We start from the raw sequence: 47,059 nt of genomic DNA on the forward strand, positions 1-47,059 counted from the left end.
ACCGCGTTGCTGTTATCGGCGTTATGCTTTGTCATGGAGGAAATCTCTTCCAATGACGATGAAGTCTCTTCGATGCTCGCCGCCTGCTCACTCGCCCCTTCCGCCATCTGCTGGCTCGTCTCGCTAAGCTGGCCGCTGGCGCTATGCACCTGCCCGGAACCTTCCGTCAACCCTTCCATCACTTCGCCGATGCTCTTGGTAACGGAGCGGAGGATGATAAAAGCCAACGCAATGCCGGAGAGGAGGCCAACAACGGAAACGATGATGAGCAGCCAGATCGTCTGGTCTAACGCCTTTTCGGAATCCGCCTCCGCTTCTGCAATCTGGCTCTTGTAACGGTCGATAAGCCCGTTGAGGGAACCCTCCATCTCATCAATTACCTTCCTGCCGGTCACCTGCGAGAGATCGGCAGCCCTTATGAAGTTCTTCCGCTGTTCAAGGGTGGCACTGCCATCGGCCCACTGAATTCCGCCGTAGGTTTTGGAAAGGGCGATAATCTGCCGGGCGTTCGCCTCGTATACGGCCCACTTTTCGTCATACTCGCGCAGAATTTTTTTTGCTTCTTCGCTCAGCAACGCATCAAGTTCTTTTTCGAGAGCCTTCATCTCTCCCGCGTAGCTATTAAACTTGGCTTCCCAATCCCCTTTTTTTTCCATGGTGGGGGCAAAGATAATGTTCTTTTCCACCCGAACGCACCAGATGGCCTTTTCATAAATTTTTGAAGTCAGCGCCAGCTTCTCGGAAAGCCCCGCCACTTTATCGACGTTTGTATTGATGTAATAAAGGCGATTGACGCCGACTGCGGCGATGACGAGGGAGACAACGATAAGGACGGCGAAGATTACCGACATCTTCATGGAAAGACTTAGATTTTTCATACCCTAACTACCCCTTACAGAAGATAGAACACCACACACTTTGAGACCCGCCAACTGTTACGAATTATACACATTATTTGATGCGAAATGCAATGAAATACGTTGAATTATCGGTATTTTGGCCGCAAGGGAGCATCTCCCCTGACCTCCATCAAAATATCAAACGCCTGCCGATGCGCCGCCACGTCATGCACCCGCACGATGGATGCCCCCGCCAAGCCCCCCCAGAGGTGGGCCGCCAGCGTACCGGGCAGCCGATCCTCCACCGCCGCGCCGGTAATCGCGCCGATGAACGATTTGCGCGACGCGCCGAGCAGCGCCGGATAACCGAGCGACGCAATATGCGAGAAACCCGCTAATAACGCCACGTTATGCGCGGCGGTTTTGCCGAAACCGATGCCGGGGTCGACGATGATTTTCGTCACCCCCTCTTTTTCCAGCGCGGCGCACTGTCTGGCGAGCCACGCGCAGACCTCCGCCACCACATCCTTATAGCGGGGATTCTTTTGCATGGTGCGCGGGTCGCCGCGCATATGCATCACAACCACCGGCGCTTTGCGACGCGCCGCAACCGCCATCATAGCGGGATCGCGGAATCCGCCGATGTCGTTGATGAGCGTTGCGCCCGCCGCGAGCGCCGCTTCCGCCACCGCCGCCTTGGTGGTATCGATGGAAATGGGGATGGCACTTTTCTTCCGTACCGCCTCGATCACCGGAATGACGCGGCGCAGTTCCTCTTTCTCCGGCACGGGGCGCGCGCCGGGGCGGGACGACTCGCCGCCGACATCCACGATATCCGCCCCCTCTTCGATCATTTTGAAGGCGCGCCTCACGGCGGCTGTTTTATGGGAGAATTTGCCGCCGTCGGAAAAGCTGTCCGGCGTGACGTTGAGCGCCCCCATGATGAGCGGGCGCAGGGGGGAAAGCTTTTTTCCGCCGATGGAGAAAACCTTCGGTTTCATTCTTCTTTGGTACCACAGGATTTATCCTGTGGTTGTCCCCATTGGGGACAACACTTCCTTGGCCCTTCGGGCCAACAACAGGTTAAAACCTGTTGTACCCATCACAGCTTCGTGTGTGTGCCGTCGCAGTACGGCGGCGTCTTGGTGTGCTTGCAGCCGCACCACGGCAGATTCCCGGCCTCTTTCACTTCCACCTGCAGCGGAGTGAAGCCGGTTCCCTTGTGCGAACCGTCGCAAAACGGCTGGGTCTTCGAAAGGCCGCAGGCGCACCAATGATAAGTTCCCACTTCGGCGTGTTGTACGTAGGGTCCTATTTTGGCTATTTTTGCCTCTGACATCAGCAACCTCCGCATGGTTAAAGAAACGGTTTAATCCTTACGATACCGTAAACATGCCCATTATACCCAAAAGCGCCGCGCCGCGCCCTTTGTTATACTGGGGGCCGCGATGAACTACTCCAAACTGTACAACTTCGCCGTGGAAAGCTACGCGAAGCTCCCCTACCGCTTCGGCAACGGAAAGGCGTTCCGCCCCCTGTCGCTTTTTGTGGAACTGACCTACCGTTGCAACTTCCGCTGCAACATGTGCCAGTTCCTCACCATGCTGGACGACCCGCGCCTGAACGAAAAAAAGGGGGAAGAGCTGACCACGGACGAGATCAACCGCGTGGTGGATCAGATAAGCGGTCTGGGACTCATCGTTTTCACCGGGGGCGAGCCGCTGCTGCGCAAAGACATCATGGAACTGACGCGGCATGCGGCGCGCCGGCACAAGGTATACCTGGTGACGAACGGCATATTGCTGAAAGAGGAAATGGCGGATGAATTCGTCCGGCTCGGCTGCGGCACGCTCCTTTCCCGCGGCATGGCGTCGGTCGGCATTTCGCTGGAGGCGCTGGGACCGCGCCATGACGAGATCGTGCAAGTCCCCGGTTCGTTCGAAAAGATCATGGGAAATGTGCGCCATTTCGTGGCGGCGAAAAAACGCGCGGGGAAAACGTTTCCGCTGGTCTGGTTGAAGTGCGTCATCACATCGCACAACGTGGCGATGCTGGACGATATGTACGCGCTGGCCGGGGAGGCGGGGGTGGATATGTTCAACCCTATCACCTATTACGGCATTCCGGCCACCGACCGGTTGGCGATGCTGGACAAAATAGCGCCGGACACGCCCCCCGTCCCCGCTGACCGCTTCGACGTGGCGGAATTGCGGCGGCAGCTTGAAAAGATGCGCCTGCGGGAACAAAGGTCGAAGGTGCAATTGCGCATCACGCCGCCGGGCCTCACCGATGACGACGTGCTGGCGGTCTACGAAGGGCGGCTCGATATGGGAAACAAGGCCTGCTACACGCCGTGGAGCTCCGCGGCGCTTTCGGCCTACGGCGACGTCTTCCCGTGCAGCAACTACACGGTGGGGAACATACGGCAAACGCCGTTTATGAAACTCTGGAACAACGAAAAAATGGTCAAATTCCGGCGCGAATTGAAAGAACGGAAGATTTTCAAAAGCTGCGCCGCCTGTTGCAGCATGGTTTACGAAGGCCAGCCAAGCAGCTACCCGCCCCTCTCCCCGCCGCCCGCCGGGTAGGTGATTAAACGGATAATCGCGCGGACAACGTCCGGGTAAATATCCCCCCGGCCGGCCGGGGGAATTTTTAAGCCCGGGAGCTTGCTAAATTCGCTTTGCAATCTTACATATATCCATTCGATAAACGAAACCGGCGGCTAGCGAACGTTTGGCGAAAATGAGGCGATAAAGCGAACCGCCAGCCGTCCTGTTACCCGCAACAATGGAGACCCTCCGGCAATGAGCGACGATATAAAAGTAAAAGTTCTGGATAAGCGCCACTGGGTAAACCCCGAGGCGCTGGAAAAAGACACAAACGAACAAATCGATCTTAAACGCCACCCCCACCTCGTCGCCAAGCTGGAAGAGCAGATGGCGGAAAACGACAAACAACTGAAGGAATACATCGCCGCCTACAAACAGAAGATGGCCGAGAACGACGAATTCCGCGCCCGCCTGCAAAAGGACGTCGAGAAGCGCGTCGATACGGCCACCGCCAGCTTCTTCCGCGAAACGCTGCCGCTGATGGATCAGCTTGACATGGCGCTCTCCTCCGCCGAAAAAACGCGCGACGCCGCCACATTGCTAACCGGACTGAAAATGATACAATCCGGCTTCGTGCGCACGTTTGCCGAATTCGGCCTGACCGAGGTGGAATGCGAAGGAAAACCGTTCAATCCCGCCGAGGCCGAAGCATTGCAGGTGATGCCGGTGAGCGAAAGGGAAAAAGACAATACCGTGATCGAAGTGGTGCAGCCCGGCTTCCGGATGAAGGAGATGCTGATACGCCCCGCGAAAGTGATCGTCGGCAAATACAGCGAGTTTTAACAAAACAATGACAAAACGCGATTATTACGAAGTGCTGGGCGTCGAACGGGGCGCGCCGAAGGAAGAAATCAAAAAAGCCTACCGCAAGGCGGCGATGAAATTCCACCCCGACAAAAACCCCGGCGACAAAGCGGCCGAAGAAAGCTTCAAGGAAGCGGCCGAAGCCTACGAAGTGCTCCACGACGATAAAAAACGGCAGGTATACGACCGCTACGGACACGAAGGGTTGCGCGGCACCGGCTTCAGCGGCTTTGAGGGGGCTGAAGACATTTTCGCCAACTTCGGCGACATCTTTGGCGATCTCTTCGGCGGCGGCTTCGGGCGGCGCGAGCGGGGGCGCGGCGCGGACCTGCGCTACGACCTCACCCTTACGCTGGAAGAGGCGGCCACCGGACTGGATAAAGTCATCGACATCAAGAAGCATGTGATCTGCCCGTCCTGCCACGGCACCAAGACCGAGCCGGGCACGCACCCCGCCACCTGCCCCTCCTGCGGCGGCGCGGGACAGGTACGGCGTCAGGCCGGTTTCTTCGCCATCCAGACGCCGTGCGGCGCCTGCCAGGGAACCGGACAGATCATCAAGAACCCGTGCAAGAAGTGCAAAGGCTCCGGCAAGCAGGTGGAAAAGAAAGAACTGAAAGTGAAAATTCCCGCCGGCATCGACGAGGGGCAACACCTCCGCCTCGTCGGCGAAGGGGAGCCGGGAAGCCTGGGAATGCCGGACGGCGACCTCTATGTGGTGATCGAAGTGGAAAAACACGAAAAGTTCGAGCGCCACGGCGACGACCTCGCCACCCGCGCGGGCATCAGCTTTCCGGTGGCGGCGCTGGGCGGCGAACTGGATGTGCCGACGATTTATGGAACCACCGTGAAACTGGAAATCCCGCGCGGCACGCCAAGCCACAAACTCTTCCGCATCAAAGGGGAAGGGATGCCGGTACTCCAGCGGCGCGGCAAGGGCGATCTCCATGTGCAGGTGGTGATCGAGGTTCCCGACAAACTGACAAAAGAACAGGAAGCCCTGTTGCGCGACTTCGCCAAGATCAGCGGCGAAAACGTCAAGAAGGGCGGCATATTCAGCGGCCTGCGGGGGTAATACGCGTCATTCCCGCGCCGTGCGCAGATACGGGGTAAACTTCAACGGAAACCCCCGAAAGTTAAATTCAAAACAATCCCGCGGTTCCTTAATTGTATCCCCGCCCGGAGATGGTTAAAATGGGCCGATGCGTAACAACTTCAACGGCCACGGCAATCAACGGGGCGGATCCGCGCGTTTCATTCACAACTCCTTTTCCTCCGCCATGCCCGTGGAGACAAAATAGCCGTGGAACTCCTTTCCGTTTTCAACATCCTGCTGGCGCTGACGCTCGCCCCCCTATTGCCGGGAATCATCAACCGCACCAAAGCCTTTTTCGCCGGGCGGGCGGGCCAACCGCTGCTGCTCCCCTACTTCGACATTGCCCGCCTGCTGCGCAAAGGGGCGGTCTACAGCACAACCACCACGTGGCTGTTCCGCGCCGGGCCGGTGGCGGGGCTGGCCACGGCCGCCGCGGCGTTGACCATCGTTCCCGCGCTGGGGCAGCCCGCGCTGATCTCTTTCAAGGGGGATATTTTTTTGCTGGCCTGTCTGCTGGGGGCGGGCCGCTTTTTCACCGTGCTGGCGGCGCTTGATACCGGCTCCAGTTTCGAGGGGATGGGGGCCAGCCGTGAAACGCTTTACGCTGCGTTGGCCGAGCCCGCGCTGCTGGTCGGCCTGGCGGCTCTGGCGCTGGTTACCGGCGATCTATCCATTTCCGGCATATACGCCGGCATATCGGGAAAAGTTTTCGCCAGCATCGTGCCGGTCCGCGCGCTGGTGGCGGTGGCCCTTATGCTGGTCTTTTTGGCCGAGAACTCCCGCATCCCCTTTGACGATCCCACAACCCATCTGGAACTGACGATGGTGCATGAGGTAATGGTTCTGGACCACGGCGGGCCGGATCTGGGGCTGATACAGTACGGAGCGGCGCTCAAGATGTGGCTGATCGGATCGCTGGTGGCGGGAGTGATGTTCCCGATGGCGGGGGGGCCGCACGCCACCGTGGTATACCTCTGCGCCATGTTCGCGCTGGCCATCGGAACCGGCGTGGCGGAGTCGATGATGGCGCGCTTCAAAATGCCGCGTGTGCCGCAGTTGCTGGTGGCGGCCGGCGCGGCTTCGTTTTTGGCCGTTATTTTGGCGGCGCGGTAGATCATGGGGGGCGTCATCGATTTCGTGATGTTCCTGCTGGTGGCGACGAATCTGGCCTTGCTGGAATCGAGCCGCCTGAAAACCTGCATCTGGCTGGTCGCCTTTCAGGGAATGGCGCTCGGTTTCCTGCCGGTGCTGGTGGGCTACAGCCACGCCGGCGAAATCGGTCTGCACGCGGTATTCGTGGGGTTAATCAGCATCATCCTCAAGGGCATAATATTTCCGCTGCTGCTGATGCTCGCCGTGCATAAAGCAAACGTGCGGCGCGAGATCGAGCCGTTTGTCAGTTATAACGTCAGCATCATCATCGGGGTGGCGGCGCTGGCCGCCTCCATCTGGCTGTCACGCTACCTGAACATTCCGGCGTCCGCCGGGGGATCGCTGGCGGTGCCGCTGGCGTTCTTCACCATTTTCGTCGGCCTGCTCATCATCACCAGCCGCAAAAAGGCGATCACGCAGGTGGTGGGCTACCTCGTGCTTGAAAACGGCATCTTCACCTTCGGCTTCGCGGTGATGCCGCACGCGCCCTTTGTGGTGGAACTGGGCATCCTGCTCGATCTGCTGGTGGCGGTATTTGTCATGGGGATCATGATCTTGCACATCAGCGCCACCTTCGACCACATCGACGTAAGCCGCATCAGCACGTTGGGAGACGAATGATCACGCTGCTGATCGCCATGCCGGCCGTCGCGGCCCTTGCCGCCGTTCTGATGAAAAACCATATCAGACGCCGCCGCATGATGGCGGCAACGGCGTTGCTGCACCTTTGCCTCACGTTCGCCGCGGCGGACGAGGGCGGCGGCATCGATGGATGGCTGGGGCTGGACAGCATCGGTTTCATTTTCCTCGGCATCACCAGCGTCCTCTTCCTCGCCGCCGCCGTCTATGCGTTGGGCTACCTCGCCGCCGAGAAGGAGAAGCATCCGCCGCGAACCGATTTCGTGGAATCAAAAACAGTGTTCGCCAACATGCCGGAGGCCATCTTCACCGCCTGCCTGCTGCTGTTCCTCTCCACCCTGACGCTGGCCTGCGCCGCGCAAAACTTCGGGCTTCTCTGGGTGGCCATCGAGGCGACGACGCTGGCCACCACGCCGCTCATCTACTACCACCGCCACCACCGTTCGCTGGAAGCGGCCTGGAAATACCTGCTGGTCAGTTCGGTCGGCATCGCGCTGGCGCTGCTGGGCACCATGTTCCTCGCCGTTTCCGCCATGCGGCCCGACAGCGTGGAGGTATCCATGTCGCTGGCCGATTTCCTGCGGGCCGCGCCGGGCCTGGATCACATGTGGCTCAAGGGGGCGTTCATCTTCCTGCTGATAGGCTACGGCACCAAGATGGGCCTGGCTCCGATGCACGCGTGGCTGCCGGACGCGCACAGCGAATCCCCCTCCATCGTCTCGGCGCTGCTCTCCGGCGCGCAGCTCAATTGCGCGTTTTTGGGCATCGCCCGAGGTCTGCAGGTCTGCGCCGCGGCGGGCCAAGGGCCCTTCGCGCGGGAACTGCTGATTTGGTTCGGCATCGTTTCGATGGCGGCGGCGGCGGTCTTCATACTCGCGCAGGCCGATTACAAACGGATGCTGGCCTATAGCAGCGTGGAACACATGGGCATCCTCGCGCTCGGCATCGGGCTGGGGGGCGCGGGATCCTTCGGGGCGATGCTGCACGCGGTGAATCACTCCCTTGCCAAGGGAATGCTCTTCCTGCTGGCGGGCAACATCCTGGCCATCTACAAAACCAAATCGGCGCACGACGTTACCGGTATTTTAAAAGTATCGCCGGTGAACGGCGCGCTCTGGCTCATCGGCCTTTTCGCCATCGCCGGTTCGCCCCCGTTCGGCCTGTTCGTCAGCGAAATAACCATTCTGCGGGCCGCGTTGGACGGCGGGCGGACGGCGGTGGCGGCGCTCTACCTTATCCTCCTGGCGCTGGTGTTCATCGGCATGGCCTCGCCAATGCTGGCGATGGCCGGCGGCGCGCCGGGGAAAGCACACGCGGAACGCCACTCCCCCGCCACCATCATCCCCATCGTCGCGCTGGCCGGGCTGACACTGCTGTTGGGACTCTGGCTCCCCCATCCCCTGCTCCAAATGCTGCACGGCGCCAGCCGCTTGCTGGGAGGTTCGTAATATGAAAAGCCGCCTCACATTACGCAATGCCGAAGCTGCTCCGCTGAAATTGATAGAACCGTTCGACGCGGCCGTCTTCGCCGAACGCGTACAGCGCGACATCAAGGGGGGCTACCGGCTTGTCTCGTTCTTCGCCCACAAGACCGGCGCGCAAAACGCCCGCCTGTACGCCGTGATCGCCTACGACGGCGACGGCCTTCTCCGCGTGGCCGCCACCGATGTGGCCGGCGCATTCGGTTCCCTCACCCCGGATACGCCGCAGGCGCACCTGTTTGAGCGGGAGATATTCGAGCAGACCGGCATCATCCCCAAAGGGCATCCGTGGCTCAAGCCGGTGCGCTTCGCCACGGCATCCCCCGAAGAGATGGGGATAATGAAATTCCACCGTGTGGAAGGGGCGGCCGTACACGAGGTGGCCGTCGGCCCGGTGCATGCCGGCATCATAGAGCCGGGCCACTTCCGCTTCCAGTGCGAAGGCGAAACCGTGCTGCACCTGGAGACGGCGCTGGGCTACCAGCACCGCGGCGTGGAACGCGCCCTGAAAAACGGGCCGGACAAGCGGAGCATCCACTACGCCGAAACCCTCGCGGGGGACACCACCATCGGCCACGCCACCGCCTGGTGCCAGGCGCTGGAGGCGCTGGCCGGCGTGGAAATTTCCTTCCGGGCGCGCGCGATACGCGAGATCGCGCTGGAGCTGGAGCGGCTGGCCAACCATGTGGGGGATATCGGAGCGCTCGCGGGCGACATCGGCTTCCTCCCCACCGCCGCGTGGTGCGGACGGCTGCGGGGCGATTTTCTGAACATGACCGCCGTTATCTGCGGCAACCGCTTCGGCCGCGGACTGGTGAGGCCCGGCGGCGTGGCGTTCGACATCGCCAAGCCGCGGGTAACCGACATCCTCAACCGCCTCGATGCGGCTTATGAGGGACTGGACGCCGCCGTGCCGCTGCTGTTCGACACCCCGTCGGTACTTTCCCGCTTCGAGGAGACCGGACGCCTCTCGATCCGGCACGCGGTGGACCTCGGCCTTGTCGGCCCCGCCGCGCGCGCCTGCGGCATAGAACTCGACGTGCGCAAAAATTTTGTCCGCCGCCCCGAGCCGTCCACCCGCTTCACCATCAGCACCTGGAACACCGGGGACGTTTTCGCCCGCGGCATGGTGCGCTGGCTGGAAATCCAGCGCTCCATCGCCTATGTGCGCGACCGCATCCGCCTCTTGCCGGACGACGAACCGATGCGCCCGATGCAACCTCCGCGCCCCGCGCACTTCACCGTATCGCTGGTGGAGGGATGGCGCGGCGAGATATGCCACACCGCCATCACCGGCGGCGACGGAAAGTTGGCGCTTTACAAAGTGGTCGATCCATCCTTCCACAACTGGATGGGGCTGGCCGCCGCCATGCGGGGACAGCAAATCTCCGATTTCCCGCTCTGCAACAAAAGCTTCAACCTGAGCTACTGCGGCCATGACCTCTGAGGTGGATGATGGGACTGATTGACATCCTGTTCGCCCGCGCCCGGCAGGGATACCGCACGATAGGCTACCCGAAGGAGCCGCCGGCCATGCCGGAACTTTTTCAGGGACTGCCGGTGGTGCGGCAGGAACTCTGCCGGGCCGGTTGCGCCAAATGCGCGGACATCTGCCCCACCGGCGCGATTACCGTGCCGGCGCATATCAAAAACCCGGAACTGCTGCTGTTTGAAACCTCCGATGGCGCCGACGGCGGCGACGACAAACTGAGCCTCGACATGGGACGCTGCATATTCTGCGGTGAATGCGAAAAGGCCTGCGGCGGCAAAGCCATCGAATTCACGAAGGAGTACCGCTTGGCCGCGTCATCGCGCGAGGCACTTAAATTGACCGGCGAGACATACGAAAAAGCCAAGGCGCTGGACGAAAAAGCATTAAGGGTGTTCGGGCGGTCGCTCAAGCTGCGGCAGGTGAGCGCGGGCGGCTGCAACGCCTGCGAAGCCGACGTTAACGTCCTCAATACCGTGGTGTTCGACCTCGGGCGGTTCGGCATACAGTTCGCCGCCTCGCCGCGCCACGCCGACGGCCTGCTCATCACCGGGCCGGTGACGAAGAACATGGAACTGGCCCTGCGCAAAACCTGGGACGCCGTGCCGGAACCGAAGATCGTCATCGCCGTGGGAGCCTGCGCCATCAACGGCGGCCCGTACATCGGACATGGGGAAACCCGCAACGGCATCCCCTCGTGGCTGAAGGTCGATCTCTACATCCCCGGCTGCCCGCCGCACCCCATCACCATCCTCGATGGCCTCCTTCGCCTGCTCAACAAGCTGGAAGAGTGACTTTTCTCCCCCATAAAAGCCCGTCTGAAATTGGATACAACCCAAAAACCGAATAGGTACACCCCACCCACCTTTTGACAGATCAAATCACAACAACCAACTGATTTATTTACACATTCATCAACGGCACGGCTGTTGCTTTATAAAATGCAGGTATGAGTAAAAAAATCGAATCCAAACAAGCGGATACAAACGCGATAAACGGCGAAGATTTCTACGCGCAGGCGGCGGCAACCATGATTGGTGTGGTGGCGGCCTTGCTGGGCGGACTTTTCATCGCATAAAGGGGGAGAAAACAATGGGCGCGACCAGTTCGATATTCAATACACAGGATTTCGCGCGGCACTACACAAAGCAACGCCGCGCGGTGGTGATAAACAACGGCACACGGATTCAGCCGGCGGCCAAGCTGACCACCGGCTGGCCGGAAGTGCGGATACTGATCGTGGCGGGACTGCTGATCTGCTGCGCCAGCCTTGCCAAGATGATTGTTGGGATGCTCTGACCGGAACGATATGCCATGCACACGAACAGTTCGATCATGAGACTTCCCGCGATGACGCCGCCGGCGAGGGCGAGAACCGGCATCTTCAAGCGGAACGCGCGCAAGGTGGAACGCGAAATGATCGTCCACACTGAATTGGCGTTTCGGGCGCGGGAAAAGTTTCCGCTGGCCATGAGCCTGCTGAGTGTCGTCCGCTGGATGTCGAGGATGATAACGGGTCTCTGAGAAGAGCCCGGTATACAAAAGCCGTCCCGAACCTCTCTCCCTCCCTCAATTTCGGGACGGCTATTTTTTCCCCTTTTTCATAAGGAGGGAGAAAAGGCTCTTAGATCAAATTCCGCTTCACCAACTCTTCGGCGATCTGCACGGCGTTGAGCGCCGCCCCTTTGCGGATGTTGTCCGACACGATCCACATGGCCAGGCCGTGCTTCACCGCCGGGTCGCGCCGGATGCGGCCGACGAAGGTTTCGTCCTTCCCGGCCGCTTCGATTGCCAGCGGATAGAGGCGGTTTGCCAGGTCGTCCAAAACCTCCACGCCGGGGGCGGCCTTCAATATCCCGCGCGCCTCTTCGGGCGAAAGCTCACTTTCAAATTCCACGTTCACCGATTCGCTGTGGCCGTAGAAGACCGGCACCCGCACGCAGGTCGGCGACACCTCGATGGCGGGCGCCTCCATGATCTTGCGGGTCTCGTTTACCATCTTCTTTTCTTCCTTGGTGTAGCCGTCCGCCTCGAACACGTCTATCTGCGGGATGCAGTTGAACGCTATCTGGTGCGGAAAGGCCGCCTTCGTCACTCCCTTGAAGGAAAAAAGGTCGCGCACCTGCTGCGATAGTTCGTCCACCCCCTTCTGCCCCGCGCCGGAGACCGACTGGTAGGTGGAGACCACAATCCGCTTTATCTTCGCCTTCTTGTGCAGCGGATTCAAGGCCACCACCAACTGGATGGTGGAGCAGTTCGGGTTGGCTATGATCCCCTTCTTTTTATATTGGGCAATGGCGTGCGCGTTCACTTCCGGCACCACCAGCGGCACGTCCGGATCCATCCGCCACGCGCTGGAATTGTCGATAACCACCGCGCCGGCCTTCACCGCCGCCGGTGCGAACTGCTTGCTCCGGTCGCCGCCCGCGCTGAAAAGGGCTATCTCCACCCCCTTGAACGACGCTTCGGTGAGCTGCTCAACGTTGCAGGTGCGCCCGTTGAACTCAAGCTCTTTCCCCGCGCTGTTGGCGCTGGCGAGCATCTTTATGGTCTTGACCGGGAACTTGCGCTCCTCCAGAACCTTGATGAACTCCTGCCCCACCGCGCCGGTGGCGCCGGCGATGGCGATATTGTATTCGCGGCCCATTACAACTCCTTCACGATGAGATCGCCCATTTCAACGGTGCCGACCTTGGTGGCGCCGGGCGAATAGATGTCGCCGGTGCGGTAGCCCTTGTCTAAAACCTTTGCCACGGCGTTTTCAATAACGCGCGCGGCGTCGGAACGGTCGAAGGTGTACTCCAGCATCATCGCCATCGAAAGGATGGAGGCGATGGGATTGGCTATCCCCTTCCCGGCGATGTCCGGCGCGCTGCCGTGAATCGGCTCATACATCCCCTTCTTCCCGTTGAGGGATGCGGAGGGGAGCATGCCGATGCTTCCCGTCAACATCGAGGCTTCGTCGCTCAGGATGTCGCCGAAGATATTGCCGGTCACCATCACGTCGAACTGCTTCGGCGCGCGAACCAACTGCATGGCGGCATTATCCACATACATATGGCTGAGTTCGATATCGGGGTACTCCTTGTCGCGTACCTGCTGCACCACTTCGCGCCACAGCTCGGTGGTTTCCAGCACGTTCGCCTTGTCGATGCTGCAGACCTTGCGGCTCCGCTTGCGGGCGATATCGAACGCAACGCGGGCTATGCGGACTATTTCGGGGGTGGTGTAGACCATCGTGTTGATGCCGCGCTTGGTGCCGTCCGGCAGCGTCTCGACGCCGCGCGGCTTGCCGAAGTAGAGGTCGCCGGTCAGTTCACGCACCACCACCATGTCGATCCCTTCCACCACCTCGCGCTTGAGGGTGCTGGCGTCGACGAGCGGCGCGAACATCTTGGCCGGGCGGAGGTTGGCGTACAGGTCCAGCGCGGAACGCAGGCCGAGGAGGCCGCGCTCGGGGCGCACGCTGTAATCCAGCTTTTCCCACTTGGGGCCGCCGACCGCGCCGAGGAAAATGGCGTCGGCCTTCTTCGCCTTCGCCAGCGTATCTTCCGGCAACGGCGTGCCGAATTTGTCGTAGGCGGCGCCGCCCACGGGGGCCTCCACGTATTCAAAGCCGATTTTGAACTTTTTATCGATGGCGTTCAGCGCCTTCACCGCTTCCGCGGCCACTTCGGGGCCGATGCCATCGCCCGCGCACAGAGCTATCAAAGGCATGTCAGTTCACTCCCATCTTTTTCTTGATCGAGGCCATCAGCCCGCCCGCTTCGATAAGCTGCTGCATGAACGGCGGTATCGGCGCGGCCTGGTAACTTTCATTCCGTGTGATGTTCTTTATCACGCCGGTGTTCATATCCACTTCCAGTTCGTCGCCCGGCTTGATGCGGTCCGGCGCGTCGGCCGATTCAAAGATCGGCAACCCCATGTTGAATGCGTTGCGGTAAAAAATCCGCGCGAACGACTTGGCGATAACGCAGCTCACCCGCGCCCCCTTGATGGCAATCGGTGCGTGCTCGCGGCTGCTGCCGCAGCCGAAATTCTTTTGCGCCACGATCACGTCGCCCGCCTTCACCTTTTTGGGAAATTCCGGGTCGGCGTCTTCCATCACATGCTTCGCCAACTCCACCGGATCGATGGTGGTGAGGTAGCGGGCCGGTATGATAGCGTCGGTATCAACGTCCGCCCCGAACATATGGGCTTTCCCCTTCAATACTTTCTTGCTCACAGCACTTCCTCCGGCGACGAGATTTTGCCTAAAATCGCGGTGGCGGCGGCGACGGCCGGCCCGGCGAGGTAGACCTCGCTGGTGCGGTGACCCATGCGCCCCACAAAATTACGGTTGGTGGTGGTGAGGGCTTTTTCCCCCGCCCCCAGTATCCCCATGTGGCCGCCCAGGCACGGCCCGCAGGTGGGGGTGCTGACCACCGCTTCGGCGTCGATAAATACCTCCAGCAAACCGTCCTTCATCGCCTGCTTGTAAATGTCCTGCGTGGCGGGGATGACGATCATCCGCACCCCTTTGGCGACTTTCTTGCCGCGCATAAGGTCGGCGGCTATTTTCAAATCGCTGTAGCGGCCGTTGGTGCAGGAGCCGACCACCACTTGGTCAACCTTTACCGTGCCGACCTTGCCGATGGCGCGGGTGTTGCTCGGCAAGTGCGGGAACGCCACCTGCATCTCCATTGTGGCAAGGTCGATATCCATCCGCTCGCAGTACTTGGCGTCGGCGTCCGATGCGTAGTACTTCGGCGTCCGCTTGAAGCGGCCTTCCACATACGCCTTGGTCTTTTCGTCTGGGGTAAAGATGCCATTCTTGGCGCCGGCCTCAATCGCCATATTGCAGATGGTGAGCCGGTCGTCCAGCGAAAGGTGCCCGGCGCCATCGCCGGTATATTCCATCGCCTTGTAAAGCGCGCCGTCCACACCGATCTTGCCGATGATGTAAAGAATGACATCCTTGCCGGTGATCCACTTGGCCGGCTTGCCTTTCAGGTTGAAGAGCATGGTCTCCGGCACGCGATACCACGCCTCGCCGGTGATCATCGCGGCGGCAAGGTCGGTGCTGCCGACGCCGCTGGCGAACGCGCCCAACGCGCCGTAGGTGCAGGTGTGGCTGTCCGCGCCGATGACGAGGTCGCCGGGGCCGACAACTCCCTGTTCGGGAAGCAAGGTGTGCTCGACCCCCATGCGGCCCACATCCCAAAAGTGGGTGAGCTTCTGCTCAAGGGCGAACTCGCGCACCAGCTTCACCTGGTTGGCGCTGTCGATATCCTTGTTGGGGGCGAAGTGATCCGGCACCAGCGCCACCTTCTCCTTGTCGAACACTTTGGTGGCCCCCGCCTTTTTGAATTCCTGTATGGAAATCGGCGCGGTGATATCGTTGGCAAGGGCGATATCCACCTTGCAGTTAATCAGTTGGCCGGGCGCAACTTCTTTCAGCCCCGCGTGCGCGGCAAGTACTTTTTCGGTAATCGTCATTCCCATCTGGCAATCCCTCAATTGGTTTAAAAATAAGGGATAAATTCTAGCAGAATTCCGCTTTTCCGGATAGTGCTTACCGCCGGGCGCGGCGGATGACGCGGAAAACAATTTGCTTTACCAAAATCGCCGGGCCTGTGATAGTATTCACTCCTTCAAAACAGGGCAGTCGGGATGTGGCTCAGCCTGGTAGAGCACTCGCTTCGGGAGCGAGGGGTCGGTGGTTCAAATCCACTCATCCCGACCATTTTTCCGCGCAAAACACGGAAAAATGGCGGAGCGGGCGGGCACGTAAAACTACTTTATTCCCTTGTCCGTCAGGAACCGCGTATAGCGCTTATCCGTTCCGCACATATGCGTTTCCAGCCATTCGACGAGTGACCCCAGAACCTCCAGCATCATAAGAGCCTCGTTTCCCCGGTACCGGAGGTGGAAGTCCTCAAGCTTGCCGGAGAAACCATCATGCTCTTTTTTGTGGATTTCATACTCCGGGTAGCCGTACGCCAGCATCACCTCTTCTTCGGTGGCGAAATGCAATCTCGCGTAGGTTATCAGGTCGCAAATAATATCCTCCAGGACGTCCTTGCCTTTATTCGCCTGAATATTTGCAAAGAGATGGTTGATGATCCCCACGAGCGCCTTGTGCTCGTCGTCAAAAGACTTGATGCCGACGCTTAAGTTCCCATCCCACTTTACCGGAAGCGCAACCTGCTTCTTTTCCATTTTAATGCGCCTCCGCTTTGAAAATTATCATCACTCTCAAAATACACCTGTTTCCGCACGGCGTCCATGTGTAACGTAAAAACGCACCGCGTTCCCCACGCCGCCATGCGATTAAGGATTGTTTTTTCATCCCCCCTCCTTTACCATTAAATAAGCAGGGTATCAGCGGGCAACTTACAACGGCGAAGGGGTTAAACGGAGGTTATCCGGGAAATGTTAGTTTAAAAACATTTGGCGGGACTGTGGATGGGTGAACTGGTAAACACGGTTTTTACGGCGTTGGGGGGTGTTCCACCCGATCTGTTTGCGCCCGGCGCCGCCAACCACGCCGACACCATCGCGGCGGGATATTATGATCCCTCCCTCGTCGTGCTTTCCTATCTCATTGCCACCATAACCTCGTACGTGGCGCTTTTTCTTTCCGCGCGGGCCAGCGGCTTGAAATCGCCCTCGATGCGGCGGAGCTTGCTGCTTGTCGGCGGCGCCAGCATGGGAGGCGGCATCTTCTCTATGCACTTCATAGGCATGATAGCCTTCCATCTGCCGATGGCTGTACACTACGATCCCGGCCTCACCATCCTTTCCCTTCTCATAGCGGTCTCCGGGGCGCTTTACGCCCTCTCCACCGTCTCGCGCGGATACTTGAAGCCGCGGCAGATGCTGCTTAACGGAACGGTGATGGGGCTGGTTATCGCCGCAATGCACTATGTCGGCATGGCCGCCATGCGGCTGGAAGCGGCGATCCGCTACCGGCCAGGACTGTTCGCCTTTTCGCTTGTTATCGCCATCACGGCCGCCACGGCGGCGCTTTGGCTGATGCGCTCTTTCAAGGAAGAGATCGTCGGCGGAAAACAGCAATTGATGTGGGGAAGCGCCGCGCTTATGGGGCTTGCGGTATGCGGCATGCACTACACCGGCATGGCGGCCGCCATCTATTACCCCCTTCCAGGAGGCGAAGCGCCACCCCATGCGGGAATGCCACACGATATGCTGACGCTGTTGGTCACGGGCGTCATTGTGGTAATCCTCTGCCTGGCGGTCATTTTCGCCTTCCAACTTGAGATTGTGGAACGAAGACGGGCGGAAGAAGAGCTCCGCCGCCTCGCCACCGCCATCGAACACACCGCGCAAACGGTCATCATCACCGACGCGGCGGGAAATATTATCTACGCGAACCCCGCCTTCGAAAAAATCACCGGTTACACCGTAGTGGAGGCCATCGGTAAAACCCCGCGTTTCCTGAAAAGCGGACGCCAAACGCCGGACTTCTACACACACCTCTGGCAAACGATCACCGCGGGCCGCACATGGGAAGGGATACTGGTCAACAGGAAAAAAAATGGCGCCCTTTACGAAGAGCGCGCCTCTATTTCCCCCATCGTGAACGGTGATGGCACGGTGGTCAGCTTCGTGGCCCTGAAGAGCGACATTACGATGGAAAACGCCCTGCGCAGGATCAAAGACCGCATCAGCGCCGTCATTTCGCATGAATTGTGTACGCCGCTGGCAGAATTGCAATTGGCGGGTTTCCTGGCCGCTTCGCTGGAAGGGGGAAATGGCGCCCCCACCTCCCTTGCCAAATTGCAGGCGGCGATCAAGGGAAGTTTCACCGACTTTGAGCGCATTGCCACGGACACCTCCCTGTTCACCAGCCTGAGCATGCCGAAGGAACGGACCGTATTCACCGCCTTTTTTCTCCACCCCCTGATCCTCTCCTGCGTGGCCAATGCGCGGGAAATGATGAAAAGGGAGAACCGTTTTCTTACGCTGGAACCCGATGTGGACGCAATTGACGTCTCGTTCCAGATGACGGGAAACGACAATATGGTGGTGCAGGCGGTGAACCGGGTGCTTTCCAACGCCATCAAGTACACGCCAGACGGAAAAATGATCCGCATCGCGGCCAACATTGGTCCGGAAGGGGTCGTGCTCACCATTCGTGATGAAGGGAGCGGCATACCGCCAGAGCGGCTGGAAATGATCTTCGAACCCTATTACTCACTGGACGATCCGTTAAAGCACAGCACCAGCCAGTATGCTTTCAGGGGGGGCGGCATTGGACTGGGACTCTCCATCACCCGGTTGATCATGGATTACCACGGCGGCTTGTTGACGGTGGAAAGCGAAGGCGGCGAAAAAGGAACCATCGTGAAACTGACCTTCCCGCGTGAGCGAATCGCCTCACCCTTCGTTAAAGATGGGGACGCTTATAACATAGGGCAGGTTATTGCCACATGAGGCTCTTTGTCCTCAAAGCGTCACCGCCCGCCGTACTCCACGGAAATATGGGCATTCGCCAATAAAAGAAAAATATACCCGGCATTCCGCATTGTCCATGTGCAACGCGTGGAAAACGCGCCGCGTTCCCCGCGCCGCCATGCGATTAAGGATTGTTTTTGAACCCCCCTTCCTCTAATATCAATCGATAAATGGGGTACCAGAGGGCAACATACAATGGCGCCCAGGGAGTGCGCGCATTCCTTGAAGACGCCTGCGCCGGCGACAACCGGCGGGCCGCCGTGGCGGCGGTTCCTTCAGGCATTCTTGTTTCCATAAATTCCAGCGGCGCATTCCACCATGACGAAGGGCTTTCGCCCGCCGCCGGTATCGCGGTCTGCCCCCAGGGGCGCATCTTCGTCACCGACGAGTTCAATCACCGCGTTCTCGTATACGCGCCCGGCTTCAGCCTTACCGCCGCCATTGGCGGCCACGGCGCCGGCATCGGCGAATTCCGCTATCCGCGCGGCATCGCCATAGCGCCCAACGGCACGGTTTATGTGGCCGACGCATGGAACCACCGGATCGTGGTCATCGGCCCCGATCTTGCCGTGAAGGGGAGCATCGGGGAACTGGGGAACGGCGCGGGGCAGCTCGACGAACCGTGCGGCGTGGCATTCGTGAACGGCGCGCTGGCGGTGCTGGAAAAATCGAATCACCGGCTGCAACTTTTCACGCCGGAAGGGATTTCCACCGCGATATTCGGCAAGCGGGGAAGCGCGGACGAGCAGGCGCGGTTTTACGCCGTTCCCGTGCCGCCGGAACTCTTCTCTCCGCCGGTCTTTGAATTCCCCACGGCCCTCGCGGCCGATGCGGCGGGCAATTTTTACGTGGCCGACACCAACAACCACCGGATGGTGAAACTCTCCCCGGCGGGCGATTATATCAGCGCCTATACAACGCCGGGACTGCGCTACCCGGTGGGAGCCGCATGCGATGCGGCGGGGAACCTCCACGTAACCCAGTTCAACCGCGAGGGTGTGCATGTTTTTTCACCCGGGGGGATATACCTGTATAAATACCTGCCGCGCGGGCTGGAGATGCCCGTGGCGGTTGCATGCGCCGGAAACGCCGTGTATGTGGCGGCCGGCATGACGGCCCGGGTGGCGGCTTTCACGCTCGAAGCGCGGCACGACGCCGGTTGCGCGCTGGAAACGCCGTTCGCCTTCCACCTGAAAGAAGCGCTGGGGGCGATGGCGATGGGAGACTGGGAATCGGCGTTCAATGCCCTCGGCGATGCCGCCGCCTCCCCCGCCCCTTCGCCGGACGAATTGGCCGCCACGCTGCCCGAGGGCGATTTCGCCCCCTTCCCGCCGCCAAAACAGCCGCCGCGCGCCGGAGCCGCCGCCTTCTGCCGTTTGCTGGACGAAGCGGCCGCCGCCCGGTGGAAAATGTTGAAAGAACTGTTGATCCGCAAAACGGCGGCGGCGGATGAAAATATCGCCGCCACCTTGCAAATAGAGAAAACATTGCTGCTGGGAAGCGGCGGAATCGATGACTTCATGGTGGCCCGATGGCGCTCCATTAAATCGCTGCTGAACCTAAGCGCCGATTTCAAGCGGACAGCGGCGGCGCTGCGCAAAATATCGGAATTCCGGCGGCGGCTGACGCTTGCCGGACAGGAGATTTCCGCGCGGCTGGCATCGCTGGCGGCGGGACAGGGGGCGGTGGCCGCGATGGGGAAAACGCGCGAAGCGTGGTTCACCGACGCGGCGAAAGAAGCGCCGGCGCTGAATTTCAACAGCGCTCCCGCCGAGCGCACCGCCTTCGCCGTCAACGAAAACAGGCTTTCGCAGACGGCATTCGAGTTCCGCGCCCTTTGGGGCATCGCGGCCGACGCGCACTTCGAAATCGCCTCGCTCGCCGCCGCTGGCCTGCTGGATAAAAATGCGGTGGCGGAACATATCGGCCCGGCGCTCGGCCTACTGCTCGATGCCCCCGAAGAATCCGCCACCCGGCTTAATTTCCTCAACGGCGTCGAGGCGCTGCTGGAAGCGGCCGGCCCCGATGCCGTGGCGGGGTGGCTGCGGGCTAACGCATCCGGCGCGGCGTGGGAAGCGCTGGGGCGCGAAGATAACATACATCCCGCCAACCAACGCCCGGTTTATGCCTTGCTGGCGGCCCTTTGGGCTAACGGAGTGGAAGGCGGAAAAGCCGCGGATCCCGCCGCTTGGGAAAAGATCGCCGCATTTTATCACGCCGAGTTCACCAAATTCGTGGGCGAAAACGCCCCGTTGCGCGTGGAGCTGCTGCGCAATACCATGTTGCTGCCGTTGGCCGAAAAGTCGGATCCCAAACAGGCGGCGATGACGCTGCGCAAAATTTCGCTGCTTAATTACCATTTAATGTTTCAGGAGCGCTACATCGCCGGATTGATGCTGGAGTACCTAACGCGCTACGCGCTTTTCGCCGCCAAATCCCCCTGCCTGCCGCCCGGCACGGCGGAGTGGACGGCCGCCGCGCTCGATGCGCTTATCGCCGAAGCCGCCATTGCCGGCAATGGCGAAAACGCCGCTACGGATGCCGCGTTGCAAAAGCTGAAAACCGCGGGCACCGCCGATGAAAAACAGGATTTGAAAATCCGCCAGGCCGCCGCGTCCGCCGCCAACAACTACCTGTCGCTGCTGGGGGCGCACCTCGCGCTGGCCCGCGCCGCGTTGCCGCCGGCCGTGGAAAATGCGCCGCGTTCCACCGGAACCATTTATGAAACCGCCGCCGGATTCCACCAGTTGACCGGCCCCACCGCCGCTCTTTTCGACGCGGCGGGAAACCTGTATGTGGCGGCCCGTTCCACCGTCTCGGTATTCGGCAAGGATTTGCGGCCATACCGCGCGCTGGGAACATACGGCCGGGGGCCGGGCAAGCTCGACACCCCCATGGATATTGCATTCGCCCCGGATGGCAGCCTGTTGGTCACTCAAATATATTCGCCGGTGATCGCGCGCTTCGCCCCGGATGGCTCGTTTGACCGCGAAATCACGCTGGAAAAAATTGATGGCCGGCGCGTCTACCGCATCCAAATCAACGGCGACGGAAATATTTTCGCCAGCTTTTTCGACGGGGAGGGAATCAACGTTTACACCCCGGACGGGAAGTTTTTGCGCGGCATTCCCCTGAAAGGGTCTCCCTTCGAGCGGTTGGGCGGGGTACGCGGCTTCGCGCTGGTGAACGGCGCGCTCTACGCCGGGGGAAACGGCATTTTGGCGGCGGTGGATGCCGTCAGCGGCGCGCTCCGGCATTTCAAGGAAACCGGGCTTTCATTCGGCGAGGTCAACGGCATCTGGCCGGACGGGGCGGGAAACCTGTATTTTATCGACTACGCGCGGAACATGATCGCCGTCACCGACGATGCTTTATCGTCGGCGCGGCCGCTGCCAGCCATGAAGACGGTGGCCGTCGGCGCGCTGGCCGCCGGAGGAAACGGTCTCCTTGCCGTGTGCGATTACCGGGGAAACCGCCTGCGGCTTTTCAACACTAAAGCGTAGTTGAATGACGGTTATTGCATTGGTACAGACGCGGTTATTCGCCGCGGCGGACGGACAACCTGACGCTTTCGCGGAGATGGTTCTCAACCGTATTATCACCGCGCTTAAGCGTATGAAAACGCTCGATGGCATTGTGCTTGCCGCATCGGAGCGGAGCGAACGCGAACCGTTGCGGCAAGCGGCGGAACGGCACGGCGTGAAAATATTCTTCGGGCCGGATGACCCGCTTCAACGGCTGATCGCCGCCGGGCGGGCGTTTAACGCCGGTGTGGCGGTGCGCGTGACGGGCAATGCCCCTTTCATCGATCCCCGCCTTGCCGATGAACTGGTCGTGCGGCACCGCGCCGCCGTCGCCGCCTGTTTTTCCCGCGCTGGCGGCTATCCGGCCGGGGTGGTGCCGGAAGTGTTCACGTTGGAGACGTTCGCCAAGGGCGGAACCAGCCCGGCGGCCTTCTATCGGGAGATGCTGAACGACAAGCGCAACTGCCGCCTTGTCACAACGAACGAACCGGAGGGACTCTCCCTTAAAATCAACTCCCGTTACGACGCGGCGCTGGCTGAAAAAATTGCGGCACGCCTGGGCGGGGCCGCGAACGATTATCCGGCGCTCATCGCGGCGTTGCCGGATATCGTATACGGATTTCTTGCCGCCGCCGATGCGCCGGAAAAAAGGCATTACAATGCCATGCTGGAGGATCTGGAGGCTGCCGCGATGTCCGTTACCGTCCGTTCGGTGCCGGGCTTTTTAAAGATGGAGGTGCATAATCTATGCAACATCAAGTGCGCCACCTGCGTGCATCAGTTCAATGTGGTGCCAAAAGGGGAATTCGCCACCCTCTTTAAAGGTTTCCCCCCCGAAAACCTTCTGGCGTACCCGTTGTTCAAGGATCGGGGCGATGGCTTTTTTTCCAAGCAAAGCGTTCCCCTTTCGCCCAAACTCTTCGGCCTGATGCGCGAGTTGCTGTTCCCGTACGTCCGCGCCGTATCGTTCGGCGTGTATGGCGAAGTATTTTTGAACCATCACCTCGAGGAGTATGTCCGGCTGGGCAAAAAAGACGGGTTGACGGTCATCATCGTCACTAACGGAACGCTGATGCGGGAACAACGGGCGCGCGCGCTTGTCGATGCGGGGCTTGACGTGATGGCGATTTCGTTCGACGGCGCCAGCAAAGAGGTGTTTGAGGATATCCGGCGGGGAGCCGATTATGACAAAGTTGCCGGCAACCTGAAGACGGTGGTGCGGCTGCGGAGCGAATCCGGCAAAAAATTGCCGGTCATACAGATTCAATTCACCGCCTCGAACAAAAATATCCACGAGCTGCCGGCGCTGGTGCGTTTGGCCGCCGGATGGGGGGTGGATATCATCGATGTCAGCTACTGCTTCATCACCGGATTTATGGATCCGGCGGATTCCCTCTATTTTCACCAGGGGAAAACGCGCGATACCGTGTCGCATGCGCGGCTGTTGGCGGCCGGGCTTGGCATCCGCATGACGCTGTCCCGGGAAATGGCGATGACCGTCGACGGGGTGGTGGACGACGCCGCGTGCCGTTTTCCCTGGCGGATCATGGACATCGGCAGCAACGGCAACATGCAAATGTGCGGTTGCCACTATGTGGAAAGCGCCGGAAACATTTTGGAAACGCCGGTAATGGAAATACTGAATGCGCCGCGCTACCGGGAAGTCCGGCGGGGGCTCAGGAAGGAAGCGGCGATGCATCCCATTTGCCAGGGATGCCGCGCAACGGCGTCGGAACCTCCCAATCCCGCCGGTTTTTTCGCGGTGCCGGAAATGGCCGCTGCGCCGCTTTATTCACGATAAAGCGGGCGCTACGCGCCGCTGGATTTCAGGTGGGGGCCATACGCGCGGTCAACCGTCTGTATGTGGTTTTTCAGCCACTGCACCAGCAGGCCGACCAGTTCCATCGTCATCACCGGATCGCCGCTCCGGTAACGGACCTGAATCTCGGTCACCTGCATGATGAAATCGACATGCTGGTTCTTATGGTTGGCAAAATCGGGGTAGTTGGCGGCCTGCATGGCGTTTTCTTCGTCGACAAAGTGGGTCTTGGTGTATTCCATTAATCCGCTCAGAGCCACTCCCAGCGCTTCGCGGTTCTTTTTTTCGCGGATACCGTCGTGCAGGTCGTTGAGAAGCCTGAAAAGCCCCTTGTGCTGGTTGTCGAACAACTCGACCCCGGTACTGTAACTATCGTCCCACTTCACGTACATAATCGCCCCTTGGTTGAATCGTTGGTTCGGGCTGCATTATAACCCGAAAAAACGACACGGGGGAAGCGGCGGATCACCGTCATTTCTCCGCGATGATAGTGGCGCCGCCGTAGAGCCAGGTGTAAACCCCGGCAAGGAGGTCTTTGTAATGCCCGGTTACGTCCGCCATGCGTATAAGTGGCGTGTCAATTCCGGTTGGGGGCGTTTTTTTTTCCGGTGCGCTCTTTTTTTGCCTGCCCGCCCAAATAGTAGGCGGAAAGCTCCTTGCGCAGGAAAAGGCGCGCGCGGTGCAGGCGCGATTTCACCGCCGGCACGCTGATCTTGAGCGTGCGGGCGGCCTCCTCGGCGGAGAAACCTTCCACGTCGCGCAGCACGAAGACGATGCGGTACTTTTCCGGCAACTCCAGCAGCGAGGTCTGGATGTGATCGGCAAGTTCGCGGTTGAGCAGATCCTCCGCCGGCGTGGTGGGCCACGAACTCTCCGCCAGCCCCTTCACTTCGGCTTCGCCGGGGATGAGATCGTCCAGCGAAACGTGCCGCGCTGGCTCATTCTTGCGGCGGCGCTTGTTCTTCAGGCAGGAGGTGCTGGCGATCCGGTAGAGCCACGTCTTGAACGACGCGTCGCCGCGGAAACCGCCGAGGTAGCGGTAGGCGGTCATGAAGGTCTCCTGCACGACGTCCTTGGCGTTGTCGGCGCAGCCGCACATCCGCATCAGGAAGCCGTACATTTTGCCTTCGTAGCGGACAACCAGCTCGTCGAAGGCTTTAACGTCGCCCGCCTTGAAGCGGTGAACCGCCTCGAAATCCTTCTCTTTGGCCGCGTCCGCGTTTAATGTTTTATACATCGCTTCCACTATCCTAAATTATACTATTAATGCCTGGATGATTTTTAAAAAACGGCGCGGGGAGGGAATTACGGTATGAAATGCAATTGCGGCGGCGTGGATCGCGGCATGCGCGTGGTCATGGGGCTTGGCCTCATCGCGCTGGTGTTTGCGGGGCCGCAAACCCCGTGGGGGTGGATCGGCATCGGCCCGTTGCTCACCGGCCTCGCCGGATATTGCCCGCTGTACGCCATTCTCGGTTTGAACACCTGCCCGGCGGAAAAAAAACCCTGAACCGGTTTTTTTGTTTTTGGCCGCCCCTTGATTCCCGCGCCCGGCTGGACTAACATCACCTTCCAATGATCAAGTTCAGGCTCAAAGAGATGATGGCGAAGCTTGAGGTGGAGCATGGCCGCAAGCTCACCTTCGATCTCCTCTCGCGCTACACCGGCATCTCGCGCCAAACGCTGGCGCGCATCGCATCGCCCAAAGGGTGCAACACCTCCACCGAGAACATGGAACGCCTCTGCCGCTTTTTCCGCTGCGCGCCGGAACAACTGCTGATATTCGATCCGCATCTGCAGACCGGCCCCAAAAAAGACGGACAGCAGCCCGCGCCGCCGCCGGAGCCATCGGCATAGCCCGTGCGCTTTAGCCGCGAATACATCGAACGCTTCGGCCACGACGGTATGGTGGCCGAAACCCCCGCCGCTTACGCCATCGCACAGGGAAAATTCACCGAAAACCTGATCCAACTCGTCTGGCGCAACAGCCTCTATGACGGAGGCTGCCTCAAAACCGTGGCGGGCCTGCCGGTCACCGTACACTCGGCCGGACGCTATAACACCGGCGCGGGGCCGGATTTCAAGAACGCCGACATCTCGATAGGCGGCCACCGGCTTCACGGCGACGTGGAGATACACAAACACGCCCGCGAGTGGTTCGAGCACAAGCACCACCTCTCGCCGCTCTACAATCACACGGCGCTGCACGTCTTCATGGAGCGGGGCGAAAACACCCCGCCCGCCACCACCCGCCGGGGAAGAACGCTCCACGAACTGGAGATCGGCCTGCACCTGCGCCACCCGCTGGACGAACTGCACCGGGAACTGGAGGTGGTGCATGCCCCGCTCACGGGCCGTCCCTTCAATCCCCCCTGCACCGCCCATCTGCAAAAACTGGGGCCGCGCACCCCCGCCGAACTCTTCAACATCATCGGCGACGGCCGCGCCCTGATCAAAAGCAACCGCGTCATCGCCCGCCTCGCCCGCGCGGAGCCGGAACAGGTCTTTTACGAACTGCTGTTCGAAACGCTTGGTTACGCCGCCTTCAACCGCCAGTTCGGGGCCGTGGCGCGGGCAATGCCGCGCGCCCGGCTGCTGGAAATCATCGCCCAAAATCCCGCCATCCCCCCCGCCGTCTCTGCGCGGGCGGCGCTCCTCCGCGTGGCGGGGTTTCCGCTCCTGCACGACGGGGCGGACGCGGAAGCCGCCGCGCAGGCGGCGCTGATGATGGCGGTGGCGCTGCCGCCGGTCACGCCGATTTTCGGCCCGGACGATTGGCCGCTGGCCCGCTGCCGCCCGGCGAACTTTCCGCAACGGCGTATCGCCGCGCTGGCGGCGCTGGTGGCGGCGGATACCGGGGCCGATGCGCTGCAACGCCGCTTTGCCGCGCTGCCGCTCGACGCTTCGGCGGCGCGGGCGCGGGAATTCGCCCGTGGCATAATAGAAACATTCACCGGCATAACCGATCCGTTTTGGGACCGCCGCTACGCCTTCGCAAAACCGTCCAAAAATCCCAAAAAGCTGGTGGGCGCCGACAAGGCGGTCTCCATCGCCGTCGACTGCATCATCCCGTTTCTGCTGGCGGTGTCGCGCGCCGGAAACGATCTCGACCTGGAACAGCGGCTGGTGCTTTTTTACCATGCGCTGCCGATCCCCTCTTCCAGCGCCGTGCTCGATTTCATGCGTAAAACGGTGCTGGGGCGCGATACCGTATTCGCTCCCCGGTCGGTGTGCCATCAGCAGGCGCTGCTGCAGGTCTATAAGGATTTTTGCCATGCCGCGCCGGCCGCCTGCGCGGGCTGCCCGTTCGTCGAATACCTCAAAACCCTCAAGGCGGCCCAAGTATCCCGCTAACCTTCCCCCACCGTTTCCCGTTCATATGGTAAAATTCAGTTGATGAGAATATTGGGGGTGGACACCTCTTCCCGCCTGGGAAGCGTGGCGATAGTTGACGGGGAAACCGTGGTGGGGGAAATATCATCGGATGCCGCCGCCTCCTTTTCCCGCCAGATGCTCGGCATGATCGAAACCCTGCTGGCGCGGCACGGTATGGCCTTGAATGAACTGGACGCCATCGCCGTGGCGGCCGGTCCCGGCTCGTTCACCGGCATCCGTATCGGCCTTGCCACCGCGGAGGGAATCTCGCTGGCGGCGGGAGTGCCGGTTGCGGGGGTCAGCTCGCTGGAAGCGGCCGCCAGCGCCGCGCGTACGCGGGGACGCATCGCGGCCGCGCTGGACGCCGGTGGCGGCAAGGTATACCACGCCCTGTTCGACGCCGGCGGCGACGGCCTCACGCGCATTACCCCGGACACCTTCTCCCCCCGGGCGGCCATTGCCCATGAAACCGGCCCGCGCGTGGGCGACGGCTGGCCGGATACGGCGGCATTAAACGTTTCCGTGGCCGCCGGCGCGGCGTTGCGCGCCGGTGAGCTGCTGGCGGCGGGCGCGGCGATGGAAACATTGCGGGCCGTGCCCAACTACGTCCAGCAAAGCGCCGCGGAAAAAAACCTCAACTTTTTACCGGAGGGATGAATCATGCTGTGCTCTCTCGAAAAAGACCCGCGCTTCACGCACCTGTACGAACACAACAGCGCATTCCGGCAACTGACGAACGAACACAAGGAACTCAAACGCGAGGTGGAAAAGCTGAAAAAGGCAGCCTACCTCGGCCCGGATCTCGAAAACAAAATGCATGTATTGAAAAAACAGAAGCTCGACATTAAAGACCGGCTGGAAGCGATGCTGGACGAGATGCCGCGTTGAAACCCGGGAACGGAGCGGACGTGGGAAAAAACGGGCACCACCATCATGGGGGAAAAGGAAACTGCAAAAAAACCCTTACCGGCATGTCGGAGTATGTGGATGACGATCTCAAGGGCTCCGGCAGGAAAAGCCTTGAGAACCATCTCGCCGGCTGCAAGGCATGCATGGCGGTGCTCAACACCCTGAAGAAGACCATCGAGATATTCAGGGTGAGCACCCCCCGCATGCCCGCCTCCATGGCCAAGGAAGTGCGGCGCGGCGTCAAGCATGAGATCGCCGCCCTGGAGAAGAAAGGAAAATGAGCGTGGAACACGATGCCTGCGAACGCCCCGCATTCCCCCCGGACGCGGCCCTCGTCAAAAAAATCGTCACGCAAAGCAAAACCGTGGCGGTGGTCGGCATCTCCAAGAAGGAAGAGCGCGACAGCTACCGCGTGGCCGCCTACCTCAAGAACCACGGCTACACCGTCATTCCGGTTAACCCCCAGGCGGACGAAATCCTGGGGGAAAAATGCTACGCCGCGCTGGCCGACATCCCTTTCGCCGTCGATGTGGTGGACGTGTTCCGCAATCCGTCCGCCCTGCCCGCGTTGGCGGATGAAATCGTCGCGCTGAAGCTCCGTCCCAAAGCCGTCTGGTTCCAGTTGGGCGTGGTGAACAACGACGCGGCGCAAAAAATAAAAGATGCCGGCATCGACGTGGTGCAGAACCTCTGCATAAAAATAGAGCACGCCCGCCTGGCGTGATCCGGTACAACGGAATTAAGGAGCCGCGGGATTGGCAATTCAATCTGCGGCGGAAATGGTCGAAAAACCGCATTCTGTTGTTGGCCCGCGAGGGCCAAGAAGGCTTGCCCCCTAGGGGGACAACCGCGGGATGAATCCCGCGGCACCATGAAATTAACCCCCCCAACCCCGCCGTTTTTAGTATAGGATTTACGCGTGAAAACAAAAGAGATACTGGCGCTGTACAAAAAACATGTGGCCCCCAACTACGGGCGGGTGCCGCTGGCGATACTCTCCGGCAAAGGCTCCGAAGTGACCGACCCCGAAGGGAAAAAATACCTCGACATGGCGGCGGGCATCGCCGTGAACGCCATCGGCCACGCGCCGCAGGCGGTGGTGAAAGCGCTCAAGCAGGCCGCGAAGCTGATGCACACCAGCAACCTCTTCTACACGCTGCCGCAGGGGCTGTTGGCGCGCGAACTGACGAAGCTGGCCTTCCCCTCGCAGGCGCTCTTCGTGAACAGCGGCGCGGAAGCGGTGGAATCGGCCCTCAAGCTTGCGCGCAAATACCACCACGACAAACAGACGGGGCGCTTCGAGATCATCTCGATGCTCGGCTCGTTCCACGGGCGGACCTACGGCGCGCTTTCCGCCACCGGCCAAACGAAATACCAAAACGGGTTCGCGCCGCTGGTGCCGGGATTCTCCCACGTTGCCTACAACGATTTCGCCGCGCTCGAAAAGGCAATCACCCCAAAGACCGCCGCCATCATCATGGAAGTGCTGCAAGGCGAAGGGGGCGTGCGCGCAGCGGACAAAGCCTTCGTGAAACAGGCGCGGCAACTTTGCGACAGGGAAGGAATACTGCTGATATTCGACGAAGTGCAAACCGGCTTTGGCCGCACCGGCAAATGGTTCGGCTACCAGCACTACGGCGTGGCGCCGGACATCATGACGCTGGCCAAGGGGCTGGGGGGCGGCTTTCCCATCGGCGTGATGCTGGCGAAGCCGGAAATCATGGCCCACTTCGGCCCCGGCACGCACGCATCCACCTTCGGCGGCAACCCGCTCGCCTGCACGGCGGCGCTGGCGGTGATGGACTCCATCAAACAAAAAAAGCTGCTCGCGCACGTTGCGAAGACAAGCCGCCACGTCTTCAAACGGCTGAACCAGCTTAAAACCATCGCCCCCACCATCAGGGAAGTGCGCGGCATGGGCCTGATGATCGGCATAGAGCTGGATCAGCCGGCCGCCCCCGTCATCGCCGCCTGCCGGGCCAAGGGGCTGCTCATCATCGGCGCGGGCGATAACGTGCTGCGGATGGTTCCCGCGCTGAACGTGACGCAAAAGGAAATGGACAAGGCCATCAGGATTTTGGGGGAAGTGCTATGCACAAAGACTTCCTGAAGCTTTCCGACCACACCCCGGAGACCGTGCGCCATCTGGTGAACGAAGCGGTGAAGATGAAAAAAAAGCCGGATGGCAAAAAACCGCTGACGGGCAAAACCATCGGGCTGATTTTCACCAAAAGCTCCACCCGCACCCGCACCGCCTTCGAGGCGGGAATGTACCAGCTCGGCGGGCATGTGGTGAACCTCCGTCCGGACGAAATACAACTCACGCGCGGCGAAACGCATCACGACACCGCCAAGGTGATGAGCCGCTATCTGGACGGGCTGGTGGTGCGCACCTTCGCGCAGGACGACGTGGAAGCGCTGGCCCAGTACGCCAGCATCCCGGTCATCAACGCGCTGACCGACAAATACCACCCCTGCCAGGCCATCGCCGACTACGCGACGCTGCTGGACAATAAAAAAACGCTCAAGGGGCTGACCTTGGCCTACATCGGCGACGGCAACAACGTGGCGCACTCGCTCATTCTGGGCGGCGCGTTGCTCGGCGTTTCGGTGGCGGTGGCAACGCCGAAAAATTACCGCCCCGCCGAGGACGTTTGGAAGACCGCGCTGGACATCGCCAAGAAAACAGGCGCGAAGCTGACGCTGACCGGCAAACCGGCCGAAGCCGCCAAAAACGCCGACGCGCTCTACACCGACGTATGGGTGAGCATGGGGCAGGAAGCCGAAACAAAAAAACGCCGCAATGATTTCGCGGGATACATCATCGACCAAGCGCTGCTGAAAAAGGCGGCGTCCGGCTGCATCGTGATGCACTGCCTGCCGGCCCACCGGGGCGAAGAGATCGCCGCCGACGTGATCGACGGCCCGCAATCCGTGGTCTTCGACCAAGCCGAGTACAAACTGCACGCCCAAAAGGCGGTGCTCAAACTATTTGTGGGAGATACATGACCGATGGCTGAAAAAGTTGTTCTCGCCTATTCCGGGGGGCTTGATACCTCCGTCATCCTGAAGTGGCTCAAGGAAGAGCGCGGTTACGATGTGGTGGCGTTCGCCGCCGACATCGGCCAGAAGGAAGAGCTGGGGGGCGTTCCCGCCAAGGCCAAGCGGACCGGCGCGTTGAAGTGCCTCATCAGCGACCTGCGCGAGGAATTCGCCAAAGACTTCATCTTCCCGATGCTGCGCGCGGGCGCGATCTACGAAGAACGCTACCTGCTGGGCACCTCCATCGCCCGCCCGCTCATCGCCAAGGAACAGGTGCGTATCGCCCTGAAGGAAAATGCCAATGCCGTGGCGCACGGCGCGACCGGCAAAGGGAACGATCAGGTACGCTTCGAGCTCACCTACGCCGCGCTGGCCCCGCAACTGAAAGTGGTGGCCCCGTGGCGCGAATGGGATTTGAGCTCGCGCACCGAGCTGCTGGCCTACGCGAAGAAACACGGCATCCCGGTGCCGGTCACCGCGGCGAAGCCGTACAGCAGCGACCGCAACCTCTTTCACATCTCCTACGAAGGGGGCGTGCTGGAAGACCCGTGGAACGCATATAAAGAGGATATGTTCCTGCTGACGGTAAGTCCCGAAAAAGCCCCCAACAAGCCCGCCTATATCGAGATCGGTTTCAAGAACGGCAATCCAGTGAGCATCGACGGCGTGAAATATTCGCCCTACCAGATCATCGACAGGCTCAACGCCATCGGCGGCAGGAACGGCATCGGCCGCGCCGACGTGGTGGAAAACCGCGTTACCGGCATGAAGAGCCGCGGCGTGTACGAAACCCCCGGCGGCACCATCCTGCACGAGGCGCGGGTGGCGCTTACCGCCATCACGCAGGACGCCGAGATCGGCGCCATCCGGCGCGAACTGATGCCGCGCTACGCGCGGATGATCTACTTCGGCTTCTGGTTCAGCCCCGAGCGCGAAATGCTCCAGCGCCTGTTCGACGACGCGGCAAGCGTGGTTAACGGCGACGTGCGGCTGAAGCTCTACAAGGGGAACGTCACCGTGATGGGGCGCAGGAGCAAGAACTCGCTCTACGCCGAAAAGGTCGCCACCTTCGAGGCGGGCGGCACCTACCAGCACTCCGACGCCACCGGCTTCATCCGGCTCAACGCGCTGCGGCTGAAAATCCGCAACGCCATCCGCAAGTAGTCCGCCGTTTTTTCCCGGGTGGGTACACAATTTATTGTGTACATCGGCCCCGCGGGCCGAAACCTCTTGGCGCTGACGCGCCAATGTACACAATAAATTGTGTACCCACCGCTCATCCCCCCCCATTTCCCCCACGCCCCCCGCATGCGGTATGATTGCGCGATATGATGTTTGAACTGTTCATGAGCCTGCGCTACCTCAAGGCGAAGCGGCGGCAGGCCTTTATCTCCCTCATCACCTGGATTTCCGTCGGCGGCATCGCCGTGGGGGTGATGGCGCTCATCGTCGTCATATCCGTCATGACCGGCATGCAGAACGAACTGCGCGACAAAATCCTCGGCACCTACTCCCACATCGTCATCCTCAACTCGTTCGAATCGAACATAAAGGATCACGAAGCGGTGGTCAAAAAAGTCAAAGAAAACCCCCGCGTGAAGGCCGCCGCGCCGTACATCTACGGCGAAATGCTGGCCTCTTCCGACGCCCGCTCGGCGGGGGCGGTGCTGCGCGGCGTCGATCCAACGGCGGAAGCGGAAGTTACCGACCTGCGCCGCTATATGCGGGACGGCGACATGAAAACGGCGCTCACCACGCACTACGCCGATGGCGAGTTCACCCGCAGCGGCGTGATACTGGGAGACGCGCTGGCCCACACGCTCGGCGTGATGCCGGGGGACTCGGTGAACCTCATCAGCCCCAAAGGGCGGATGACGCCGATGGGGATGGCGCCGAAGATCGAAAAGTTCCGCGTGGCGGGAACATTCCACTCCGGGATGTACCAGTACGACAGCGGCATGGTGGTGGTATCGCTGGCCGCCGCGCAGGAATTCATGAACATGCCGGACCGGGTATCGGGCGTGGAGGTGAAAGTGGACGACATCTACGCCGCCGCCGATATCGCCCGCCAACTGGAAAAAAGCCTCGGTCTCCCCTATTACGCCCGCGACTGGATGGAGATGAACCAAAATCTTTTTTACGCGCTTAAACTGGAAAAAACCGCGATCTTCATCATCCTCGTGCTCATCGTGTTCGTGGCGGCGTTCAACATCGTCAGCACGATGATCATGGTGGTGATGGAAAAAGGGCGCGACATCGCCATCCTGAAATCGATGGGAGCCACGCGCCGGATGATCATGCGCATCTTTTTCATGGAAGGATTCCTGATCGGCCTGATGGGAACCGTGGCGGGGAACGTCCTGGGCTACGGACTTTGCATCGCGCTGCAAAAATACCAGTTCATCAAAATCCCGTCGGACATCTACAGCGCAAAAACGCTGGCGGTAACGATGGACCCGATGGACTTCCTGTTGATTTCCGCCAGCGCGCTCGCCATCAGCGCCCTCTCGGCGGTCTACCCCGCGTGGAACGCCAGCCGCCTCGACCCCGCCGAAGCGCTACGCTACGAATGATGCCTCGCGCTTGTCATCCTGAGCCGCAGGCGAGGGATATCTTTCCGGGTAGGTGCGACTTCAGTCGCACATTGGCGCGAAGCGCCAAGAGAGAGATCGGCCCTACGGGCCGATTGTGCGACTGAAGTCGCACCTACCCCGACCAGGGATTCTTCGTTGCACTCAGAATGACAAAACCGGGAAGCGCTACGCTACGAATAGATTTCCGCTCTTCTTTTTAAATACGATCACTTTGTCGACAACAACGTCCACATCGTAACCGGCGATATCGCCCAACACCTCCAGCGAGCGGTAGCCGAAGAACGTAACGTGCGTCTGGTCGTCCTTATACCACCACTCCTTGAACCGCGCGGCGGCGTCGGGCGCGTTGATAAAGGCCTCGGTCAACAGCGTGGTGAAGAGCATGATGCCGCCGGGGGCGAGAACTTTTTCCATCTCGCGCAACTCATCCCACAGGTTCGGCAGGTGCTCGATGACTTCCACGCCGACGATCACATCGAATTTATGGAAATATTTTTGATCTTTCAGGAACCCGTGCAGCATCGGCTCCAGCGGTGTGCAATCCAGCCCCCGCTTGCGTAATTCATCGGTGAGCGCGCCGCTGCCCGCGCCGAAATCGAGGATGTGGCGCGGCTCGTGATACCGCCGGATGATTTGCAGAATCGCCTCCGCCTGTTCTTTCCAAAACTCGGACTGCTGGTTTCCCCACTGCGATTTGTAATGTTTCTCCTGTTCAGGAGGCGGCGCGGTTTCGTTGGTAAAAATGAGCGAACAGTTGCCGCAGCGGTAAAACGTGCGGGCATCCCGGTAAAAAACCTCCGATGCCCTGTTACATACCCGGCATGGCGGTTTCGGCATTGTTCACCCCTTCAGCAGCGATGAGATATCGACGGCGGGAATATCGGCAGGCGTTGCGAACTGCTCAAACTGCGCGCTCCCCGCGCCTTGCAACAGCAGTTGAACCGGTATCCCCATCCCGCGGTTTCCCACAAAGCCGCCAATGGGCAACTGCGGCCAGTGAAGTATCTGCGCGTGGTCAAGGCAGTGCCAAAACGTCTGCTCATAGTTCACCCACGGTATTTCGCGGTAGAGATATTCTTTTTGGAACGCCCCGCTTTGCACGATCCACGCGGGGTCGGCGATGAAGCACTGCGTGGCGGCCCCCATCAGGTAGTTGCCGTTATCCTTGTTTTGCGCGTACAGCGGGTGGCCAACGGCATCCTTGGAATCGCGCATCGGCCTCCCCAACAGCTTCGCCAGCATCTTCCGCCCGCTTTTTTCCAGCGCGGCAACGCCGTCATCGATCATAAAATCGCCGTCGACAAAGTACCGGCCGGTAAGCTTGAAACAGTGGCGGTGCCCCCGCGCGTGCGAAAGGTGCAGCCCGTCGCGCACCAGCGTGGCCTCCCCCGCGTTCTTGCCGGGGTTGACGGTGCCGCGGAGAAAAAGCGTCCGCTCCGGGCAAAACCCCAGAATCTTCTCGGTCGGAATCTTGTCGGGCGGCGAGTTATCGGCGATTATCAGCTCATACGGCTGGCGGACATGCCGCTTGACGCTGAGGATGCAGTTCACCAGTTCTTCCACGCGCGCGCCGAAAACCTCTTTCGTGATCCCCTCATACCAGCAAGTGCTGGTGAGCAGGACGCCGATCATTTCCCCACCGCGTAGTCAAGCGGGTCTTCGATGCCCGCCTCTTTGAACCCCTTGAGGCGGATCAGGCAGCTATCACACCGGCCGCACGCTTTGCCGTCCGGCGCGGGGGAGTAGCAGCTGTGCGTCAGGCTGAAATCGACTTCCAATGCGTCCCCCAACTGGAATATTTCCGCCTTGGTGAGGCCGATGAGCGGCGTGTGGATTTTTATCGCCGTCTTTCCTTCCACCCCCATCTTGGTCGCCAGCCGCGCCATCTTCTCGAACGCCTCTATGTACTCCGGACGGCAGTCGGGATAGCCGCTGTAGTCCAGCGCGTTGACGCCGATGTAGATATCGCCCGCGCCAAGGCTTTCGGCCCAGCCGAGCGCGAGCGCGAGGAAGATGGTGTTGCGCGCGGGAACGTAGGTGACCGGGATGCCATCCGCCATTTCCCCCGCCGAACGCCCGGCGGGCACATCGATATCGGCGGTGAGGGCCGAGCCGCCGATAGGCCGCAGGTCGGCGTTCAGCAGCAGATGCCTGGCGTCGAAACGGGCCGCCTGTTTCGCGGCCATCGCCAGCTCGGCGCGGTGGCGCTGCCCGTAGTCGATGGTGAGCGCGCACGGCTCGAAGCCGTCGCGCCGGGCGCACGCCAGCGCCGTGGCGCTATCCGCGCCGCCGGAAAGGAGCACCACCGCTTTTTTAGCCATCCCTTGTTAAAACTTTATCACGGGTGCCGCCGTTACGGCCAATCGTCAATTTTAGCCGTTTCAATTCGTCCGCCGTATATTGGGGAAACTCCCCCCGCCGCTCCGCCAGCGCCATTGCTTCAATCAACGCCGCGGCCGTGACCAAATCAGTTGCCACATCCACGTCGGTGAGTTCTTCCAGTAAATTCACCGTGCCGCCGAGACGCACTATCTCGCGGCAGAGGTTCACAAGTTCCGCCCCGCCGCCAAAAACTTTTTCCCAATCGGGGCGTATGCCCGCGCGCAATCCGATGAGATACAAACCCCCTTCGCCGGAGGGGCCGAGCGCCGCGCCGTTCCCGTGCAGCGTGGCGAACGCGGCGTCCACTATGCGGCTTTGCAGATGTGGGCTGTCGCTGCCGATCATCACCAGCCGCGCGGCCCCCATTTTTTCCGCCGTGGCGAAAGAGGCGGCGATCCGCTCTGAAAAGACGCCTTCCGCCTGCGGCATCATGACGAGGCGGCCGGCGGCAAAATATCTTTGCGCGATGGCGGCCATCCGTTGCCCGGCGGAGGCGGGCGTGTAATTCAGGAAAATTTTGCCCGCGCGGCTGTTGGCGGCGCATTGGAGGACATCGTTGAGAAACGCTTCATAGAGCGCGCAAACGTCTTCGGGCGAAAGCGGCGCGGTGGCCGCAAGCCTCGTCTTCACCTCACCCGCCACCGGGGCCTTGGCGAAGACGATGAGGCATTCCATCGTCAGCCGAGCATTTTTTCCACGATGCCGGAGACGGCGCGAAGCGCGTCGTCCAGCTTGGTTCCGTCCGGGCCGCCCGCCTGCGCCATATCGGGCCGTCCCCCGCCGCCGCCGCCGGTGATGGCGGCCGCTTCTTTCACGATGGCCCCGGCCTGCAGCTTGCCCACGAGGTCTTTGGTGACGCCGATGCAGATCGCCGCCTTGCCGCCGCTCACGCAGCCCGCGGCGATAACGCCGGAGCCGATTTTCACTTTCATCTCGTCCACCAGTTCGCGCAGCGAGCCGCCGTCCATCTCGCCAAAATTGCGGAACCGCACCTTGACCCCTTTAACCTCGCGCTCTTCGCCGGCCGCTTCGCCCCCGGCGCCGCCGCGCGCTTTTTCGTTTTGCAGCTTCTTGACGGTTTTTTCCAGTTCCTTGCCCTTGTCGAGCAGTTTTTGCACCCGGTCGGGCGCGTCTTCGGGGCGGCACTTCACCATGCCGGATACTTCTTTCAGCTTCGCTTCCAACTCGGCGAAATACTCGAACGCCTTTTCGCCGGTGACCGCCTCGATGCGGCGGATGCCGGCGGCGACGCCGGTTTCGGCAATGATTTTAAACACGCCGATCTGGCCGGCGCTGGCGGCGTGCGTGCCGCCGCAGAGTTCTTTCGAGAAGCCGGGCATTTCCACCACGCGCACGGACGCGCCGTACTTTTCGCCGAACAGCGCGGTCGCCCCGCCGTCCATCGCCTTTTCCACATCCATCTCCACGGTGGCGACCGGCAGGTCTTCCCGTATCATCCGGTTCACGATGTTCTCGACTTCGCGCAACTCTTCGTGCGTGGTGGCTGTGTAGTGCGAGAAGTCGAAGCGGAGCCGCTCGTGGTTCACCGCCGAGCCGGACTGCTTGACGTGCTCGCCCAGCACCTGCCGCAGGGCGGCCTGCAGCATGTGCGTGGCGGTATGGTTGCGCCGGGTGGCGGCCCGCTCGTCGCCATACAGCTTCGCGTGGACGCGCTGCCCGGCCTTGAATTCGCCGTCCATCACCTCCACAACGTGCGCGGTCATGTCGAGCGCCTTCCGGGTATCGATCACGCGGGCCATGCCGCTGTCGGCCTCGATGACGCCGCGATCCCCCATCTGGCCGCCCGATTCGGCGTAGAACGGGGTCTTATCGAGGATGATCTCGCCTTTGTCCCCTTTCGCCAAGCGGTCGGCGCGGGCGTCCCCTTTTATCAAGACTTTCACCACGGCGTCTTCTTCCGCCGAGGCGTAACCGGTGAAGACGGTCTTTTCGGTATCCAGCCCCTTGTACTTGGCGGGCGTTTCGGCGGCGGCGTGTTTGGCCCCCTTGCGTGCCTGCTCGCGCTGGCTTCCCAGCTCGGCGTCGAACTCCGCCTTGTTGAATCCGAGGCCGGCGTCGTGTATCACGTCCCCCGCGAGATCAAGCGGAAAGCCATAGGTGTCGTACAGCTTGAATATCTCTTTGCCGTCCACATACGCGCTCTTCTTGGCGCGGGCGCTGTCGATGATGTCGTGCAGTATCTTCAGGCCGGTTTCAAGCGTCCGCCCGAAGCGCTCCTCTTCGCTCTTGATGATTTTCGCCATCGTCCCTTCCGCCTCGCGCAGTTCGGGATAGGTCTCCTTGAAGTTGTCGATCACCGAGCCGATGACCTGGTAGAGGAACGGTTCGGACGCCCCCAGCATCTTGCCGTGGCGCATGGCGCGGCGCATCAGGCGGCGCAGCACATAGCCGCGGTCGTCGTTGCTGGGCAGAATGCCTTCGGTGATGAGGAACGCGGCGGCCCGCGTGTGATCGCCGATGACGCGGAACGAGATATCGCTCTCGCGGTTGAGGCCGTACTGTTTGCCCAGCACGTCTTCGGCGCGGGCGATCACTGGGCGGATAAGGTCGGTATCGAAATTGGAATCGACGTCCTGCAAAACCGAGGCAAGCCGCTCCAGCCCCATGCCGGTATCGATGCAGGGTTTTGCCAGCGGCGTCATGCCGCCGTCGGCGGCGCGGTTGTACTGCATGAAGACGAGGTTCCATATCTCTTCGTAGCGGTCGCAGTGGCAGGCCACGTTGCACTCCGGGCGGCCGCACCCTTTGGCGGGGCCGTTATCGATGTGTATTTCGCTGCACGGGCCGCAGGGGCCGGTGGGTCCCATGCTCCAGAAGTTGTCTTTTTCCCCCAGCGCGACGATGCGGTCTTGCGGCACGCCGGCGATTTTTTGCCAGATTTTGCCGGCCTCGTCGTCTTTCTCGTATACGGTGATCCACAGCTTGTCCGCCGGAATTTTCAGCACGTCGACGAAGAATTCCCACGCGAACGCGATGGCGTCTTCCTTGAAGTAATCGCCGAAGGAAAAGTTCCCCAGCATCTCGAAGAACGTGTTGTGGCGGCGGGTGCGGCCCACCTCTTCGAGGTCGTTGTGCTTGCCCGAAACGCGCAGGCACTTTTGCGAGGTTACGGCGCGGGTGTAGTCGCGCGTTTCCTTGCCGATGAACAGGTCCTTGAACTGGACCATGCCCGAATTGGTGAACAGCAGCGTCGGGTCGGCCGACGGGACGAGGTTGGAGCTGCGCACCAGCCGGTGCTGTTTCGAGACGAAGTAATCGATGAACAGCTTCCGCAGTTCATTGCCGCTAATCCGCTTTTTCATAGCCCCTTACCATACCAGAATACGGGGGCCGATAAAACCGTTTTGCGTCCGCGTTTACAGCCAGCGGTTTTTGCGGAAATAGTAGAGCATCACCCCGGTGACGGTGAAACAGATGGCCCAGAACGTGGCGTAGCCGTAGTGCCAGTCCAGTTCGGGCAGATGTTTAAAGTTCATGCCGTACACCCCCGCCAAAAAGGTGAGCGGGATGAAGATGGTGGCGATGATGGTGAGTATCTTCATCACCTCGTTCGTCCGGATGCTCATGCTGGTGAGGTGGATGTCCATCAGCCCCGACAGGGTATCGCGGAACGTTTCAATGGTGTCGATCACGAGATTGGTGTGGTCGTAGAGGTCGCGCAGGTATACGCGCGTCCCTTCATGGAACAGTTGCCCCCCGCTGCGTCCGACAATCCCCACGCTGTCGCGCAACGGCCACACCGATTTGCGCATTTCGATCAGCGCCTGCTTGAGGCTGTGCAACGGCCCGATAACATCCCCCGCATCCCCTTCGGTTATCGAGTCTTCAAGGAGGTCCATGTCCTCCTCCAGTTCCTCAAGGCGCACCAGATAGCTGTCCACAATGGAGTCCAGCAGCGTATACGCCAGGTAGTCCGGCCCATGCCGCCGCACGCGCCCTTTGTCGCGGCGGATGCGGTCGCGCACCGGCTCCAGCACCGCGCTTTTGCGTTCTTCAAACGAGATCACGAAACCGTGCCCCAATATGATCGATACCTGCTCCGCCCCCAGTTCCGCCGTGGCTTCATCGAACTGGAACGTCTTGAGAACGATGTACAGATAATCGCCGTAGTCTTCCACTTTGGGGCGCTGGCTGGTGTTGAGAATGTCTTCGATGACGAGGGGATGCAGGCCGAAGGCGGTGCAGAGCTTTTCAATCACCTCGACATCGTGAATGCCGACGACGTTGATCCAGGTGACGGTCGGCACGTCGCGGAACGGCGCGCAATCGTCCACGGAGGCGATCTTCGTTTCGGTATACTGCTCGGCGTTGAAATCGAAGATGGTTATGCCGGTGACGGCGCTGTGCTGTTCGCCGATATGCACCAATTCGCCGGGGGCCAACCCCGCCGACCGCGAAGGGCTTTTGTAGCTCCTGTTCAACGCCATACTTCCCCTTAAACGCCAGATTTTTTTACACGATAACATAGCCGCCGCCTGTTCGCCAACAAGCCCGCGCGGGCGCGCCCGCGGTTAAGGTAGAATGGGGGCCGGACCGAAATGAAAGGATCGATGAAAAACCGGATCGCCGCCGCCGCGCTCGCCCTTGCCTTTGCGGGCATCGCGTTTTTCCTGTTCCAGCGGCAGGTGGGCGAAGTGTACTTGAAGAGCGGCAAACGCCTCCACGAAGGAAACAATCCCGGCGCGGCGGAACTGCTGCGCCCGGCATCACGGTACGCGTGCGCCAACCCCGCGGCGCATCGCTTCCTGGCCGCCGCCCTGCAAAAAGAGGCGATGGCGGCCTCCGGCTCCGATGCGCGGCTGCCGCTGATCGAAGGGGAAGCGGCCCTTAAAAACGCGCTCGCCATCCGCGCCGATGGCGCCGCCCTGATGCTGCTGGGACAAAACCGGGCGCTGGATGGAAGGTTCGACGACGCGCTGGAGGCTTACAACGCCGCCTTTTTCCTGTCACAAAAAGCGGCCGACGCCGAGGGATGGAACGATCTGCGCCAGTACCAGCCCGCGGCCGCGCGCGCCGCCTTCGGGCGGGGAGCGCTCGGCCCCCCCCTCATCATTGCGTATAACCACTTTTCCGGTTACGCGCCGTTCGCCCCGAAAAACGCCGTCACGGAACTGCTGGAATCATTCTTTAAAACCGTGCCGCCGGAACGGTGGCGGGGGGCCGCCATCGATAGAGACGGGCCGGCGCTGAAAACGCCGTTCGCCGCGCGCGACGCCGGCCGGAAGCGCGAGATAATCGACGCGCTGCGGCGGGAAAACTTTGGCTTTCTGGCCGATTATCTGGAGGGGGCGTGACCATCATCCGGCTGCGCGAATGGCTGCTCAAAGGGCTGTTGCTCCTGTCACCCATCGCCTATGTGCCGTGGGCGGACGAGCCATACCGCGCCTTCCGCGAAGAGCTGTTCCAACTGGCGGGAGCGGGAGTATTGCTGCTCTGGCTCCACGGGCGCATCACCCGCGAAGAAGGAGGTTCCCTCTCCCCGCACGGCCTCACAACCGATTTCATCCTGTTCGTCTGCGGCGCGGCGGCGCTGCTCCTGTCGCTGTCGCTGAACGGCGGCAGTCCTTCCGCCGTCATTAACGTGGCTCTGGGGGGCATCCTGTTCCTCGCCTTTTGCAACGCCATCACGGCGGAAACCGCATTTGAATGGACGAAGCGGTTCATCATTGCCGCGGTGTTCAACGGCGTGCTGGGCATCGCGCAATACGCCGGGTACGACCCGTTCTTCCAGAGCCTCGATCCCGCGTTTCACAATATTTACCGCCGCTATCTGGTAGCCGGCTTCATGGACAGCCCGAACATGCTGGCCCCTTTTCTCGCCTCGTTCGTGCCGCTGGCCTACGCCTTTTTCATGCTTGGCTCCACACGGCGCGATACCGTGGCATGGACATTGCGGGGCATTTTTCTGCTTGCGCCGATAGCCTTCACGCAAAACCTCGGCGCCCTTCTGGCGCTTGGCGCGGTGCTGGGGGCGATGCTTTTGTACTTCACCCTGCGCCGTCCGGCGGAGGGGAATAAAGCGGCCGCGCCCAAGCTGGCGGCAAGCTGGGCGATGGCGCTGCTGCTTATCGCCGTGGCGGCAACCGCCTATGCCCGGCAGGACGATACCACCAAACTGCTCAAGCGGCATTCGATGGACGAACGGCGGATGCAGAATGAAGCCTGCCTGATGATGTTCCGGGGCGCGCCGCTTATCGGCAAGGGGCCGGGCTTTTTTTACGCGCACTTCGAGGAATACCGCCGCGCCGTCTGGTTCGACGCCCCTCCCCTGCGCCTGCCGGACCGCCCCGCGCACCAGGCGCACAACGACTATCTCCAGCTTCTGGCCGAAGGGGGGCTGTTGGCGGCGCTCCCCTTTGGCCTCCTGCTGCTTCTATGGATGTACCGCCACGGCGCGGCGCTTCTCCGCCGCGGCCGCCACCCCCTCCCGCGCCCGAACGCGCCGCTGCTGCCCGGCGCCATCGGCGGTTTTTGGGTGATCGCGCTCAACGGGGCGGGGAACTTCCCCTTCCACATCGCGCCGCTTGCCGTTACCGCGCTCTTCTGGGCGGCGGTGGCGGCGGTACTGATGAAAGCGCACTCCCCAAATGACAAGGGATCGACGGCATCCTGAGTCTGCTTCATATCATTGTAAGCGAAAGCTTTGTCATTCTGAGCGCAGCGAAGAATCTATTTCCGGAAAGAGATCCTTCGGTCGCCAACGCTCCCTCAGGATGACCGGAGTTTTGGAACAAATTGTTTTCACCAGGAAGAGATGGGCTAAAATGCACCCATGAGGGAAAAAGACGATGTTCGGCAATCCGCCGGGATAAAGCGCGGTGCGGAATCCGCAGGCCCGGTTTACCCTTCGCCGGCGAGGCTTTTATTCCTCGTCGTCACCTCGATATTTTCCGTCGAAATCGCCTACATGCTTTTTCTGCACAGGTTTCTGCCGCTCTCGCCTTTTCAGGAAGCATTGCTGGACGCCTCCACGCTTGTTTTGCTAGTCACGCCCGCGCTGTACTTCTTCATTTACCGCCCCTTCGTTATCCATATAGAGGAACACAAAAAATCCGGGGAAGCCCTGCGCGGAAGCGAAGAGCAGTTCAGGGGCATCTTCGATTATTCAAAGGTGGGCGTCAACGTGCTGGGCCCCGATTACAAATACATGAAGGTCAACAGGGCATTTTGCGACATGATCGGCTACTCCGAAAAGGAACTGCTGGCGCACGATTTCAAGGGAATCACCCATCCCGGCGACATCGAGCCAAATTTGGTTCTTTCTAAAAAACTGCGCGCCGGCGAAATCGATTTCTTCCACCTGGAAAAAAGATACATCCACAAAAACGGCGGCATCGTCTGGGGCGATCTCACCGCTTCATCGGTGCGGGCGGAAGACGGAACGCTGCGGTACGTAATCGCCATTATCCAGGATATAACCGAGCGCAAGGAGGCGGAGCAGGCCCTCCTTGAGGCGAAAGAAAAAGCTGAAGAAGCCACGCGGCTCAAGGACAAGTTCGTCGCGCTGGTATCGCACGACCTGAAAACCCCGCTGACCTCGATGATCGGATTTTTGAAATTGGTGCGGCATGACGGCGCCGAACCGTTAAATGAGGGCGCAAAACTGATATTGGACAGGGGAATAGAATCCGGCAGACAGATGGTCTCCCTCATCGACGACCTGTTGACCATCAGCAGGTTCAAAACAGGCCAACTGAAACTCAACAAACAGTTCTTCGACGCCAGATATCTGGGCGCGAAGATGGCCGCCGATTATTCCCACCTCGCCCGGCAAAAGGGAATTAAAATGGAAAATGCGATACCGGAAAACAGCCGCATTTACGGGGATAAGACGCTGCTGGCCGAGGCGGTCCAAAACCTCGTAACCAACGCCATAAAGTTCTGCTCAAGCGGCGACCGGATAACCATCTCCCTCGCGGCGGAAAGCCCGTCAACCGTTTGCGTCCGCGATACCGGCCCGGGCATCCAGCCGGATTTGCTTAAGCATATTTTCGATTACGATAAAAAAACCTCCACGCCGGGAACCGCCGGTGAAATCGGCACCGGTTTCGGCCTGCCGCTGGTCAAAGACATCATTGAGCTGCACGGAGGGGATCTGGAGGTCGACTGCACCCCCGGCAACGGGTGCCTCTTCTGCCTGAAGCTGCCGCACGTCAGCCCCAAAATCCTGCTGGTGGACGACGACAGGAATTTCCGGTATCTGCAAATACTCCTTCTGAAGGATATGAATGCCACCATCATCGAGGCGGAAAATGGGGAGGAAGCGCTGGATATGATGGCGGCCGTGCGCCCGCATTTGATCATCACCGACATCAAGATGCCGGTCATGGACGGGCTTGAACTTTTAAGAAATGTTAAAGGCCGTCCCGACATGGCGGATATTCCGGTGATCGCGGTCAGCGGCGAATTCGGCATGGAGATACGGGATACGGTCTTCAAACTGGGCGCGGATGATTTCATCACTAAAAAAATCGACAAGGTCGATTTCCTCCCGCGGGTCAGGCGGTTCATCGGATAAATTCATTTCCAAACCGCACGCCGAACCTGGAGATGGAGAGGATGTACCCGCTGATACTTTGGGGTCATGGACAAATTGTCATAACGCGTATAGCATAAATGGCTGACTTCCGAATTTCCGAGATTTCCGAGGGCAAAACATGGCGCAATCGATACCTTTGACCGGCAGTATCCCCATATCATCCAGTGGGGGGGCGGCGGACAATTCCCGCTTGGCCCGGCTGTTCGAGGCCCTCTCGGAAATTCTCGGCATCGCCGTCCTGCTCCTCGGAATTTCCGTCATCGCGGGATGGCTGTTCGACGTCACGTTCCTGAAAAGCATTCTTCCGGGTTTGCCGGCCATGAAGGTAAACCTCGCGGCCGGTTTCATTTTGCTTGCGGCATCGGTCTGGATGATCCAGATAAAAAGAATGCATAATCCGGCCTTCCGCCTGGCGGCGCGCCTCTGTTCCTCCACGGCCATTCTGATAGGGGTACTTACCCTCGTTGAATACCTTGCGGGATGGAACATCGGCATCGACCAACTGTTGATAACGGAAAGCCCCGGCGCGCTGTTTAACACGCATCCCGGACGGCCCTCCCCGCTGGCGGCGCTGAACCTGGTTTTGGCGGGTACGGCCATCCTGGCTGTCGACGCGCGGGCATGGCGCGGAATCCAGCCCGGCCATGCCGCGCTGCTGGTGGCCGGGGTAACGTCGCTGCTCACGTTCATCGGCCACATCAACGGCGTTCCCCATTTCCTCCATTTTATTCCCGAAAGCTCGGCGATAGCCTTTCACGCCACAATCGGCTTTCTGGCGCTGACGGCCGCCATCCTGTTTGCCCGCCCCGCCAACGGCCTCACCGCCATCCTGATAAGCGATACGGCGGGCGGCGTCCTTGCGCGGCGCGTGCTCCTTCCGTCCATCGTCATCATGCCTGTCCTCGACTATGCCGTTACCGCCAGCATGAATGCGGGGTTTCTGGACATCGCCAGCGAAGAAGCGATACATACCACATGGTTGATGGTGTTTTTCACCGGCATTATCGTCGTTACCGCCAAGCTCCTCGAAAAAACCGACATCCGCCGGACGCAAGCCGAAGCCGAAAGCGCGCGGCTGGCAACCGCCGTGAAATACGCCGGCGACGCGGTGGTCATCACCGGCGCCAACGGGCTGATCGAATACGCCAACCCGGCATTTGAGCTGATCACCGGCTACCGCGCCGATGAGGTCTGCGGGAAAAACCCGCGGATTCTCAAAAGCGGCCGCCATGACCGCGCCTTCTACGAAGACCTCTGGCGGGCGGTTAACGCGGGGCTGATCTGGCGCGGACGGCTCGTCAACCGCAAGAAGGACGGGTCGCTGTATGAGGAAGACATGACCATCTCCCCCATTACGGACGCGTCCGGCGCCATCCTGAACTTCGTCGCGGTCAAACGCGATGTCACCCGCGAGGCGACTTTGCAAAAATCACACGCCTATTTCACCACCATCGCTTCGCATGAACTCCGCACGCCGCTGACGAACCTGCGATTGGTGGAAACGCTGCTCAGGGAGATCGAAATCGCCGGCCCCATGGGCGCGCGGATCGAGTATGTGCGCGGCGCGCTGCTCAAAACGATGGCGTCGTTCGACCGGGTCGTCAATGCCACCACGCTGATCGCGGACATGGCCTGGACCGGCGCCGAAAAATGTTTTACATACGATCCCATCCACCGCAACCTTTCCAAGGCGCTGGAACACGCGCGGGCCAATCTCGATGGGGAACGGCGGAACATCAGGATAGAAGCGGACATGTGGGACATCCCGCATCACGCCACCGTGCGGGGAAACCGCGCAATGATCCAGCAGGCGCTGGACGAGGTGCTTTCCAACGCCGTCAAATTCACGCCGGACGGCAAAACCATCCGCGTCCGGAGACACATCAGCGGCGGCTTGGTTCATATCGAAGTGGCCGACGAAGGGGATGGGATACCGGCGGACAAGTTGCGGGATGTGCTTATCCCCTATTACTCCCTCGAAAACCCGCTTCACCACTCGACGGGCCGTTACAAAGTCCGCGGCGGCGGCATGGGGCTGGGACTCACCATCGTCAAACTTATAATGGAGCACCACAGTGGCACGCTCACAATCGGCAGCCGGACCGATGGCGCGGGAACGTCGGTTGTCTTGAGCTTCCCCCTCGCTTCGGATGAGAACCCGCCGGTCGCCGCGTAAACCATCCGCGCCAACCTCCCTCCCCCCCCGGTAGGTCACACTTTCCCGGGCTGTTGCCCAAATCACTCCCGCCCATAAACCCAAATTAACAAGTTAGCAAAAACAA

General features: G+C 60.6%; 44 protein-coding genes and 1 tRNA gene. 29 read left to right on the forward strand and 16 right to left on the reverse strand.

Features of this window, described 5'->3' with window-relative positions; all coding sequences use genetic code 11:
* The 3 genes from HZA03_07975 to HZA03_07985 all read right to left on the reverse strand — a co-directional run.
* Positions 1 to 878, reverse strand: an 878-nt coding sequence (locus HZA03_07975) for a methyl-accepting chemotaxis protein (GenBank protein ID MBI5637890.1), incomplete at its 3' end; no start/stop codon positions are given.
* Positions 879 to 985: 107 nt separating this feature from the next.
* Positions 986 to 1,840: a dihydropteroate synthase gene (folP, locus tag HZA03_07980; protein ID MBI5637891.1), complete on the reverse strand. Its 855-nt coding sequence runs from the start codon at positions 1,838 to 1,840 to the stop codon at positions 986 to 988.
* 101 nt (positions 1,841 to 1,941) lie between these two features.
* Positions 1,942 to 2,178, reverse strand: coding sequence for a CDGSH iron-sulfur domain-containing protein (locus tag HZA03_07985; protein MBI5637892.1), 237 nt, complete (start codon positions 2,176 to 2,178; stop codon positions 1,942 to 1,944).
* 109 nt (positions 2,179 to 2,287) lie between these two features.
* Here HZA03_07985 and HZA03_07990 point away from each other — a divergent pair, with 109 nt between their 5' ends.
* The 10 genes from HZA03_07990 (at position 2,288) to HZA03_08035 (ending at position 11,636) form a co-directional block, all read left to right on the forward strand.
* Positions 2,288 to 3,427, forward strand: coding sequence for a radical SAM protein (locus HZA03_07990; GenBank protein ID MBI5637893.1), 1,140 nt, complete (start codon positions 2,288 to 2,290; stop codon positions 3,425 to 3,427).
* Between the two features lie 219 nt (positions 3,428 to 3,646).
* Positions 3,647 to 4,234: a nucleotide exchange factor GrpE gene (locus tag HZA03_07995; protein MBI5637894.1), complete on the forward strand. Its 588-nt coding sequence runs from the start codon at positions 3,647 to 3,649 to the stop codon at positions 4,232 to 4,234.
* A gap of 7 nt (positions 4,235 to 4,241) precedes the next feature.
* Positions 4,242 to 5,330 (forward strand): molecular chaperone DnaJ, encoded by a 1,089-nt coding sequence (gene dnaJ, locus HZA03_08000; GenBank protein MBI5637895.1) that lies wholly within the window; start codon positions 4,242 to 4,244, stop codon positions 5,328 to 5,330.
* 228 nt (positions 5,331 to 5,558) lie between these two features.
* On the forward strand, positions 5,559 to 6,464 hold the full coding sequence (locus HZA03_08005) for an NADH-quinone oxidoreductase subunit H (GenBank protein ID MBI5637896.1): 906 nt from the start codon (positions 5,559 to 5,561) through the stop codon (positions 6,462 to 6,464).
* A 3-nt stretch (positions 6,465 to 6,467) separates the two neighbouring features.
* Positions 6,468 to 7,124 (forward strand): hypothetical protein, encoded by a 657-nt coding sequence (locus HZA03_08010; GenBank protein MBI5637897.1) that lies wholly within the window; start codon positions 6,468 to 6,470, stop codon positions 7,122 to 7,124.
* Positions 7,121 to 8,590 (forward strand): NADH dehydrogenase FAD-containing subunit, encoded by a 1,470-nt coding sequence (locus tag HZA03_08015; GenBank protein MBI5637898.1) that lies wholly within the window; start codon positions 7,121 to 7,123, stop codon positions 8,588 to 8,590. Before HZA03_08010 ends, HZA03_08015 begins: the two co-directional genes overlap by 4 nt.
* Position 8,591: 1 nt before the next feature.
* The gene (locus HZA03_08020; GenBank protein MBI5637899.1) at positions 8,592 to 10,070 is read left to right on the forward strand and encodes an NADH-quinone oxidoreductase subunit C; all 1,479 of its coding nucleotides are present in this window, start codon (positions 8,592 to 8,594) and stop codon (positions 10,068 to 10,070) included.
* A gap of 14 nt (positions 10,071 to 10,084) precedes the next feature.
* Positions 10,085 to 10,906 carry a 4Fe-4S dicluster domain-containing protein gene (locus HZA03_08025; protein ID MBI5637900.1) on the forward strand — a complete coding sequence of 274 codons (822 nt, stop codon included), beginning with the start codon at positions 10,085 to 10,087 and terminating at the stop codon, positions 10,904 to 10,906.
* Positions 10,907 to 11,204: 298 nt separating this feature from the next.
* The gene (locus tag HZA03_08030) at positions 11,205 to 11,411 is read left to right on the forward strand and encodes a hypothetical protein (protein ID MBI5637901.1); all 207 of its coding nucleotides are present in this window, start codon (positions 11,205 to 11,207) and stop codon (positions 11,409 to 11,411) included.
* Positions 11,412 to 11,426: 15 nt separating this feature from the next.
* On the forward strand, positions 11,427 to 11,636 hold the full coding sequence (locus tag HZA03_08035) for a hypothetical protein (GenBank protein MBI5637902.1): 210 nt from the start codon (positions 11,427 to 11,429) through the stop codon (positions 11,634 to 11,636).
* A gap of 100 nt (positions 11,637 to 11,736) precedes the next feature.
* Here HZA03_08035 and HZA03_08040 read toward each other — a convergent pair whose 3' ends face one another.
* From HZA03_08040 to leuC, 4 genes are read right to left on the reverse strand one after another with little or no spacing between them, the layout of a single operon-like run.
* Positions 11,737 to 12,759, reverse strand: a complete 1,023-nt coding sequence (locus HZA03_08040) for an aspartate-semialdehyde dehydrogenase (protein MBI5637903.1) — start codon at positions 12,757 to 12,759, stop codon at positions 11,737 to 11,739.
* Positions 12,759 to 13,829: a 3-isopropylmalate dehydrogenase gene (gene leuB / locus HZA03_08045; protein MBI5637904.1), complete on the reverse strand. Its 1,071-nt coding sequence runs from the start codon at positions 13,827 to 13,829 to the stop codon at positions 12,759 to 12,761. Before leuB ends, HZA03_08040 begins: the two co-directional genes overlap by 1 nt.
* 1 nt (position 13,830) lies before the next feature.
* Entirely contained in the window at positions 13,831 to 14,304 is a 474-nt protein-coding gene (locus HZA03_08050; protein ID MBI5637905.1) for a 3-isopropylmalate dehydratase small subunit, read from the reverse strand.
* 29 nt (positions 14,305 to 14,333) lie between these two features.
* Positions 14,334 to 15,596, reverse strand: a complete 1,263-nt coding sequence (leuC, locus tag HZA03_08055; GenBank protein ID MBI5637906.1) for a 3-isopropylmalate dehydratase large subunit — start codon at positions 15,594 to 15,596, stop codon at positions 14,334 to 14,336.
* A gap of 164 nt (positions 15,597 to 15,760) precedes the next feature.
* Here leuC and HZA03_08060 point away from each other — a divergent pair.
* Positions 15,761 to 15,837: transfer RNA gene (locus HZA03_08060), tRNA-Pro, on the forward strand.
* Positions 15,838 to 15,887: 50 nt separating this feature from the next.
* Here the strand turns inward: HZA03_08060 and HZA03_08065 are convergent.
* Complete coding sequence (locus HZA03_08065) at positions 15,888 to 16,313, reverse strand: hemerythrin family protein (GenBank protein MBI5637907.1); 426 nt, start codon at positions 16,311 to 16,313, stop codon at positions 15,888 to 15,890.
* A 246-nt stretch (positions 16,314 to 16,559) separates the two neighbouring features.
* On the opposite strand from HZA03_08065, the gene HZA03_08070 reads away from it, so the two are divergent.
* From HZA03_08070 to HZA03_08080, 3 genes are all read left to right on the forward strand, one after another.
* Complete coding sequence (locus HZA03_08070; protein MBI5637908.1) at positions 16,560 to 18,551, forward strand: PAS domain S-box protein; 1,992 nt, start codon at positions 16,560 to 16,562, stop codon at positions 18,549 to 18,551.
* A gap of 230 nt (positions 18,552 to 18,781) precedes the next feature.
* Positions 18,782 to 22,075, forward strand: a complete 3,294-nt coding sequence (locus HZA03_08075; GenBank protein MBI5637909.1) for a hypothetical protein — start codon at positions 18,782 to 18,784, stop codon at positions 22,073 to 22,075.
* 112 nt (positions 22,076 to 22,187) lie between these two features.
* Positions 22,188 to 23,897 (forward strand): radical SAM protein, encoded by a 1,710-nt coding sequence (locus HZA03_08080; protein ID MBI5637910.1) that lies wholly within the window; start codon positions 22,188 to 22,190, stop codon positions 23,895 to 23,897.
* An 8-nt stretch (positions 23,898 to 23,905) separates the two neighbouring features.
* On the opposite strand, the gene HZA03_08085 is transcribed toward HZA03_08080, so the two are convergent.
* On the reverse strand, positions 23,906 to 24,307 hold the full coding sequence (locus HZA03_08085) for a hemerythrin family protein (protein ID MBI5637911.1): 402 nt from the start codon (positions 24,305 to 24,307) through the stop codon (positions 23,906 to 23,908).
* Positions 24,308 to 24,492: 185 nt separating this feature from the next.
* A complete protein-coding gene (locus tag HZA03_08090) occupies positions 24,493 to 25,161 on the reverse strand; it encodes a sigma-70 family RNA polymerase sigma factor (protein ID MBI5637912.1) in 669 nt (222 codons plus the stop codon).
* A 66-nt stretch (positions 25,162 to 25,227) separates the two neighbouring features.
* On the opposite strand from HZA03_08090, the gene HZA03_08095 reads away from it, so the two are divergent.
* From HZA03_08095 to HZA03_08145, 11 genes are all read left to right on the forward strand, one after another.
* Positions 25,228 to 25,425, forward strand: coding sequence for a DUF2892 domain-containing protein (locus HZA03_08095; GenBank protein ID MBI5637913.1), 198 nt, complete (start codon positions 25,228 to 25,230; stop codon positions 25,423 to 25,425).
* A gap of 65 nt (positions 25,426 to 25,490) precedes the next feature.
* A complete protein-coding gene (locus HZA03_08100; GenBank protein ID MBI5637914.1) occupies positions 25,491 to 25,772 on the forward strand; it encodes a helix-turn-helix domain-containing protein in 282 nt (93 codons plus the stop codon).
* Between the two features lie 3 nt (positions 25,773 to 25,775).
* A complete protein-coding gene (locus HZA03_08105; protein ID MBI5637915.1) occupies positions 25,776 to 27,269 on the forward strand; it encodes a DUF2851 family protein in 1,494 nt (497 codons plus the stop codon).
* Between the two features lie 42 nt (positions 27,270 to 27,311).
* Entirely contained in the window at positions 27,312 to 27,947 is a 636-nt protein-coding gene (gene tsaB, locus HZA03_08110) for a tRNA (adenosine(37)-N6)-threonylcarbamoyltransferase complex dimerization subunit type 1 TsaB (GenBank protein ID MBI5637916.1), read from the forward strand.
* 3 nt (positions 27,948 to 27,950) lie between these two features.
* Positions 27,951 to 28,178, forward strand: a complete 228-nt coding sequence (locus tag HZA03_08115; GenBank protein MBI5637917.1) for a YdcH family protein — start codon at positions 27,951 to 27,953, stop codon at positions 28,176 to 28,178.
* Positions 28,179 to 28,198: 20 nt separating this feature from the next.
* Positions 28,199 to 28,480, forward strand: a complete 282-nt coding sequence (locus HZA03_08120) for a zf-HC2 domain-containing protein (GenBank protein MBI5637918.1) — start codon at positions 28,199 to 28,201, stop codon at positions 28,478 to 28,480.
* On the forward strand, positions 28,477 to 28,923 hold the full coding sequence (locus tag HZA03_08125) for a CoA-binding protein (protein ID MBI5637919.1): 447 nt from the start codon (positions 28,477 to 28,479) through the stop codon (positions 28,921 to 28,923). The genes HZA03_08120 and HZA03_08125 overlap by 4 nt, the downstream gene beginning before the upstream one ends.
* Positions 28,924 to 29,118: 195 nt before the next feature.
* Complete coding sequence (locus HZA03_08130) at positions 29,119 to 30,309, forward strand: aspartate aminotransferase family protein (protein ID MBI5637920.1); 1,191 nt, start codon at positions 29,119 to 29,121, stop codon at positions 30,307 to 30,309.
* Positions 30,291 to 31,208: an ornithine carbamoyltransferase gene (gene argF / locus HZA03_08135; protein ID MBI5637921.1), complete on the forward strand. Its 918-nt coding sequence runs from the start codon at positions 30,291 to 30,293 to the stop codon at positions 31,206 to 31,208. Before HZA03_08130 ends, argF begins: the two co-directional genes overlap by 19 nt.
* 3 nt (positions 31,209 to 31,211) lie before the next feature.
* The gene (locus tag HZA03_08140) at positions 31,212 to 32,405 is read left to right on the forward strand and encodes an argininosuccinate synthase (protein MBI5637922.1); all 1,194 of its coding nucleotides are present in this window, start codon (positions 31,212 to 31,214) and stop codon (positions 32,403 to 32,405) included.
* Positions 32,406 to 32,569: 164 nt separating this feature from the next.
* A complete protein-coding gene (locus HZA03_08145; protein ID MBI5637923.1) occupies positions 32,570 to 33,814 on the forward strand; it encodes a lipoprotein-releasing ABC transporter permease subunit in 1,245 nt (414 codons plus the stop codon).
* 186 nt (positions 33,815 to 34,000) lie between these two features.
* On the opposite strand, the gene HZA03_08150 is transcribed toward HZA03_08145, so the two are convergent.
* From HZA03_08150 to corA, 6 genes are all read right to left on the reverse strand, one after another.
* Positions 34,001 to 34,672: a class I SAM-dependent methyltransferase gene (locus tag HZA03_08150; GenBank protein MBI5637924.1), complete on the reverse strand. Its 672-nt coding sequence runs from the start codon at positions 34,670 to 34,672 to the stop codon at positions 34,001 to 34,003.
* Between the two features lie 3 nt (positions 34,673 to 34,675).
* A complete protein-coding gene (locus tag HZA03_08155) occupies positions 34,676 to 35,467 on the reverse strand; it encodes a hypothetical protein (protein MBI5637925.1) in 792 nt (263 codons plus the stop codon).
* Complete coding sequence (queC, locus tag HZA03_08160) at positions 35,464 to 36,156, reverse strand: 7-cyano-7-deazaguanine synthase QueC (GenBank protein ID MBI5637926.1); 693 nt, start codon at positions 36,154 to 36,156, stop codon at positions 35,464 to 35,466. The genes HZA03_08155 and queC overlap by 4 nt, the downstream gene beginning before the upstream one ends.
* Positions 36,149 to 36,892, reverse strand: a complete 744-nt coding sequence (locus tag HZA03_08165) for a glycosyltransferase (GenBank protein ID MBI5637927.1) — start codon at positions 36,890 to 36,892, stop codon at positions 36,149 to 36,151. The genes queC and HZA03_08165 overlap by 8 nt, the downstream gene beginning before the upstream one ends.
* Before the next feature lie 2 nt (positions 36,893 to 36,894).
* Positions 36,895 to 39,528 (reverse strand): alanine--tRNA ligase, encoded by a 2,634-nt coding sequence (gene alaS / locus HZA03_08170; GenBank protein ID MBI5637928.1) that lies wholly within the window; start codon positions 39,526 to 39,528, stop codon positions 36,895 to 36,897.
* Positions 39,529 to 39,594: 66 nt separating this feature from the next.
* A complete protein-coding gene (corA, locus tag HZA03_08175; protein MBI5637929.1) occupies positions 39,595 to 40,665 on the reverse strand; it encodes a magnesium/cobalt transporter CorA in 1,071 nt (356 codons plus the stop codon).
* Positions 40,666 to 40,776: 111 nt separating this feature from the next.
* On the opposite strand from corA, the gene HZA03_08180 reads away from it, so the two are divergent.
* The 4 genes from HZA03_08180 (at position 40,777) to HZA03_08195 (ending at position 46,953) form a co-directional block, all read left to right on the forward strand.
* Positions 40,777 to 41,532 carry a hypothetical protein gene (locus HZA03_08180; GenBank protein ID MBI5637930.1) on the forward strand — a complete coding sequence of 252 codons (756 nt, stop codon included), beginning with the start codon at positions 40,777 to 40,779 and terminating at the stop codon, positions 41,530 to 41,532.
* Positions 41,529 to 42,851 carry an O-antigen ligase family protein gene (locus HZA03_08185; GenBank protein ID MBI5637931.1) on the forward strand — a complete coding sequence of 441 codons (1,323 nt, stop codon included), beginning with the start codon at positions 41,529 to 41,531 and terminating at the stop codon, positions 42,849 to 42,851. Before HZA03_08180 ends, HZA03_08185 begins: the two co-directional genes overlap by 4 nt.
* 159 nt (positions 42,852 to 43,010) lie before the next feature.
* Positions 43,011 to 44,756 (forward strand): PAS domain S-box protein, encoded by a 1,746-nt coding sequence (locus tag HZA03_08190; GenBank protein MBI5637932.1) that lies wholly within the window; start codon positions 43,011 to 43,013, stop codon positions 44,754 to 44,756.
* A 211-nt stretch (positions 44,757 to 44,967) separates the two neighbouring features.
* Entirely contained in the window at positions 44,968 to 46,953 is a 1,986-nt protein-coding gene (locus HZA03_08195) for a PAS domain S-box protein (GenBank protein ID MBI5637933.1), read from the forward strand.
* Positions 46,954 to 47,059: the final 106 nt, after the last annotated feature.

It is taken from the genome of Nitrospinota bacterium, from assembly GCA_016217735.1.
Classification (GTDB): Bacteria; Nitrospinota_A; UBA7883; order JACRGQ01; family JACRGQ01; genus JACRGQ01.

Bases quoted from the DNA above. Each gene is read 5' to 3' on its own strand.
- folP (MBI5637891.1), bottom strand. From the start codon at position 1,840: ATGAAACCGAAGGTTTTCTCCATCGGCGGAAAAAAGCTTTCCCCCCTG.
- HZA03_07985 (MBI5637892.1), bottom strand. From the start codon at position 2,178: ATGTCAGAGGCAAAAATAGCCAAAATAGGACCCTACGTACAACACGCC.
- HZA03_07990 (MBI5637893.1), top strand. From the start codon at position 2,288: ATGAACTACTCCAAACTGTACAACTTCGCCGTGGAAAGCTACGCGAAG.
- HZA03_07995 (MBI5637894.1), top strand. From the start codon at position 3,647: ATGAGCGACGATATAAAAGTAAAAGTTCTGGATAAGCGCCACTGGGTA.
- dnaJ (MBI5637895.1), top strand. From the start codon at position 4,242: ATGACAAAACGCGATTATTACGAAGTGCTGGGCGTCGAACGGGGCGCG.
- HZA03_08010 (MBI5637897.1), top strand. From the start codon at position 6,468: ATGGGGGGCGTCATCGATTTCGTGATGTTCCTGCTGGTGGCGACGAAT.
- HZA03_08015 (MBI5637898.1), top strand. From the start codon at position 7,121: ATGATCACGCTGCTGATCGCCATGCCGGCCGTCGCGGCCCTTGCCGCC.
- HZA03_08020 (MBI5637899.1), top strand. From the start codon at position 8,592: ATGAAAAGCCGCCTCACATTACGCAATGCCGAAGCTGCTCCGCTGAAA.
- HZA03_08030 (MBI5637901.1), top strand. From the start codon at position 11,205: ATGGGCGCGACCAGTTCGATATTCAATACACAGGATTTCGCGCGGCAC.
- HZA03_08035 (MBI5637902.1), top strand. From the start codon at position 11,427: ATGCACACGAACAGTTCGATCATGAGACTTCCCGCGATGACGCCGCCG.
- HZA03_08040 (MBI5637903.1), bottom strand. From the start codon at position 12,759: ATGGGCCGCGAATACAATATCGCCATCGCCGGCGCCACCGGCGCGGTG.
- leuB (MBI5637904.1), bottom strand. From the start codon at position 13,829: ATGCCTTTGATAGCTCTGTGCGCGGGCGATGGCATCGGCCCCGAAGTG.
- HZA03_08050 (MBI5637905.1), bottom strand. From the start codon at position 14,304: ATGTTCGGGGCGGACGTTGATACCGACGCTATCATACCGGCCCGCTAC.
- leuC (MBI5637906.1), bottom strand. From the start codon at position 15,596: ATGGGAATGACGATTACCGAAAAAGTACTTGCCGCGCACGCGGGGCTG.
- HZA03_08065 (MBI5637907.1), bottom strand. From the start codon at position 16,313: ATGGAAAAGAAGCAGGTTGCGCTTCCGGTAAAGTGGGATGGGAACTTA.
- HZA03_08070 (MBI5637908.1), top strand. From the start codon at position 16,560: ATGGGTGAACTGGTAAACACGGTTTTTACGGCGTTGGGGGGTGTTCCA.
- HZA03_08080 (MBI5637910.1), top strand. From the start codon at position 22,188: ATGAAAACGCTCGATGGCATTGTGCTTGCCGCATCGGAGCGGAGCGAA.
- HZA03_08085 (MBI5637911.1), bottom strand. From the start codon at position 24,307: ATGTACGTGAAGTGGGACGATAGTTACAGTACCGGGGTCGAGTTGTTC.
- HZA03_08095 (MBI5637913.1), top strand. From the start codon at position 25,228: ATGAAATGCAATTGCGGCGGCGTGGATCGCGGCATGCGCGTGGTCATG.
- HZA03_08100 (MBI5637914.1), top strand. From the start codon at position 25,491: ATGATCAAGTTCAGGCTCAAAGAGATGATGGCGAAGCTTGAGGTGGAG.
- tsaB (MBI5637916.1), top strand. From the start codon at position 27,312: ATGAGAATATTGGGGGTGGACACCTCTTCCCGCCTGGGAAGCGTGGCG.
- HZA03_08115 (MBI5637917.1), top strand. From the start codon at position 27,951: ATGCTGTGCTCTCTCGAAAAAGACCCGCGCTTCACGCACCTGTACGAA.
- HZA03_08125 (MBI5637919.1), top strand. From the start codon at position 28,477: ATGAGCGTGGAACACGATGCCTGCGAACGCCCCGCATTCCCCCCGGAC.
- argF (MBI5637921.1), top strand. From the start codon at position 30,291: ATGCACAAAGACTTCCTGAAGCTTTCCGACCACACCCCGGAGACCGTG.
- HZA03_08140 (MBI5637922.1), top strand. From the start codon at position 31,212: ATGGCTGAAAAAGTTGTTCTCGCCTATTCCGGGGGGCTTGATACCTCC.
- HZA03_08145 (MBI5637923.1), top strand. From the start codon at position 32,570: ATGATGTTTGAACTGTTCATGAGCCTGCGCTACCTCAAGGCGAAGCGG.
- HZA03_08150 (MBI5637924.1), bottom strand. From the start codon at position 34,672: ATGCCGAAACCGCCATGCCGGGTATGTAACAGGGCATCGGAGGTTTTT.
- HZA03_08155 (MBI5637925.1), bottom strand. From the start codon at position 35,467: ATGATCGGCGTCCTGCTCACCAGCACTTGCTGGTATGAGGGGATCACG.
- queC (MBI5637926.1), bottom strand. From the start codon at position 36,156: ATGGCTAAAAAAGCGGTGGTGCTCCTTTCCGGCGGCGCGGATAGCGCC.
- HZA03_08165 (MBI5637927.1), bottom strand. From the start codon at position 36,892: ATGGAATGCCTCATCGTCTTCGCCAAGGCCCCGGTGGCGGGTGAGGTG.
- corA (MBI5637929.1), bottom strand. From the start codon at position 40,665: ATGGCGTTGAACAGGAGCTACAAAAGCCCTTCGCGGTCGGCGGGGTTG.
- HZA03_08180 (MBI5637930.1), top strand. From the start codon at position 40,777: ATGAAAGGATCGATGAAAAACCGGATCGCCGCCGCCGCGCTCGCCCTT.
- HZA03_08190 (MBI5637932.1), top strand. From the start codon at position 43,011: ATGAGGGAAAAAGACGATGTTCGGCAATCCGCCGGGATAAAGCGCGGT.